This window comes from Vibrio sp. 1159 (assembly GCF_033340395.1).
GTDB classification, from domain to species: domain Bacteria; phylum Pseudomonadota; class Gammaproteobacteria; order Enterobacterales; family Vibrionaceae; genus Vibrio; species Vibrio alginolyticus.
This window is the reverse complement of record NZ_JAWOWL010000015.1, coordinates 57672-112501: the sequence shown is the minus strand read 5'-3', so window position 1 is coordinate 112501 and position 54830 is coordinate 57672. Positions and strand designations below refer to the sequence as shown.

The 54830-nt window shown below is 44.0% G+C and carries 72 protein-coding genes and 1 pseudogene (1 of these 73 only partly in view); 16 read left to right on the top strand and 57 right to left on the bottom strand.

Features of this window, described 5'->3' with window-relative positions:
* Positions 1-347: 347 nt before the first annotated feature.
* The 5 genes from R7127_RS13790 to R7127_RS13770 form a co-directional block, all read right to left on the bottom strand.
* Entirely contained in the window at positions 348-710 is a 363-nt protein-coding gene (locus tag R7127_RS13790; RefSeq protein ID WP_005386966.1) for a VOC family protein, read from the bottom strand.
* A 158-nt stretch (positions 711-868) separates the two neighbouring features.
* Positions 869-1339: a GNAT family N-acetyltransferase gene (locus R7127_RS13785; RefSeq protein ID WP_033907467.1), complete on the bottom strand. Its 471-nt coding sequence runs from the start codon at positions 1337-1339 to the stop codon at positions 869-871.
* A 710-nt stretch (positions 1340-2049) separates the two neighbouring features.
* Positions 2050-2448, bottom strand: coding sequence for a DUF6232 family protein (locus tag R7127_RS13780; RefSeq protein WP_048626546.1), 399 nt, complete (start codon positions 2446-2448; stop codon positions 2050-2052).
* A 135-nt stretch (positions 2449-2583) separates the two neighbouring features.
* Positions 2584-2997 carry a hypothetical protein gene (locus tag R7127_RS13775; RefSeq protein ID WP_172563617.1) on the bottom strand — a complete coding sequence of 138 codons (414 nt, stop codon included), beginning with the start codon at positions 2995-2997 and terminating at the stop codon, positions 2584-2586.
* A 720-nt stretch (positions 2998-3717) separates the two neighbouring features.
* Complete coding sequence (locus tag R7127_RS13770) at positions 3718-4251, bottom strand: hypothetical protein (RefSeq protein ID WP_172563616.1); 534 nt, start codon at positions 4249-4251, stop codon at positions 3718-3720.
* A gap of 199 nt (positions 4252-4450) precedes the next feature.
* On the opposite strand from R7127_RS13770, the gene R7127_RS13765 reads away from it, so the two are divergent.
* A complete protein-coding gene (locus R7127_RS13765) occupies positions 4451-5317 on the top strand; it encodes a hypothetical protein (protein ID WP_172563615.1) in 867 nt (288 codons plus the stop codon).
* 133 nt (positions 5318-5450) lie between these two features.
* Here R7127_RS13765 and R7127_RS13760 read toward each other — a convergent pair whose 3' ends face one another.
* From R7127_RS13760 to R7127_RS13685, 13 genes are all read right to left on the bottom strand, one after another.
* Positions 5451-5789 carry a hypothetical protein gene (locus R7127_RS13760; RefSeq protein ID WP_054577398.1) on the bottom strand — a complete coding sequence of 113 codons (339 nt, stop codon included), beginning with the start codon at positions 5787-5789 and terminating at the stop codon, positions 5451-5453.
* A 1158-nt stretch (positions 5790-6947) separates the two neighbouring features.
* Positions 6948-7400 carry a hypothetical protein gene (locus R7127_RS13755; protein WP_029388826.1) on the bottom strand — a complete coding sequence of 151 codons (453 nt, stop codon included), beginning with the start codon at positions 7398-7400 and terminating at the stop codon, positions 6948-6950.
* Between the two features lie 745 nt (positions 7401-8145).
* The gene (locus tag R7127_RS13750) at positions 8146-8595 is read right to left on the bottom strand and encodes a hypothetical protein (protein ID WP_138940482.1); all 450 of its coding nucleotides are present in this window, start codon (positions 8593-8595) and stop codon (positions 8146-8148) included.
* Between the two features lie 133 nt (positions 8596-8728).
* On the bottom strand, positions 8729-9061 hold the full coding sequence (locus R7127_RS13745; RefSeq protein ID WP_238796047.1) for a hypothetical protein: 333 nt from the start codon (positions 9059-9061) through the stop codon (positions 8729-8731).
* A gap of 162 nt (positions 9062-9223) precedes the next feature.
* Positions 9224-9562: a hypothetical protein gene (locus R7127_RS13735; protein WP_172563612.1), complete on the bottom strand. Its 339-nt coding sequence runs from the start codon at positions 9560-9562 to the stop codon at positions 9224-9226.
* Positions 9563-9631: 69 nt separating this feature from the next.
* A complete protein-coding gene (locus R7127_RS13730) occupies positions 9632-10141 on the bottom strand; it encodes a hypothetical protein (RefSeq protein WP_053306467.1) in 510 nt (169 codons plus the stop codon).
* A gap of 188 nt (positions 10142-10329) precedes the next feature.
* A complete protein-coding gene (locus tag R7127_RS13725) occupies positions 10330-10470 on the bottom strand; it encodes a hypothetical protein (RefSeq protein ID WP_172563611.1) in 141 nt (46 codons plus the stop codon).
* 219 nt (positions 10471-10689) lie between these two features.
* Entirely contained in the window at positions 10690-11013 is a 324-nt protein-coding gene (locus R7127_RS13720) for a hypothetical protein (RefSeq protein WP_045481323.1), read from the bottom strand.
* Positions 11014-12245: 1232 nt separating this feature from the next.
* Complete coding sequence (locus R7127_RS13715; RefSeq protein WP_172563661.1) at positions 12246-12629, bottom strand: RidA family protein; 384 nt, start codon at positions 12627-12629, stop codon at positions 12246-12248.
* A 135-nt stretch (positions 12630-12764) separates the two neighbouring features.
* Positions 12765-13289, bottom strand: coding sequence for a DUF6988 family protein (locus tag R7127_RS13710; protein WP_075110976.1), 525 nt, complete (start codon positions 13287-13289; stop codon positions 12765-12767).
* Between the two features lie 244 nt (positions 13290-13533).
* Positions 13534-13875 carry a hypothetical protein gene (locus tag R7127_RS13700; protein ID WP_115386057.1) on the bottom strand — a complete coding sequence of 114 codons (342 nt, stop codon included), beginning with the start codon at positions 13873-13875 and terminating at the stop codon, positions 13534-13536.
* A 591-nt stretch (positions 13876-14466) separates the two neighbouring features.
* A complete protein-coding gene (locus tag R7127_RS13690; protein ID WP_262584543.1) occupies positions 14467-15219 on the bottom strand; it encodes a hypothetical protein in 753 nt (250 codons plus the stop codon).
* A gap of 141 nt (positions 15220-15360) precedes the next feature.
* Complete coding sequence (locus R7127_RS13685) at positions 15361-15720, bottom strand: hypothetical protein (RefSeq protein WP_258626009.1); 360 nt, start codon at positions 15718-15720, stop codon at positions 15361-15363.
* A gap of 226 nt (positions 15721-15946) precedes the next feature.
* On the opposite strand from R7127_RS13685, the gene R7127_RS13680 reads away from it, so the two are divergent.
* Positions 15947-16903: an integron integrase gene (locus R7127_RS13680; RefSeq protein ID WP_318148453.1), complete on the top strand. Its 957-nt coding sequence runs from the start codon at positions 15947-15949 to the stop codon at positions 16901-16903.
* Between the two features lie 496 nt (positions 16904-17399).
* Here the strand turns inward: R7127_RS13680 and hfq are convergent, their stop codons facing one another.
* The 25 genes from hfq to R7127_RS13555 all read right to left on the bottom strand — a co-directional run bounded on the left by hfq (position 17400) and on the right by R7127_RS13555 (position 40152).
* On the bottom strand, positions 17400-17693 hold the full coding sequence (gene hfq / locus R7127_RS13675) for an RNA chaperone Hfq (RefSeq protein WP_318148452.1): 294 nt from the start codon (positions 17691-17693) through the stop codon (positions 17400-17402).
* 315 nt (positions 17694-18008) lie between these two features.
* A complete protein-coding gene (locus R7127_RS13670; protein ID WP_318148451.1) occupies positions 18009-20897 on the bottom strand; it encodes a host specificity factor TipJ family phage tail protein in 2889 nt (962 codons plus the stop codon).
* A gap of 1 nt (position 20898) precedes the next feature.
* The gene (locus R7127_RS13665) at positions 20899-21294 is read right to left on the bottom strand and encodes a hypothetical protein (protein WP_318148450.1); all 396 of its coding nucleotides are present in this window, start codon (positions 21292-21294) and stop codon (positions 20899-20901) included.
* Positions 21295-21313: 19 nt separating this feature from the next.
* Entirely contained in the window at positions 21314-21802 is a 489-nt protein-coding gene (locus tag R7127_RS13660) for a DUF1833 family protein (protein ID WP_318148449.1), read from the bottom strand.
* 151 nt (positions 21803-21953) lie between these two features.
* Positions 21954-25505, bottom strand: coding sequence for an SGNH/GDSL hydrolase family protein (locus R7127_RS13655; RefSeq protein WP_318148448.1), 3552 nt, complete (start codon positions 25503-25505; stop codon positions 21954-21956).
* Complete coding sequence (locus R7127_RS13650) at positions 25505-25978, bottom strand: hypothetical protein (RefSeq protein WP_318148447.1); 474 nt, start codon at positions 25976-25978, stop codon at positions 25505-25507. Before R7127_RS13650 ends, R7127_RS13655 begins: the two co-directional genes overlap by 1 nt.
* Positions 25968-28382 carry a hypothetical protein gene (locus R7127_RS13645; protein ID WP_318148446.1) on the bottom strand — a complete coding sequence of 805 codons (2415 nt, stop codon included), beginning with the start codon at positions 28380-28382 and terminating at the stop codon, positions 25968-25970. The genes R7127_RS13650 and R7127_RS13645 overlap by 11 nt, the downstream gene beginning before the upstream one ends.
* On the bottom strand, positions 28363-28647 hold the full coding sequence (locus R7127_RS13640) for a phage tail protein (protein ID WP_318148445.1): 285 nt from the start codon (positions 28645-28647) through the stop codon (positions 28363-28365). Before R7127_RS13640 ends, R7127_RS13645 begins: the two co-directional genes overlap by 20 nt.
* 65 nt (positions 28648-28712) lie before the next feature.
* Entirely contained in the window at positions 28713-29153 is a 441-nt protein-coding gene (locus R7127_RS13635) for a phage minor tail protein domain-containing protein (RefSeq protein ID WP_318148444.1), read from the bottom strand.
* 5 nt (positions 29154-29158) lie between these two features.
* Positions 29159-29662 (bottom strand): phage tail tube protein, encoded by a 504-nt coding sequence (locus tag R7127_RS13630; RefSeq protein WP_318148443.1) that lies wholly within the window; start codon positions 29660-29662, stop codon positions 29159-29161.
* Positions 29663-29664: 2 nt separating this feature from the next.
* Entirely contained in the window at positions 29665-30111 is a 447-nt protein-coding gene (gene gpU, locus R7127_RS13625) for a phage tail terminator protein (RefSeq protein ID WP_318148442.1), read from the bottom strand.
* Entirely contained in the window at positions 30101-30733 is a 633-nt protein-coding gene (locus tag R7127_RS13620) for a phage tail protein (RefSeq protein ID WP_318148441.1), read from the bottom strand. The genes gpU and R7127_RS13620 overlap by 11 nt, the downstream gene beginning before the upstream one ends.
* Positions 30730-31008, bottom strand: a complete 279-nt coding sequence (locus R7127_RS13615) for a sugar transporter (protein ID WP_318148440.1) — start codon at positions 31006-31008, stop codon at positions 30730-30732. Before R7127_RS13615 ends, R7127_RS13620 begins: the two co-directional genes overlap by 4 nt.
* Before the next feature lie 5 nt (positions 31009-31013).
* Entirely contained in the window at positions 31014-31190 is a 177-nt protein-coding gene (locus R7127_RS13610; RefSeq protein ID WP_270944396.1) for a hypothetical protein, read from the bottom strand.
* A gap of 71 nt (positions 31191-31261) precedes the next feature.
* Positions 31262-33085, bottom strand: coding sequence for a phage major capsid protein (locus R7127_RS13605; RefSeq protein ID WP_318148439.1), 1824 nt, complete (start codon positions 33083-33085; stop codon positions 31262-31264).
* Positions 33063-34505, bottom strand: a complete 1443-nt coding sequence (locus R7127_RS13600) for a phage portal protein (protein WP_318148438.1) — start codon at positions 34503-34505, stop codon at positions 33063-33065. Before R7127_RS13600 ends, R7127_RS13605 begins: the two co-directional genes overlap by 23 nt.
* A gap of 4 nt (positions 34506-34509) precedes the next feature.
* The gene (locus R7127_RS13595; protein WP_318148437.1) at positions 34510-34755 is read right to left on the bottom strand and encodes a hypothetical protein; all 246 of its coding nucleotides are present in this window, start codon (positions 34753-34755) and stop codon (positions 34510-34512) included.
* Positions 34756-36651, bottom strand: coding sequence for a phage terminase large subunit family protein (locus R7127_RS13590; RefSeq protein ID WP_318148436.1), 1896 nt, complete (start codon positions 36649-36651; stop codon positions 34756-34758). It abuts the gene before it with no gap.
* On the bottom strand, positions 36623-37165 hold the full coding sequence (locus tag R7127_RS13585) for a terminase small subunit (protein WP_318148435.1): 543 nt from the start codon (positions 37163-37165) through the stop codon (positions 36623-36625). The genes R7127_RS13590 and R7127_RS13585 overlap by 29 nt, the downstream gene beginning before the upstream one ends.
* Before the next feature lie 96 nt (positions 37166-37261).
* The gene (locus R7127_RS13580) at positions 37262-37696 is read right to left on the bottom strand and encodes a lysis protein (protein WP_318148434.1); all 435 of its coding nucleotides are present in this window, start codon (positions 37694-37696) and stop codon (positions 37262-37264) included.
* Between the two features lie 29 nt (positions 37697-37725).
* Positions 37726-38205: a lysozyme gene (locus tag R7127_RS13575; protein ID WP_318148433.1), complete on the bottom strand. Its 480-nt coding sequence runs from the start codon at positions 38203-38205 to the stop codon at positions 37726-37728.
* Positions 38192-38383 carry a hypothetical protein gene (locus R7127_RS13570; RefSeq protein ID WP_318148432.1) on the bottom strand — a complete coding sequence of 64 codons (192 nt, stop codon included), beginning with the start codon at positions 38381-38383 and terminating at the stop codon, positions 38192-38194. Before R7127_RS13570 ends, R7127_RS13575 begins: the two co-directional genes overlap by 14 nt.
* Before the next feature lie 155 nt (positions 38384-38538).
* Positions 38539-39174 (bottom strand): hypothetical protein, encoded by a 636-nt coding sequence (locus tag R7127_RS13565; RefSeq protein ID WP_318148431.1) that lies wholly within the window; start codon positions 39172-39174, stop codon positions 38539-38541.
* 156 nt (positions 39175-39330) lie between these two features.
* The gene (locus R7127_RS13560) at positions 39331-39789 is read right to left on the bottom strand and encodes a helix-turn-helix domain-containing protein (RefSeq protein WP_318148430.1); all 459 of its coding nucleotides are present in this window, start codon (positions 39787-39789) and stop codon (positions 39331-39333) included.
* Positions 39790-39801: 12 nt separating this feature from the next.
* Positions 39802-40152 carry a DUF4258 domain-containing protein gene (locus R7127_RS13555; RefSeq protein ID WP_318148429.1) on the bottom strand — a complete coding sequence of 117 codons (351 nt, stop codon included), beginning with the start codon at positions 40150-40152 and terminating at the stop codon, positions 39802-39804.
* Between the two features lie 288 nt (positions 40153-40440).
* On the opposite strand from R7127_RS13555, the gene R7127_RS13550 reads away from it, so the two are divergent.
* The 3 genes from R7127_RS13550 (at position 40441) to R7127_RS13540 (ending at position 42074) form a co-directional block, all read left to right on the top strand.
* Positions 40441-40815 (top strand): hypothetical protein, encoded by a 375-nt coding sequence (locus R7127_RS13550; protein ID WP_318148428.1) that lies wholly within the window; start codon positions 40441-40443, stop codon positions 40813-40815.
* Between the two features lie 195 nt (positions 40816-41010).
* Positions 41011-41616 (top strand): type VI secretion system-associated protein TagO, encoded by a 606-nt coding sequence (locus tag R7127_RS13545; protein ID WP_318148427.1) that lies wholly within the window; start codon positions 41011-41013, stop codon positions 41614-41616.
* A 209-nt stretch (positions 41617-41825) separates the two neighbouring features.
* Complete coding sequence (locus R7127_RS13540) at positions 41826-42074, top strand: hypothetical protein (RefSeq protein ID WP_318148426.1); 249 nt, start codon at positions 41826-41828, stop codon at positions 42072-42074.
* 16 nt (positions 42075-42090) lie between these two features.
* Here the strand turns inward: R7127_RS13540 and R7127_RS13535 are convergent, their stop codons facing one another.
* Genes R7127_RS13535 through R7127_RS13480 form a run of 12 tightly spaced genes read right to left on the bottom strand, consistent with a single transcriptional unit; the run spans position 42091 to position 47567 of the window.
* Positions 42091-43062 carry a DUF968 domain-containing protein gene (locus R7127_RS13535; RefSeq protein ID WP_318148425.1) on the bottom strand — a complete coding sequence of 324 codons (972 nt, stop codon included), beginning with the start codon at positions 43060-43062 and terminating at the stop codon, positions 42091-42093.
* A gap of 11 nt (positions 43063-43073) precedes the next feature.
* Positions 43074-43379, bottom strand: coding sequence for a DUF4406 domain-containing protein (locus tag R7127_RS13530; protein ID WP_318148424.1), 306 nt, complete (start codon positions 43377-43379; stop codon positions 43074-43076).
* Positions 43376-43687, bottom strand: coding sequence for a hypothetical protein (locus tag R7127_RS13525; protein ID WP_318148423.1), 312 nt, complete (start codon positions 43685-43687; stop codon positions 43376-43378). The genes R7127_RS13530 and R7127_RS13525 overlap by 4 nt, the downstream gene beginning before the upstream one ends.
* Entirely contained in the window at positions 43684-44382 is a 699-nt protein-coding gene (locus R7127_RS13520; protein WP_193269704.1) for a phage antirepressor KilAC domain-containing protein, read from the bottom strand. Before R7127_RS13520 ends, R7127_RS13525 begins: the two co-directional genes overlap by 4 nt.
* On the bottom strand, positions 44376-44588 hold the full coding sequence (locus R7127_RS13515) for a hypothetical protein (protein ID WP_318148422.1): 213 nt from the start codon (positions 44586-44588) through the stop codon (positions 44376-44378). The genes R7127_RS13520 and R7127_RS13515 overlap by 7 nt, the downstream gene beginning before the upstream one ends.
* A gap of 10 nt (positions 44589-44598) precedes the next feature.
* Entirely contained in the window at positions 44599-45555 is a 957-nt protein-coding gene (locus R7127_RS13510; protein ID WP_318148421.1) for a helix-turn-helix domain-containing protein, read from the bottom strand.
* Positions 45546-46238: a hypothetical protein gene (locus R7127_RS13505; protein WP_318148420.1), complete on the bottom strand. Its 693-nt coding sequence runs from the start codon at positions 46236-46238 to the stop codon at positions 45546-45548. Before R7127_RS13505 ends, R7127_RS13510 begins: the two co-directional genes overlap by 10 nt.
* Positions 46235-46432, bottom strand: coding sequence for a hypothetical protein (locus tag R7127_RS13500; protein WP_318148419.1), 198 nt, complete (start codon positions 46430-46432; stop codon positions 46235-46237). The genes R7127_RS13505 and R7127_RS13500 overlap by 4 nt, the downstream gene beginning before the upstream one ends.
* On the bottom strand, positions 46432-46593 hold the full coding sequence (locus tag R7127_RS13495; protein WP_318148418.1) for a hypothetical protein: 162 nt from the start codon (positions 46591-46593) through the stop codon (positions 46432-46434). Before R7127_RS13495 ends, R7127_RS13500 begins: the two co-directional genes overlap by 1 nt.
* A complete protein-coding gene (locus R7127_RS13490; RefSeq protein ID WP_140131125.1) occupies positions 46593-46862 on the bottom strand; it encodes a hypothetical protein in 270 nt (89 codons plus the stop codon). Before R7127_RS13490 ends, R7127_RS13495 begins: the two co-directional genes overlap by 1 nt.
* Positions 46859-47311: a YmfL family putative regulatory protein gene (locus R7127_RS13485; RefSeq protein ID WP_318148417.1), complete on the bottom strand. Its 453-nt coding sequence runs from the start codon at positions 47309-47311 to the stop codon at positions 46859-46861. The genes R7127_RS13490 and R7127_RS13485 overlap by 4 nt, the downstream gene beginning before the upstream one ends.
* On the bottom strand, positions 47301-47567 hold the full coding sequence (locus tag R7127_RS13480) for a helix-turn-helix transcriptional regulator (RefSeq protein WP_318148416.1): 267 nt from the start codon (positions 47565-47567) through the stop codon (positions 47301-47303). The genes R7127_RS13485 and R7127_RS13480 overlap by 11 nt, the downstream gene beginning before the upstream one ends.
* A 109-nt stretch (positions 47568-47676) precedes the next feature.
* On the opposite strand from R7127_RS13480, the gene R7127_RS13475 reads away from it, so the two are divergent.
* The 11 genes and pseudogenes from R7127_RS13475 to R7127_RS13425 all read left to right on the top strand — a co-directional run.
* Positions 47677-48342, top strand: a complete 666-nt coding sequence (locus R7127_RS13475) for a LexA family transcriptional regulator (RefSeq protein WP_318148415.1) — start codon at positions 47677-47679, stop codon at positions 48340-48342.
* A gap of 12 nt (positions 48343-48354) precedes the next feature.
* Entirely contained in the window at positions 48355-48678 is a 324-nt protein-coding gene (locus tag R7127_RS13470; protein WP_318148414.1) for a hypothetical protein, read from the top strand.
* Between the two features lie 506 nt (positions 48679-49184).
* Positions 49185-49580 (top strand): hypothetical protein, encoded by a 396-nt coding sequence (locus R7127_RS13465; RefSeq protein ID WP_005376932.1) that lies wholly within the window; start codon positions 49185-49187, stop codon positions 49578-49580.
* Between the two features lie 39 nt (positions 49581-49619).
* Positions 49620-50438 carry a DUF2303 family protein gene (locus R7127_RS13460; protein WP_318148413.1) on the top strand — a complete coding sequence of 273 codons (819 nt, stop codon included), beginning with the start codon at positions 49620-49622 and terminating at the stop codon, positions 50436-50438.
* Positions 50439-50490: 52 nt separating this feature from the next.
* Entirely contained in the window at positions 50491-50703 is a 213-nt protein-coding gene (locus R7127_RS13455) for a hypothetical protein (protein WP_262656404.1), read from the top strand.
* A gap of 9 nt (positions 50704-50712) precedes the next feature.
* Positions 50713-51297 carry a 3'-5' exonuclease gene (locus R7127_RS13450; RefSeq protein ID WP_318148412.1) on the top strand — a complete coding sequence of 195 codons (585 nt, stop codon included), beginning with the start codon at positions 50713-50715 and terminating at the stop codon, positions 51295-51297.
* Positions 51298-51378: 81 nt separating this feature from the next.
* Positions 51379-51642, top strand: coding sequence for a hypothetical protein (locus R7127_RS13445; RefSeq protein WP_318148411.1), 264 nt, complete (start codon positions 51379-51381; stop codon positions 51640-51642).
* On the top strand, positions 51642-52163 hold the full coding sequence (locus tag R7127_RS13440) for a single-stranded DNA-binding protein (protein ID WP_318148410.1): 522 nt from the start codon (positions 51642-51644) through the stop codon (positions 52161-52163). Before R7127_RS13445 ends, R7127_RS13440 begins: the two co-directional genes overlap by 1 nt.
* A gap of 77 nt (positions 52164-52240) precedes the next feature.
* Positions 52241-52471, top strand: a complete 231-nt coding sequence (gene xisR / locus R7127_RS13435) for an excisionase family protein (protein WP_014232338.1) — start codon at positions 52241-52243, stop codon at positions 52469-52471.
* A complete protein-coding gene (locus R7127_RS13430) occupies positions 52471-53706 on the top strand; it encodes a site-specific integrase (RefSeq protein ID WP_318148409.1) in 1236 nt (411 codons plus the stop codon). The genes xisR and R7127_RS13430 overlap by 1 nt, the downstream gene beginning before the upstream one ends.
* Positions 53707-53758: 52 nt before the next feature.
* Positions 53759-53863: pseudogene (locus tag R7127_RS13425) on the top strand (integron integrase); the annotation flags it as partial.
* 43 nt (positions 53864-53906) lie between these two features.
* Here R7127_RS13425 and R7127_RS13420 read toward each other — a convergent pair.
* Both R7127_RS13420 and R7127_RS13415 read right to left on the bottom strand, forming a co-directional pair.
* The gene (locus R7127_RS13420; protein ID WP_033905624.1) at positions 53907-54380 is read right to left on the bottom strand and encodes a DUF2947 domain-containing protein; all 474 of its coding nucleotides are present in this window, start codon (positions 54378-54380) and stop codon (positions 53907-53909) included.
* 13 nt (positions 54381-54393) lie between these two features.
* On the bottom strand, positions 54394-54830 hold the 3' portion of the coding sequence (locus R7127_RS13415; protein ID WP_005376917.1) for an HD domain-containing protein. 151 nt of this gene lie beyond the right edge of the window; the window shows 437 of its 588 coding nt (coding positions 152-588); its start codon lies beyond the right edge, outside the window; the stop codon is at positions 54394-54396.

Here is a 54830-nt window from a genome sequence, read left to right as displayed (position 1 = left end):
TTGCACCAACAAACTCAACGAGCAGAGTTTCAGCAAAAAACTTCGACTCAGTTAACCCCAAAGTCACCGCTCCAAAGAACAAATCAACGGTTGAAACGATGCCAATTTTGGATTTTCACCACGCTAGTAACACTAAAATTGAAAGCCTGTACGACAACTTAAACTTTGAGCTTTTACCACTAGATCTTGCGATATAGCTGAGTTTTTCCTCTTGCAAACTAACGCCTTGTTAAGGTGTGAGGCGCGCAATACCGAAGCTTCCGCATACCACCTTAACCACTAAAACCAACGCATAGTAAAAATGCCACGCGTGCCGAATCACTCTTGAACAATTTGTTATGTACGTGCTAAAGGTACACTACTGACTCCACATTGTTGCCCTCAGGGTCAATCAAAAACGCAGCGTAGTAGTTTGGAGCATAGTGTTTTCGTAAACCAGGCTTACCGTTGCATTTACCACCTAAAGATAACCCCGCTTGATGAAACGCAGAAACTTGTAATTTGTTTGATGCAGAAAAAGCAATATGGCACTTAGAATTACTGACGCCTTTTTCAATTAGAAACCTTACATTTGGCTCGCTCGAAAGCCCAAAGCCAGCAGCATTTTCATCTGACCACTTGAGTTCAATACCCAATGGCTCTAGCACATTCTTGTAAAACACACGACATTCTTCGAATGCAACTACCTTAATTTCAAAATGATCTATCACTCTCAATCCTTTAGAGTTGGTTACAATTTTCCTTAAAGTACATAACGCCTTGTTAAGGTGTGAGGCACGCAATACCAAAGCCCCCGCATGCCACCTAACCACTAAAACCAACGCATAGTAAAAATGCCACGCGTGCCGAATCACTCTTGAACAATTTGTTATGCGATTTTTACGCGCATTATGTGCTGAGGGCCCGCTAAACCACCCAAATACTGCTCAGGAGTGTTTTCAAAGCCACCATTTTCGTAACACGCTTTAGCACTTGGATTTTTACAATTAACTGTCAGGTAAACCCAGTTGAACTCTGAGTAGTATGCTTTTATGTAGGATAAGAGTACTTTAACTGATTTTGTACCCAAACCTTTACCTTGACTATCAATGTCGATTGCAAAAGATCTTAGGCCTAATCCATCGGGTGGACAAAACTCATAATTAGAAGAATAGGCGATATCTAGTTTGAAGAAACCAATTACTATATCGTCATTTTTTATAATATGCAGATGGGTTGTCTTGTTACCACTTGATAGAAATTCATCAGCCGTACCAGCAAACTTAACTTGCTCATCGGCTAAACGTACAAGCTTAACTGCCTCAAAATTTGATTCGTTTACCTTCTCTATTTCTAACATCTTGCTTCCATACTATTGAATCGCATAACGCCTTGTTAAGGTGTGAGGCACGCAATACCTAAGCTCCCGCATAACACCTTAACCACTAAAATCAACGCATAGTAAAAATGCCACGCGTGCCGAATCACTCTTGAACAATTTGTTATGTTTATTACCACCCGCCAGTACGTTACCGTAAATGAGCAGAACAGTTTTACCGGCTAAAAAATTAGCTTTTACCTGCTGCTAAAAAAGCAGAAAATCCCATAAAAACAAAGGATATGAAGAGTGACACCATAGAATATCGAATGACAGTAAACAACCAAGAGCTACTTTCAGGATACTTCGAGATATTTTCGCTACTTCTTACGTAATTAAAGAGAAGCGCACTAGAAAAAGGAACAAACAAAAAGTAGATCGCTTTATATCTACTCGGGTCTATTCTTTTCATCTGCAATCCGAGGGAAAAACTACTCCCAAGGAGCACTATCATTGAAGATATGAGCACTAGAAAAGCCGCAAATGCTAGTAACGAATACACATCCATGAACTCTCTTTTCCCACAATAAGCATCTGAATATTAACTATAGTTTTCTACACGCGACTAAGAAACATAACGCCTTGTTAAGGTGTGAGGCACGCAATACCGAAGGTTCCGCATAACACCTTAACCACTAAAGCCAACGCATAGTAAAAATGCCACGCGTGCCGAATCACTCTTGAACAATTTGTTATACGAATTTTTTCAGTGCCAACACTTGCTGTTCAAATAACTCACAATCTGACTTTGAGTATGACTTAGCGACATTAACCCATTGAACGCCCGTTTCATCTATGTGGCGAAACTCGACTTGAAGGGCATATTTAGAACAACGAAAAAGAGCAAAAACCAAACCTACAACCGTCAGACTAAGAACTAAAACTAGTAGCCATTGTGGCACCTCTTCCAACCTTGGAATAACTAACCAAACTGCCCCTGAAAAAACACACACCCAGAATAAGACTTGACCTAAATTATCAAGAAAACTTAACTTTTTAACCCTAACATTGTTTATCTTAGACAAAGGATATGAGTCTTTCTTAAACCTGAACTCTTTTGAATCCAAGCTAAAATCAGTATTTTTGTACATAATTTCCCTCTATTCGTATAACGCCTTGTTAAGGTGTGAGGCTCGCAATACTTAAGCATCCGCATACCACCCTAACCACTAGATCTAACGCATGGTAAAAATGCCACACGTGCCGAATCACTCTTGAACAATTTGTTATGCGTTTTTTAAAAGTTCGACGAACTCTTGTCTACGTGGCTCACTGCTAGAGATATGAATAACTACCGTATCTCTAAGTTCATAGTAAGGATGTGATGCTAAATGTTTTGCAAACCAAAAGACTTCTGACAGCGGCTCATCATCGTGCCAAGTTGTTATAACCAAATTTGCATCATTCAAATCGCTATCTCCGACGTAAATGATATTAGCTATATCTATAGATGTATCCCAAGAACTGGCATTAACACCCCAAGCTAAAGCATACATGCAACTACTCTCGACTAGCCAAGAACTCAATTTCGATTGCCAACTTTCAGCTACTGCTTCCTCAGCCACAATTATGCAACGAAACTTCCCAACCTGGAGTACGGGAATATGTGACGCATCTTTTTTTAAGTGAAGATATTCCATATTACCTCTGAAACGCATAACGCCTTGCTAAGGTGTGAGTAACGCAATACAAAAGCTACCGCACGGCGCCTTAATCACATAAGCCACCGCAAAGTAAAAATGCCACGCGTTACGAATCACTCTTAAGCAATTTGTTAGTACATGCGCTACTTCTATTTATGCGCTCCAAGATATTGAAAAGTAGCATGATATGAAAGGCTTTGAACACTGAAGTGAGACGGGCAGCTACAAAACTTTACCGCCATTGAAAAACGTGAGTTGGCTAGAAGAAAAACGTACTGAACTCCCCTACTTTTACTGACTTCAAATTAGAAAAGGATTCGATCCTCGTACTTCAACAGCAACACCAAAGAAAGACAATGCTGACTTAGTAAAAGCCACGAAAAAGAAGAAGCACCAAAGAAATAGGCTAAGAGTTAGAAACCGTAAACGGTGAAGTCAAAGCAAACACTCCGCATATAGTGCCACCGGAAAGAACGTGAAAGGTACAAACTGAAAGGTGTAAAGACGAGCGCAAAAACAGATAAACACCAAAACTTATGACCTTTGATGTCAACCCCGTACTAACGCCCAATTAAGGTGTGAAGCACGCGACCACAACACTTAACTTGACCACCAAAATCACTGAACTCGACCCAAACCCAAAATGCCAAGCGTGCTGAATCACTCTTAAATTGTTTGTTATATTTAACATGTAAAAGAATCAGGCTCATATTAGAGTTAATTTGGCTTATACAACTGACAAAACATGCCCCCTTTAAAACCTGATATTTGTGCTTTCCACTTTCTTGGGGAGAACCCGGGAAAATCCCAGTGACCGCCTCGGCTAAATTGACCGTCATTATCTGCTATTTCAATAGTAAGTTTACCTTCTTCAAATGCTAAGGCTGTTTTTAATCCATCAGAATTAGCTAACAAACTCATTATTAAATCATTCCTAACTACCTTATTACTCTGAGTTTGAACTATATAGAAGTTATATCGTTCATCCTCTAATGAGGCTACTACTCCCAGAGATTCATTTTCCATTTCATTTAGGTACTTTAAAGAGTAGCTTGGTGCCCAGTCTGGATGCTTCTTGACTCCTTCAAACCTAGTAGCACAGAGCACTTTGTCTGCTTGCGTATATGCTTCTTCATATAGGATTTGAAATTTACCACCAGGTACATCGAATTGTGTTGTGTAAGCTATTTGAGCTTTTACATTAAACGCAACAACAGCAAAGAAAAAAATAGGTAGTTTTGACAATTTCATAGTACTTCCAATTAAATATAACGCCCAATTAAGGGGTGAACAACGCCTACACCCAAACCTAAAGCATTGTGCCATAAACGCTAAAACTGCAGTAGAAGCAAAAGTGCCAAGCGTTGAGAATCCCTCTTAAATTGCTTGTTATGTTGCATATGTTCTATGGTATTATCCGCTACCTTAAACGGCATTAAATCTAAATATTATGCAAAAGAGCACGACACAAGACCAAACATTCCTTTCATTCTTGCAATCTCACCCTGTTTTAATTTTTACACTATCAGCACTATTTTGTTCAGGGTTAGGGTATTGGACTGAATACTCCTTACTGAATAAATTTGGTTTCAATGTCGTAGTCTATGCGTCCATAGATGACTTTTTGCTCGCTGGGCTTAAATATCCGCACATACTTGGTTTACTGTTTGTACCTATATTTCTAATAATGTCTCTTCTTCTTTGGAAACTATCCACGATAAAAAAAAGAAATGAGCGCAATAGCCTTAGATTGACGCGAGCAGAGTTACAGTTACCGTCTGAATTAGAGCAATTAAAATCTTTAAAACAACTGAAGTTACATGACACCTCAGAGCTAGACGAGAGAATTTATGATCTAGAGTTACAAATAAGTCATTTGAAAGCCCAAAGAGAGCATGAAGAGGAAAGTAGTAATATTGCTTTCTCTGATAGCAAAAACATGAGCTATTTTATAATATTAACCATGATTTCTATGGCTTGTGTCGCTTCTTTTATAATTACATCTTCCTTGTCTAAGAAGCAGTATTTGGAAATAACTACTAGACCATACGAGACATCTAAAATTACATTACGGACTAAAGATACTTTACCTAGTATCAAAGATTGTGACTTTACTGCGCCTCTCATTACTCCACCTATGCAACCGTTAAAATGCAACGAGCTAGTTTTCATCACAGCTACCGAAAAATACATGTTCTTCCACCGACTAGGAACAACAGAAAACTTTGGTCTACCCATAGCCAGCATAGCAAAGATAAAGACAACACAAATACGGAAAAGAGAGGAAAACCCTGTCCGAAAAGTGTTTGGTTGGTAAGCAAAGATGCCACATAACGCCGCATTAAGGGGTGAACAACGCAAACCACCCAACCTAAACCATTGTGCCGTAAACACTAAAGCCAATTCAAACCAAAACTGCCACGCGTTGTGAATCCCTCTTGAATGCTTTGTTATGTGTATTTTCCTTTGACCCCATTGATACGCCAAAACCAATATATATGCGGTGCAAATGCCAATAGCAGCGAGAAATATGGATTAACAATAAAGGCAAGTAAAAGCAAAAAGAAACTTACCAATATTAACTTAAATCGGAAAACTGACCACATTTCTAGAACTACTGTGTAATAACACACCACGGCTGGAGCACAAACAATGAGATAGATAGCAAAAGTTACGCTGTCAGGTGAATCTATTTGGTCGTTAAATACAACAGCCACGAGAGTTAGAACTATGTGAAGAACCAACCCACTTGCCACTATCCAATAGTATTGGATGCCATTGATTTTCATGAAGTACTTCCTGTACACATAACGCCGCATTAAGGGGTGAACAACGCCACCACCTTACCTAAACCATTGTGCCGTAAACACTTAAGCTAATTCAAACCAAAACTGCCAAGCGTTGTGAATCCCTCTTAAATGCTTTGTTAGTTGCCAAACCTAAAGCTTTGATTTGAAGTTGATTACCGCTTTGCCAACACTGTTTTTACGTGCTTTGCAAAACCTCAAATCAGGCGTAGTTTCAAAGCGCCTGTCACTGAAACGACTTGGAATATACAACGCCGTAGAAAACGGGCTAACAACGCCCAAAAACTCTTTTGGGCAGATAATTTAACCGAGCTGACTTTCAACACCCAAATAAGCTTACGAAACAGAAAATCCAATCACACAAGAAACCAAAGTTCGATTTTCACAAACCCAAATCGTTAGAAATTGAAATACGAAAAACCAACCAAACTCACACGAACATTAACCCTAAACATTCTGCTTTAGGTACGCTTTTCCTCGTTGGCAACTAACGCCTTGTTAAGGGGTGAGCAACGCAATGCCGGTGCAGCCGCATACCGCCTTAAACACTAAAACCAACGCATAGTAAAAATGCCACGCGTTGCGAATCCCCTTGAACAATTTGTTATGTGAACATGCAAACTCAGTATCCAATATCTAGGATCAGAAACAACGTTAATAAAAAAGGAGCCCAGTACCATATGCTCCCTTTCCATTGACGAACTACTAAAGTTTGGTACAGCAAAGCGACAATTAATACTAGCTCTAGGAAAAACTGGAAAGGAAAGAGCAACAATGAGTAAACCATCCCATACTCAGGAGCTTGACCTGCTTCGCTAGGGTTACTCATTACACCGTCGATAAAGTGCTCGAAATATAAGTAAATGAAATGGTTCAGTGTTATTGCAACTAAAACAAACCTCACAATGCTGACGCTCCAAGCTTATGATTTGAAATAGTATTTGTTCCAGTTCAGATACTGTCGAGCATCATATTTTCATAAACTCGACATCAATCTCAGTTTTGTTCACATAACGCCTTGTTAAGGTGTGAGGCACGCAATACTTAAGCATCCGCATACCACCCTAACCACTAGATCTAACGCATGGTAAAAATGCCACACGTGCCGAATCACTCTTGAACAATTTGTTAGAAGTTTGCTCACCTAGTGCTCCGACTTTCCCTTTTCGCGTCATGTGGGAAACAGTTTGTATACGCACGAGCGACATGACTTTTGCCATTATCATCTACGACGACACAAACTAGATTGCACGGATTTCCCAATGCACTCCGCCAATTATGATGACGATCCTCATAATCTACTTCAAATTCAACGTAAACGTATGCTGAGCTAACCCATTCAAACGGAATTGAACGTTTTACAAGCAACCTTTTAAACATCTTTGAATAGCGTTCAGTCATGAGATCAAAGTGCGGGTAATATGGAGCAATCTGTTGGGAACAAAGGTCTATTGAAACACACTTACTTTGAAGGTGGTCTACGAAAAGGTAAAGCTTACCGATACCCCAATAACCATCGATATCATTGTTTCTACTCCGAAACGAGCCAATAATGCCGCTTGCAATACTACCTAGTTCTCTCCTGCGTCCCATATTTAGTCCTAAAACTTCTAACGCCCTGCTAAGGGGTGAGCAACGCAATACCGAAGCCGCCGCATACCACCTTAATCACTTAAACCAACGCATAGTGAAAAAGCCACGCGTTGTGAATCCCTCTTGAGCAGTTTGTTAGTTTGCAGACCCAAAGGCTTGATTTTACGTTGTTTTAAACTTTGCAAACAACAAACTTTATGTGCTTTGACGCACTTAAGTCAGGCGTAGTCTCAAAGCGGCTACTCAATGAAACCACTTGGAACAAACAACGCCGCAGAAAACAAACTCACAACACCAAAAAGCACTTTTGGAAAACCAATCTCACAATGCGGACTTTCAACAAAGTCACTGAAACCACGTGAACTTACCACACCAGAGAAAACGTCATTTCAGCGAGTAAATCGGCGTTTGTACCAACAAACTCAACGAGCAGAGTTTCAGCAAAAAAGTTCAACTCACTTAACCCAAACGTCGCCACACCAAAGAACAAATCAACCGTTGAAACGATGCCAAGTTTGGGTTTTTACCACGCTAATTAACTGTGAGCTTGAACTCCGATACGACAATTTTAACTTTGAGTTTTTACCATTAGCTCTTGCGATATAGCTGCGTTTTTCCTCTTGCAAACTAACGCCCTGTTAAGGTGTGAGCAACGCAATGCCGAAGCCACCGCAAAGCACCTTAATCACTTAAACTACCGCATAGTAAAAATGCCACGCGTTGCGAATCACTCTTAAACAGATTGTTAGTTTTCTTTTGTGCGCTCTAACTTAAATTCAAAACCACTCTCAACCGAACCCATAAACGATGTTACCTGCCAAAGATCAGCATCCATAACTGCTTTTACACCACCTTTATCTGTACCATATTTAGTACCTTTCACGATTAAAAGGTGACAGTAACAATTATTTTCATATGTCGTTTTAATTGCCTCGAATAACTCCTTACCATGACTAACTGTCAACGATGCATCACCAAAATCTACAGATAACGGGGGGACTCTCTTTAAAAAAGTACCTTCACTATGTGAATACACATTGTTTTCTTTATCTATGTGATCACGCTCAGCAGTAAACACATAATGATCGTTCGTTTTGGCAATCCATGAGTATTGATCTCGCTGCGTTGCACCATAATGCTTTAACGCCTTTTTCAAACCCGAAATGTAGCTGCCTATCGGCTTTGAGGGTTTCATAAATTCTCCTGAAAACTAACGCCTTGTTAAGGTGTGAGGCACGCAATACCTGAGCTTCCGCATACCACCCTAACCACTAAAACCAACGCATAGTAAAAATGCCACGCGTGCCGAATCACTCTTGAACAATTTGTTATGTGCGTTGCCAACCTTTAGCTACTAAATACTTATCAGGGATCCTTAAGCGAACTTCTTCATCAATTTCGGCGAGAGCATCGGTCAAATCTAGATAACTAACTTTACGTGATAAAAGGCTGAAACTTATACCTTTAGACACTTCACTGAAAAATAGGCTATTTCGCTCAAAATTGATCCTAACTACGGAATACTTATAAAGGGAAAACTCAAGTACAAACCTCTGAAATGGTATGTTAGTACTTTCTGAAGTACAAAAGTCATCGGCAGCACTCCCCCAGTAATCAGATATTTGAGTGACTATGCTCGCTTCAATTTCGTCGATATCCATTCGATGATCCATAATGTTGATAGCTCCAAGCACATAACGCCCTGTTAAGGGGTGAGCAACGCAATACAAAAGCCGCCGCATACCACCTTAAACACCAAAACCAACGCATAGTAAAAATGCCACGCGTTGCGAATCCCTCTTGAACAGTTTGTTATAACTCATTTACTCAGTGGGTTCGAAAAAATTTGGAAGCAATAATTCTGTTTTATTACTAACAACCCAAGAATAAACATGCAGGTTCTCGTTTGTTAGTTCTTTGATTCGATGATCGGTTTCGATATTGTTTTTCCGTGTTTGTTCCCAAACCTTCGAGACTTTTCTATGAAATGTTAATAGTACTTTTTCATTCTCAGGATCAAAGACTAACGTTCTGACAAAATTACCAACAGCCTGAATCTTGAAGGTTTCTTCATCTTTAGGGTGAAAAAAATATTTCATATGACCTCCTGAGTTATAACGCTCTGTTAAGGTGTGAAGCACGCAACGACCATGCTGCTGCATGGCACTTCAACACCAAAGTCAACGCATATCAAAAATGCTACGCGTGCTGAATCACTCTTAAACAGTTTGTTATGTTCGTAGCTTTTGTAGTCCTCGAACTGCCCGGTTAGTCGACTCTACCAAGTCAGTCCGCTTCAATTTCTCTCGAATTGCCAATGCTTCTATGAACTGTTGCTCAGCCAGTTTATAGTTGCCAAGCTCAACGTTCAATTTACCCAAATGCTGCAAACTAAAACTCAAAGAGAGCTCACAAGCAAAATCCTGGCTTTTTAGGAATTCTTTTTCAGCGCCAATCATGTCACCTGCATATTGCAGAGCTATACCTGAAGCATGGGTTGACCAGAACTTGTTCTTAACGCTAGACGTTGAAGTTTGCACTTTAGAAGCAAGCCAATAAGCCAACCTACACAGCCCGATGATTCGTAAACAATCGGCTATCAATATTAACTGCCACTCTAGCTTCTCTTTTTTGTTTGAAAGTTTGAATATGAGAGCCTTATATAGCTTTACAACAAGTTTATGGAAAACGCTAAAAGTTACCCTATCTCTTTGATACTCCACCACGTCCTCCAAGAACATAACGCCGCGTTAAGTGGTGAACAACGCGACCACCTAACCTAAAACATTGTGCCGTAAACAATAAAGCTGATTCAAACTAAAAATGCCAAGCGTTGTGAATCCGTCTTGAACGCTTTGTTATGTTCGTGGTTATTTGAGACTACTGACGTTTAAAATTACGTCTGGTTGATGGAACAGACTTCCTCAACTTAGATGCTGTAACACTTCAACTTGAATACTTCGTAACAAGCTTTGAGTATGTTCTGACTGTAAATCGAGTTCGCACCAGCCGTCAGTTCCCATGTATTCGGCAGAAATATATCTGATGCTTTCAAGACCAATTTCATCATTGATGATCCCAGATAGCCTGAAAATACCTGACTTTGTATGGATTCTGCTAATTTTGAAATTTTCCATAAACCTCCGAGAACATAACGCCCTGTTAAGGGGTGAGCAACGCAATACAAGGGCCGCCGCATACCGCCTTAAACACTAAAACCAACGCATAGTGAAAATGCCACGCGTTGCGAATCCCTCTTGAACAGTTTGTTATGTTTGTGCTGACGTAGCTAGACAAACTTATGGTTGTATAGAGGTAAAATATTGATCACTGGTTCTTCGTAAGGGTGAATTCTTCGAATAGCATCAAGTGCTGCTTGAACTAAAGACTCTTGGCATCTAACGTCAATTCTGACTTCTTCACCAAAATTAATTTCACCCTTTTCACCAGTAACAGGTTCCGAGCCTTCCTTTGGTCTCCAGAACCCGGAAATGTTTACGATAGAAATAACGCTGTCATAGTCACCCACAACACCTGCGCCAACTGAGTTAAGTGCGTCACGGATAGCTACAACTTCTGTTTCAGGTGCATAGATTTCTAGCTTGAATTCCATCATTTTCTCCCAAAAAACATAACGCCCAATTAAGGTGTGAAGCACGCAATACCAATGCTTCCGCATACCACCTTAATCACTAAAACCAACGCATAGTAAAAATGCCACGCGTGCCGAATCACTCTTAAATTGTTTGTTGGTACGCTGTTCCTAAACCTTTTGGTTTGCACCAAGATATTGAAATATAGCACGAAACTGTTGGCTTAAAACGCTAAAGCCAAAGGGACAACTGCGAAACTAGAACTCAACCTCAAAACGCAAGTTGGCTAGAAGAAAAATACGCCCAACTACCCTATTTTGACCAATTTCAAATTAACAAAGGATTCGATCACCGAAACGTTAACAACCACACCAAAGAACCGAATTTAAGGCAAAAACCAGCCACACAAGAGAAGCCGCGCCCACGAAATAACCAAAAAGTTAGAAGCCGTAAACGGTGAAGTCAAAGCGGAAACTCAGCATAGAGTGCCACCGGAAAGAACATGAAAGGCACATTTGATCCAGTGAAAAGCTAGAAAACGAAACCAATAAACACCAAAACTTTTAACCGTTGATGCCAATCCCGTACTAACGCCCTGTTAAGGGGTGAGCAACGCAATACCGAAACCGCTGCAAGCCACCTTAATCACTAAAATCAACGCATAGTGAAAATGCCACGCGTTGCGAATCCCTCTTAAACAGTTTGTTAGGCTATTATTGACACAACTACTCTTTAGACCCACTCACCCCACAAAGGGTAGTTGCCAAACCACGGTTTAACTCTGCCTCAGCACTCTTCGCATAACACATCAAAGTTTTCTCTGCGTCACTCGAGCCTGAACAAAGTTTTATTGCTAGAAAACGAGGAATTTCTTCATCGATAAGAGAGGCTCCCAGATAACATGTCGCGGGCTCTTTCGTCCAAGCTCCTGAACAAAGTTCAGTTGCCAAGCCAATTGGGATGCCTTTATCTACTTCAGAGACATCAGACAGACAATTATAGGGGTCATATGCAATAGCCGAACTGCTAATTAGCGCTCCCAAAATATAAAGAATTCTCACTACTTAAAGCCTCAAAAAATTAACCCTCAATATTGTACGGGATTTATCTGAGACCTCATAGCCTAACGCCGCGTTAAGTGGCGAACAACGCTACCACCTAACCTAATAATTACATCATAAACACCGCAACCAATTTGAACAAAAAATGCCAAGCGTTGAGAGTCCGCCTTAAACGCTTTGTTATGGCGATGCTAACGTTTAGCCACTATTCTCATTTCAACGAGTGCGTTCTCTGGGATGAATTCTGAAACTCCAATAGCTGACCAAGCAGGATAAGGCTTTTTAACATATTCATCTTTTACTTTTGAAAACACATCTATGTGCTTCTTTAAATCAATGTGGAATGTCGTCATTTCGAGGATATCGTCGTAAGTTAACCCTGCTGCATTAAGGTAAACCCCGAGTTTATAGAAAGCATCATGGAACTGTTCTTCTGGGTTCGTACTTATTTGCTTACCCTTTCTGGCAGCAGTAACACCTGACAAATATACTGTGCCATCAGCTTCAATTACTGGCGAGAAATGCCAATCATCAAAGTAATGCCTAAATTCATCTGGTACTATCGATTTTTTCATATTTCCCTCTAAGCCATAACGCCGCATTAAGGTGTGAGCAACGCTACCACCTAACCTAAACCATTGCACCATAAACACTAAACCCAACTTTGAAATGAAAATGCCAAGCGTTGGGAATCACTCTTAAATGCTTTGTTATAAAACAATTGGTCCCTTCATCTGAAAGCAGTCTGCATATGTTTCAAATGATTTATATACTTCTTGAGTCAAATTCGTTTGACCTGTGAGGATAGAACCAAATACGGCAACTAAGCCGTTAACACCATTCGATGCTTTCAAAACCTGTTCTAGCATAGCAACTGGATACCCTTTGCTATGTCTATCAACAGCATGTAAGCCTCCATGAACGTATGAGCTTAGCGGTTTCCAAGAATACTCTTTGAACTCGAGAATAGGATCTACTGCATTTGTGGGAGCCTTCTTCTCCAACTGGCTAATCATTTCGCTCAACATCGGCAAGTTGTTAGCTCTTCTTTGATTTTCTTCATTTAACTCTGCAGTTAGTTTGCTTACTGCTACGTCACTTGCAGCATACAACACCCACATTCCCCGAACTAGACTCTCGAACTGAAGCCTCAAGAGTCCAAGAGCAGATGTGAAGTTTCTTGTCGCGAGCAGAATCTTTAAACTTTCAGCATGTTCCAAGGATACGCTGCACATTATTTTGCTTACTCGAATCCTATCAGAGCCATCATACAGCGGTTGCCTTAGTATATAGTCAACATAGTTCTCGTATTCAGCTGACCTTGCGAGTAAAATATCGATGGTCTACTCCTTGTTTTATAACGCCCAGTTAAGGGGTGAAGCACGCAATACCTATGTTACTGCATGACACTTCAACACCGAAATCAACGCATACCAAAAATGCCACGCGTGCTGAATCCCTCTTGAACTGTTTGTTAGCTTAAATTATGTAGCACCAAGCTACACCACCCCAAAACAGAATATTCAGAGTCCAAACCATAATACTTTGAACTGGAACCATATGGAAAACTAGCTGGGGACATTCCTTAAGCTCACTTATAGAGAACAGCATTTGAGGCTGAAAATCCCAACTCGTCGCTAAGCAAAAACCTCTTTTGAATCTAGGATGATTCACCAAATATTCTGCGTAGGATGAATAAATTGTCCATAAACCCAAAAAGCCAAATAACTCGATTGCAGAAATCACTTCCAAACTAAATGGCAGTAGTGAAGGACCACCAATGAGCAAAATCGCCGCAAAAAACCATTTTTTGTTTCTCATTACACATCCTTGTTGATGATTTAAGCTAACGCCCAGTTAAGGGGTGAACAACGTAATACAAAAGCCGCTGCATACCGCCTTAAACACTAAAACCAACGCATAGTATAAATGCCACGCGTTGTGAATCCCTCTTGAACTGTTTGTTAGGCTAATTTTACGCTCGCTATTCGCCAGTAGCCTACAAGAACGGCCAATACAATCCATTGTGTTAAATACCATAGATAATACGATGCTTGGCTATCAATTAAGTAAAAATAAATTACTAGTCCGAAACTCGTGAACACCGAAAAGACATATAGAAACCATAGTGCTACACAAACGTTATTGTTGAACTCAGAAAGCTTCTCTCTCCTATCTATACCTGAGAGAAATATAAGCCCAAAACCAATAATGCAGCCTACTCCAAGCTGGAAAAATGAAAGCGGAACCAAAACCCAAAGTGACATCTTTATCTCCCTGATTAGCCTAACGCCCTGTTAAGGTGTGAGCAACGCAATACCGAAGCCCCTGCATACCACCTTAAACACCAAACGCAACGCATAGTAAAAATGCCACGCGTTGCGAATCACTCTTAAACAGTTTGTTATACGCTTAGTAGTACGGCTCTATTCGAGGGCTACCTTCCCATTGAAAGCTCGCTAACAAATGGTTCATTATTTGCCCTAGTATATTTAAAACATTTACACTAATTTCAACTTTCTGGTAAGTACCATCATCGATCGTGTAGCATAAAAAATTGCCTTCTAGATTACTGAGCCCTAAGAAACCCGAAGTCTCCATTTTTTTGCCCTTCTTTTTGTCTTTCCAAGTTCCATACCCGCGTGAGCGATCTTCGATATGTAATGCAGAGTTTCGGATTTTTCTAACTGAGGGCAACAGTCGATTAAACTCATCAAGACAATTTTGAACGGATTTCGGTATATTTTTATATTGAGCTAATTCTTCTAAAAACTTACCAAATGAGTCAACGGCGTAGACAAAAGTATGCGCATGTATAAATGGAATTTTATGCAAGTATGAGCTTGGAATAATTCCAAGCTCAGCTTTCCTAATTCTTAACTGCTTTTCCGATTTCAATCTATATTGTTCAAAATTTAGATAATAATCTTCTCCAGCTTCTTCACGAATTTGATTATCGATTACTTCTCTCAGTTCTCGGTCTCGCTCCATTTCTTTTCGATGATCACGGGGAGCTGAGACTGCCTGTTCATACATAGATAATGAAATTGCAGCTTCAGTTACTATGCCCTCCAAACTTCGTAGCATAGTTTCGATTTCATGCTTAGAATCTTGATCTTCAAATTGCAACCAAGTACCAGGGTAGTTTAATTCGACAATGTACATATTACTCCTTGCGTATAACGCCTTGTTAAGGGGTGAGCAACGCAATACGAAAGCCGCCGCATACCACCTTAATCACCAGAACCAACGCATAGTAAAAATGCCACGCGTTGCGAATCCCTCTTGAACAATTTGTTAGGTGAATTATCGCGCACCCAACTCCTTTAGTTCCCTTGCACTTTTTAGAACAGGTTGAAGAGAGTTCTCTAACGCTAAAAACCATTGCGGCTCAGACAACTTACCATCAGAGCCAACTTCTAAGGGAGGTACCCAATCTTTGTGCCGATTAAAAAGATCTGGGATTGAATCACTAACATTCGACAATTGATTTTGGTTAAAGCCATTGCAAATCAGCTCATCTACGTCAAACAAAGCACGCTCGTATATTGAAATTATCTTGGCATCGTTATGGTTTAGTTGAAGGTGAGCAATTAAAAGCGTCAAACGTCCTTTTAAGTCGTTTAGCTGCATCAACCTATCATTATTTGTGTAGTGATATTCCATTAATTCACCTAACGCTTTCTATACGGCGATTTGCCGTTTTTCTGGCAGACTATCGCCTTCTTTCTTATCAAAAGCGCTATCAATCGTAGCACTTATATATATGAAACAAATAGAAAAACAGTATGAATATGTGTGGTAGCTCGCGCAATTAGGCGGCGCACAGCACGCTAATTTCAAAAGTGGTGATACATTAACGGATCTGTATAAATAAACAGGTTAATTTATCATGAAAAGTCAGTTTTTACTTAGTGTAAAAGAGCACATGCTTACTCGTCATTATGCGAATAAAACTATCGAAAGTTATCTATTTTGGATAAAACGCTTTATCACTTTTCACCAGCTTGCACACCCATCAACACTAGCAGAAGATGATGTCATTCAATTTCTGAGTTACTTAGCGGTAGAAGAAAAAGTTGCGGTAAAAACGCAAGCTTTGGCGCTGAACTCAATATCATTTTTATATCGTGATTATTTCAAAACCCCACTATCACTTGATATGAGATTTCAGAAATCCTTGACCGAAAAGAAACTTCCCGTTGTGTTAACCAGGGAGGAGATCCGAAGATTCGTTCAGCATATCGACCCGAGGTATAGACTCCATATTCAGCTGCTTTACGGCTCAGGGCTTCGAGTGATGGAATGTTTACGCTTACGAGTTCAAGACATCGATTATGATTATGGTGCAGTTCGCGTTTGGCAAGGAAAAGGAGGTAAAAATCGTACAGTCACATTAGCCAAAGAACTGCATGAACCACTTAAAGCTCAAGTTAATTTAGCAAGAAACTATTACTTTAAAGATAGACACATGCCTGGTTATGCGGGCGTATACATCTCTGAAGGTTTACGACGTAAATACCCAAAAGCGGAGCTAGATTTTAACTGGCACTTTTTGTTTCCATCAACAAAGTTAAGCGCAGATCGAGATACTGGTGAATTGAGAAGGCATCATATCAATGAAAGCGCAATACAAAGAGCAGTAAAGCGCGCGGCAAGCGACGCAAGCATTGAGAAAACTGTAACTTGCCACACACTAAGACACAGTTTTGCCACGCACTTATTGGAATCTGGCGCAGACATTAGAACTGTTCAGGAACAATTAGGGCATACTGATGTAAAAACCACGCAAATCTACACTGCGATTCATCGTGTCAACTACAAAAGTAAACTTCAATTGGTGAGTTAAAAATAAATCATTAAAAATCAATATATTAAATAAACACCCGTCATGTAAAAGTGCTCATTCTCAATTCTTATATGATCAAAATAAATCCTAAACATTCAAAATTTCATGCTTATTTCGCCCCATCATTGCCCCAAATCTGCCCCATTTTTCGCGCCTAGCAGTCACCTTGAACCTAGTTTCAAACATTGTTATGCCAGCAGCAAGAGGTTACTACACTAAGCGTGTATTGCATTAGTAAGAGTTTGGGCTGTTCTTGATAGAAAGACCGGCATTCCACACAGGAATCAATAACAATTTAGATACACTGACACCAGCTAGCACCCACGCGAACGTCAATGTCAGTTACCTAGCTCAACAGATGGCCAAGGAGTATGGAAAGTGGTTGAAAGAGTCTGATCGGGTTTGGAAGGAATTAAATAAAACTCAAAGCTTACCTAATACTTATATTTAGCTAGCCGCCCTGTATACTAACTATGCAGGGCGGAAAGCAATCAGATTAAAGAGTATCGTCACAGAAATATGGCCTAGCTGGAACTATTGTTGAGATTGCGTGTTTATACACAGTTTGTTTGACAGTATTTTGTAATACGATGACGTTGTCATCAAAGGAACTCACTTGCCCTTGTAACTTAATACCATTAACTAGGTAAATGCTTAACGGTATAGTCTCGGCTTTAAGACACTCCAGAGCTACGTTATCCAATGGAATTTCTTTGTCGCCAGCTAGAGCGTACCCTGACACCAACAATACGCACGGTAATAATAGCCATTTGGTCACAACATTAAACATATATCACCTCACTTTAACAATTTAACAAATTGCCTTGCTCGAAGACCTCGTAATTTTAGATTAGTTATCAGTAAAGTCCTCACGTTTACTCGTGCTACTAAAACTTCATTGAAATGATTCTCATAACTGGACCACTGTTGCAAAATATACATTGAACTTAACTATAACGTTAAGTCGGATGGTTATTTGACAAAAAATTTTGGGCTCTTTTTGAATGAAGTTTTACTTTTTAGGGGACAAATGAGTGGCTATTTAAATTGAATTAAGAATATCACCTCAGCAGGTACTGAATCAGGAAAAGCATTTAGAAAGGAACTACTCCCACCAAGTAACCCCAAGAGCTGGCGGGAGGTTGTTATCGTCTTTAAACATGTCAGCAACGTAGTTGGTAGCTTTAACACTACACTTGGTCTCGTCGTTGTTGATATTAGGCGTTATCGAGGTAATCACCGCAGGCTCTGAATAGCGAGTTGCATCACCAAAGAGCCAAAGCGGGGGCTCTATTTTTCCGGTCAGGTCGGGGATAAAGTCAAGCTGGCCACTGAGCATGACTACTCGGTTACTAACCTTTGTTGCGACAAAAGGGCCATTTCCCGTTCCATCATGGCGGCGAATGGTCATATAGTGAGCCTCACCCTCAGTCCATTCTAAATCCCGATCTACGGTAATTTGAGCAACTAACTCATCGTTGCTGTTGCGGACCACCTGCCAGTCGACGACCTCACCAAACTGGCCAAAGTTCGGCAAGTCATCACACAACTCGGCATAGTCCAAATAGGTACTGTTGAGCGCGTCCATTTCCGTTGTGAACGAGTAATTAATTTTCTCGCCCTTTGACCGTCTCAGCATTCTCATGCCTATGCGCCAAGCTCGCGTTCTTGACGTAACACCCTTGGTTAGCTCCAATTCTCCCCATTTAGTGATCGCGTTCTTATCGCCTAGCCAGCACTTAACGCTGCTGGTTGTCCAGTCGGTCGGGTCCATGTAATACACAATCAACCCCTCGGTTTGATCGGGGTCATACAGTGTTGTGGTGATGTTTAAACCCTCGCCTTTCATCACGTCCGGTGTGTAGACATGACCTGCGCTAGTTTTCTCAAACAGACGCTTAGGCAGAATTTTGCCAATATCGAAACAAAACTCGGCCATCCCTGCTTGCAAGGTGGTTTTCAAAGCAGAGTAGATGGTTCCCTCATCGACAAACCCACCATCGAAATACTCCTCATTTGGTGACCACACGTTGTCGTGCATCCACAGCAGTTCATCCATATCAATGTCGTCGTCCGACCCGCCAGAATTGTGCACGATATAGCGCACTGCAGGGGCAATATCTCTAGTGGCGTACAGCTCTTCTGTCCAGCCTCCCGCCCCATCGGGTACCGGAAGCTTGCGAGTTTGTACTACCTTGATCTTGTTGGTAGCCGACGAAGAAAGATTTGAATCGGAACGAATTGATATAGCCAGTGTGGTGCTGGTCGCGTAGCTGCTCGCCGTGGGCAGTCTACACTTTAAGCGCATCCACTGAAGCTTATCCAAATACTTAGTGTCATCATACGACTTGGTTTTCCTGACCAGCATCACCTCTGGACGTATCGGGCTTGAAAGCGTGATAGGGTGAGTTTGGCCGACTTGGTCGTAGCTTTTATCGGTATAGCTGAACGGGAAAACCTGCCATTCATCGAGCTCTCCTACATCGGCATCACGGACCCAGACCTCCCAATCCACGGTAATATTTTGCAGTCGGCCTTTTTTGTCGTACCACCCCCACCCAGAACTACGCAGCATGTCGATTTCAATGTAATCGGTCGTGTACCCTTCAGGGCATCCAACATAAGGGCCAAGCTGGTAATCTGGTAACGTGTCGCTGGTTACATCCAGTGAGATATCGTTGCTATACGTTCCGCCCAAAAAACCAGTCCAGTCCTCATCCCCAACGCGAATCACCGTCATCTTATAATCAGAATCGGTGGAAACGATCTGGTACAAACCATCATCCGTGCTGGTAGTCGTAATCTTAACCGTTACACTTGGCGCAGGAGTTAGATCGATAACGTCATTACCTTCCAAGTCTTTGAAAGTCAGTTCTGTGTCTGACAGAGGCACAGCCAAATAAGTCGAATCATTTGAGCCTGCGCCAGACAGCTGAATTTCTTGATTGACGCTAAGGACACTAAATCCTTTGCCGATAATCTTATCCGGCAGTGGTTCCCCTGTCGTTTCATCGTTACCGCTGTCGACGATCTCCACAATGTCATCAATCAGAACCGACTGAGATGAAACACCGGTGATGGTAAACGTTGTGCCATCTGCCCAGTTGAGATTTTTGTTTTTCCAGTAGCTCGTCGTCTCATTATCACGATCTCCACCGTAATAAACAGTGCGTGTAATACGCTCCTGAATAAGCACGGTGTCGTCACTCAGAATCAACGCCATGTCAGCATCTTCGGAACCAAAGGAAACCGACGTACTAGGTCCGATAAAATCCAGACCGCTTGAGCTGTCCGTTCCACCGACCTCTTCCGCAGTGTAGATATTGCGATGGGCCTCATGAACCGTGACATCCTCTCCAGGCTCAAAAAACTGCCAGTCCACATCGTCACTCAGGCGACTGATTGGCGTACCAGCAATGCTCAATCCCGTTGAAGATATCTGGTAATGCCCTTCCCCAACATGAAGCATCAGGGCGAGAACCTGCTCATTATTCTCGTTGTAATACTTATAGGGACTGCAAAGGTAACTCGGCACGGACTGGTGACGGCCAAACCATTGAGGCCGGATCCCCATTAATTCAACACTATTCGCCTGAGCGTTGATGTCATAAATGTTTTTACCTTTGGGAACCGTACTGGAGTTTGAGCCAAGCTGGTTCATATTGTTCATCATGAAAAAGCTGTAAGCCGCAGACGCTGCTGAGACCGCAATTGCGATCCAGCCTGCAACAGTGATTTCAATACCTTTAGGCGGAAGCACCACTTCAATTACGTCGCTATCCAACAGAACTTGAGACTGCCATCGAGATGGTGAGAACGAGCTACCGTTAAGCACAGCAGCGAACCTTGGGGCTTTTAGCTTATGACCACTTGGTCCGCAATCCCAGCCAGGGATATGATGATCAAGATAAGCTTTCAATGTTGGTTCATGAATCTGGTTTTCTTCTCGAACCGTAACGTCAGCAGCATCAGGATAAACAATCAGTGTGGCCATCTTAAGCTTTCCATTGATAATACTTGGTAACAGGCGCGAGCATTTCAAACATGCTCCGCCGTTGGATGGTGGTTTTATTGATGCCTTCATAGGCGTGAATAATGCGACGGTCAGGCAGTACCAAACCAACATGCTCCCAACGTCGATTTCTATATTGAGACGCCAAAGCCAGAGGTTGGAACTCACACTCTTGCACGTGATCATGCATGGCCCACGCTGCACGTTGGGTTGTCATGGACTCCTTGTGGCTGATTGCAGGAAACTCAGGCATCAAAACGCCAGTGAATTGGTAATTCAGCCAGCGAACAGAACCATAGCAATCCCACCCCAACAGATCACGACCACCAGGCAAATACGGGACTCGCTCAGCGATACTGAGCAGCCTATCTGTATTCATAGCTAACCTCTTTTAATCGTTATGATATGTTCGCCAGACCAGGCGCGTATTCGACAGTAAACCGTTCTCTCGGCCAAGCGCTATTACTGAGATAGCCTATCCCAGCATTAACGCTACAATTCGTGCGAGATGTCGTTGCTGTAGTGACTTTGAACTTAATCGGTTTTGCTGCAGGTGCCGTTAGATCTGAGGCCATATACTGACGCAGCGTAATAAATACATCTGCACCTGCTTTGCGCGCTGCTTCTATCAGCTCTCTTGCTTCACCAGTTACGTTATCGAGACCAAATTGAAGCTCCATCTCTGCTCCAGTGGCAGACTTTGGAAGGTTCACCGCCAGCCCCGCAGCCTCAAAGGTCACCAAGGTGGTATCTTCGAGGGCAGCGGTAATATCCTCAAACGCCGAAACCAGATAACGAGTTCCAAACGCGGTTGAGGTTAATTGCAGAGTGATCAGCTCGTCGTCGGGTCCAGCACTAGCGTGGTATTGCTTTAGGGCTTGAGACATAGGGAAAATCTCATCTTAAGAATGGACTGGCTCATTACTCATGATTGCCATGGCAATTCACTACGCGCCATCAGGAATCGATGGCGCGGCGAATGCTAGGCAATAGTAGACACAGCATCAGGAACAATGGCGTAGGTAACTTCTATTGTTTTCATAGTAAGAACAATGACGCCAAAAAGTGACCGTAACGACGCAGCTCATAAGCACCAGGGTGATTGTACTGGTTAGAATTACACATACTGTTTGCACTGAGCCCTATACCAGACAATCGCTCATCATCAGTCAGGTAAGCGGTTGAGCAATATGCAGAGCCAGTTTGAATCGCGGCAGCATACAGCAAGTTATTGGTTTTACGCCACGCTTCCACTGAAGCTCTGCCGCCTAGTGCATTAATCCTAGGACAACCCATAATAATAACGTCTGAGCCAATTGCTTTTAGCTGATTAGCAATTTGAATGACATTAGATAGCGTCGCATCATCACCAATTTCGTTCATACCAAACGCAATCACAGTTAAATCAGGCTGACTTGCTAATAAAGCATTTAACCTCGTTGGGTCTAAGCCTTGCTTAGCTCCGGTGCCAGAAGTAGTACCACCAATACCCCAGTTATCATAATTGCAGATCACGCCATATGCGGTTTCAAAGTGCTCTTTTAGCCTCCAGTTCCACCCCTCTTTTACGTGGTCAGAACCTGCACCGTCACCAAAATCAAACGTCTCTATTTTTGAAATTGTGTCAGGCTCATAATCTCTAAAGTACCACAATCGATCACGCTCAATTCCACCTGGTGTGGTGACTGGTGGCTCGTTATTTTGCACAGCGGTGATAGAGTCCCCGTACCCTGCCAGGCGAATGTCGTCACCTCGACGTAGCTTACCCAGAACTTGGGTCAAACTCGACGCATTATGACGCTGAAGTTGAGCTACCTCATCCTCAGTGCCTCGCTGTATCCCCAACTGCCAAAGGTGAACTGGGATTAACTCCAGTTTATCGCCAGCAACATAGACATAATAAAGTGGTAACTTACCGGCGGTTGGTTGCGGTTTATATTCATCGGCATCGCGATCACGATTCGTGCCCTTTACGACCGTCAACTCTCCGCTGATAATGTCGTATTCAACCAGATCATAACGTTCAAAATAGCCGTCGTATGTTACATCAATGGAGTACGTGGCTGTATCAACCAACCCAACCAATTTACCACCTTGATCATAAACGCGAAAATCCACACCTTCCTCTAATGGTGTTCCATCATCCGTTCGAACCGCAGACACATTAGCAATATACTTGTTTTGCAATCTTGGGTTTGGGTTGGTGAACAATCGGCTTCCAGTTGAGTACACCAGATTTACTTGCTCAGTGATGCCCGCCTGATTAAGCGTCGTGTCAAACGTCAACGCTTTCTCAATGTCGACATTCACACCTATTGAACGTAATGATGCTTCTACCGTCAGCGTCAAATCAGACACTTTGGACGTTTCGACATCAACTTGATTGTGAGTGGTGAACAAAATGGATTTGGGCGTTAGGTCCAGAGGAGCGTACCCATCAGCCAATACTCTTATTGCCACCCCTCCATTGCCAGATATTGACCTTAATGCAGGGTAAACTTGAGTTGAATACCACCCTCGATGTATATAATCCGATTCATCAAGATCGAGCGCCGTCATGCCAGTCCCAAGACCTGATCCGTCGGTGTAGAAATGGAACAGGTATGAAAATCCAGCTTCAAAATGCTTTAGTTCATCAACCGGTATGGTTACCCACTGAAAATTATCACTGTTGATTTCAATGTCGGTGGCACTAAATTGCTTGGTTAATACCAATTCATCACCTAAAGCACCTGGTGGTGAGGTGATGGCGCCAACGATTCGCTTGTACACTTTCAGATTAAGCGGTAGTGCAGACACTGCATTTTCCAACACTACTTCAATATTGGTCGCCAAGTGATCATTTTGTGGGTCGTAACCGACCGCCCAGCCTGTAAATGGGTTAGCCGCATTCGCATTCCAACTCCAATTATTAGACACCCATTCACGGCTGTACAATGGGTATTGTTTAGGCTCCATGAACGCCATGATTTTATCAAACTCACCATTATTGAGTTTAAAGGTTCGCTCATTTGTTTTTAGCCAGACACCAGAACCTAAGTTATGCTCGAACCAACCTCCAGAAACACCTGCTTGATAAAACCCTCGATACCTACCTAGATTCGGGTTGTCAAAATCCTCGTGAATACCAAGTGCTGCGCCTACACCCGAACGCTGATCATTAAACCAACCAATAATGCTAATGATATAATCAGTATCCGGTTTGGCCTCAAATGATATTGGTAACGTAAGCAACTCTAGATTTTCCCCTTTAGAGCCGATAAACACGTCATTCTGCACGATTAATGGGTACGTTTCAAAGTTGCCCTCTGTCCAGTTGTCATCCGTCATTTCAAACACTGACACCGTCAGTGTGTCGGTTCGGCTTTCAAAGTCATGAAGCCCGCCATTTCGCCCGTTAGTAAAAAACTCTACGGCTTCAACAAGCGTCGAACTGTTCACTCCTTCAAAACGATGATGAGAGGCCCATCCAGTAAAATCCCCTGCTTTCCAAGTTGTTGAACTATCCGTTCTAGAAAGCGCATTACGACGGTCATTATTTGCGACGGTATACGACAATCCCAATGCATCACTTTGCTTTTCAGATACTGTTTCAATCTTTCCCATCTTTTGGTTCATGCCTTTCGCAATTCGGACTAATGTCCTGGCATACATCACTTCATTACTGAAAGCAGATGTGAACGGCCTGAAATTAGGGTCTGAAATACTATTAAAGAAACCGTGCTCGACCGACATTGATGCTGGCACGTCCACTTCCGTACTATAAGAACGGCAGGCGAAAGAGACTGGCTCACCACTTGAATTTTGGGCCTCTACTAAAATGATGTAATGAAAGCCAGGGACCACAGGGATTTGCTTATTGAATTCTAAGAGATACCAGTCAAAGCTTTGCGAGGCTTCCTGGGGTTTAATGACCGTTTCTGCATGCAGCAATACATCACCAGAAACCGCGTCGGGCGGCGCCGCATCACGACCTGCACTATCAGGACGTTTATATACGCTCACCGCATATTGATACGTCCCACCATTTTGAGCATGTATAAATTCAATCCCACTGATCACATTGGGCTCATCATATTTAGATACGAACCCGAATCCAGAAAGTGGGGTACCTGGCAACCAACTATTGGCATAAACTTCGTTATCAAACCCCCAGATTGGCGCTGACATTTCGGTGTCATACCCATCCTGAATCCATTTTTCAAACGTACGGTTCGCTATGGCTGAGGCTAAGGTCACACTGTCAAAGTTCGCCAACATTTCTTGCCGTGGATCATAAGTGGATTTACCCCATACAGAACCATTCCACCCATAAAGCCCGTTTTTATTTACATCAGTGTCATTCCACACTTCGGCCAATGCATTCATTTCTTGTGTTGTGTCGGCATCCATCTCCGCTTTCGTAGCAAACGATAAGCGACCGTTCATCATGGTTTTCAGTTCAACGTATCTATCGTTCAAATCTTTCTCGATTGACTGAATTAGCTCACCGTTATAAGTGGTGGATTTAGATGCATCCTGACTCAGCTTAACTTTTAGCGCTTCCACCGCTTCTGCAAATGAGGTTAATAAATCTGGAAAATTGGACATTAAGGTAACTCCATCATGGTGGTTTCTAGTTGAGCAATCAGCTCAGCAAAGGTGTTCGGGTAATACATGGCATCCAGCAATTTGCCTTCATCCATTTGTGGCAACGGTTTAATGAGTAATTCGCCTGTGTATTCCCATTTGGAAAGGTTTCGGCTGCTTGGTTTGCGCTTTTCTCTTGGGTCTTTGGTGATTAGCGCTTCCACTTCCTGCATACGTTCAGTTCGTGGAAGCCTAATCTTGATCAGAAACCAGCGGCCTAAAAGCCAGTTTTCGAGCGCACTTTCAAACATCTCGGCCATTGACTCATCAATACGCCAGACAGCTTTCATGGTGCTCGGGCGGTCTTTTAACTGCCTAGCTCTAACTCGGCCAGTGCTGAACTCAGTTGTAATCACACTAGACTGCTGATTGAGGCTATACGCAGACAACAACGGAACCGGCAACATGCTTGGGTAGGTAAATTTAACTGCCATACTGTTGAGTCCTGTATCGAGTTTTCATGACCTGAGCGCTTTGAGACGATGACGATTGCAGAATCTTGGCAACCTTAATGTCTAAGGTAACCAGGTCACCATCGTTAGATTGCTCTACGGTTCCCGCTCGGCTGGCGTCTTCGACCAGGTTCACGACAACATTGGCGGGGCTACTATTTCCAGCCATACGGTTTTGGTAGGCCATGGTTGGGTCGTTCGCAGAAAATCGTTGGCGATAAATCGCCATGGTGGCTTGATACATTTGGTCAATGCGTCGCGCTGACTCGTTGGTGTAAACTCGCTCACCTGCTTTTAGCGTCCAGTTTGATTCACTGCGACCACCGTACATCGGAACTTCTTCAATGCCGTTATGCGCCATGTTTGTCATTTGAGTAGACTTAATCGTATTAACGATACTCGCTGTGCTAGCAATCACAGAACCCATAGCCGGAATGTTGGATGGAAAAGGTAAAGAAGCAGCGTTGGCTATCCCTTGTTGGATTTTGACAATTGACTCTGCAACTGCAAAAGCTTTAGAAGCGGCAAACATGCCCCTATACAACCCAGATTGCTTACCAGAGAACCCTTTTACAAGACCCGCCATATTACCGAAGAGATCTGAGTAATTTTGAAGCTCTACTACCTGTTTTGCACGTCTAGATTTTGCAGCATCCTCTTCAATTTTGTTCAAATTCCGTTGATGCTGTTCCCAAGTAGCTTCTCTAGTCGCAAAGTACTGCTGCTCTAGTTCTTGCTCCAGTGCCTTGTTACCTGCCGCTTTTTCCATTGTGGCGGCAAACTGCTCATCCAAAAGCTTCTGACGGTTAACATATGCTAGAGCTTCTTCAGTTGCTGCTGTTTCTTCACCAGCAGCATTCAAAGCCAAACGTTGCTGCCATCCACTGACAACTTGGTTTATTTCGTTTTCTACACGTTTTTGATGCTTAGCTTTCTCGTTTTCGTAATGTGCATTTTCGCGAGTTGTATATTCCGCTTTGATCGCTTCTAAGCTATCAAAACCACGCTTTTCAATTTCTTGCTCTGAGAGCTTTAGGTTTTCAATGTCTTCTACGCGCTGCTCGTGAGCCAACAAAAGCTTTTCACGCTCATCTGCGTACTGTGTGTCCAATGCTGATAGTCTGGATGCACTTGCTGCTTGCTGTCGTTCTAAATCCTTATCTGTACCTGAACCACTGCCAGTGTCATCGCCGTTGTCGTTACCACTCCCTGAGCCTTTGTAATCGAAGTTGCTTGACCAACGCTTTTGCTGCTCGACCACTTTGTCATTCAGTTCTCTAAGCTCATCACGCTTCATTGCGAGATCACGCTGTAAGTTGAACCATTCATTACGACTTTTACCAAATGGATTAACACTCGGCAGCTTGTTGATATCTACGCCTTCATATTCTTTAAGCTCTTCCTCTAGCTCGATCATTTCACCGAAAATTTCACGGTGTTTTTCACGCATGGTGGTGCCAGAAAACACATTCAACGTTGCTGAGGCGAGACCAAAGGCTTCAATCTGATTCGTGTAATCTCTTACACCTTTCGTCAAACCGTCGACAAAGATATTTACATCATCTAATGCAGGTAGAAGGCTGAATGTCACTTGTCGGGAAAGACCACTAAACGCTTTACCAAGCTTTAGCTCCATGTCACCAATTTGTTGGTCCATTTGCTTGAACTGGCTGATGTCAAACTGAGACATAGCCACGTTCATATCTTGGTAGTGTTGAGTTAACTCATAAAGCTTTTGGCCTTGGTTATCCAGCAGTGGCATTAATGCCGATGCATCATTGGCGATACTTTCCAGATAGAAAATCTGACTTTTCATCGGAACGTTGGCAGCATCCATCGCAGTTTTCACCGCGATGAGTGCTTCTGGACCGGATAGTTGTTGCAGCTTCTCGATAGTGAGGCCGACTTTAGGCGCGATATTCTCCATAAAGTCGGCAAACTCACCGCCTTCGTTCTCGGAGAAATCACCTAGCTTATCGTTCACATCCTTGAGGATGTCCGACATTCTGTCGCCTTCAATATTATATTGCTGAGAGGCATAGGCTAAGGCTTGAATTCGCTCAACTGAGACCTGAGCAACCGTGGCTTGTCGCTCAATTTCTCGAGCTTGTTGGGCGCTTTGACGAACAACGTAAGCACTTGCAGCGACGGTGGCAGTCATTCCGGCAGTAATCATACCTGCGACTTGCAAAGTGCCTCTGCCAAATTCTTTAAAATTGGCTCCTGCGACTTTGAGTTGTCGGTCGAAATTTCCCGTTTCATCGTTAGCTACTTTGGCTTCTTTGGTGTAGCCGCGCAGCATCTTCTTGGCGTAATCCACGTCTTTCTGAAACTTGGCGGTTTCAGTATTGAAGCGAATATTAAAATCAGCAATCTGGGCGCTCAATGCGGAATCCTCCTGCTGATTCGCTCATCGCCATCAGCTCTTCATCGGTATATTCACGGGGTTCTTCGGGCTCGCCAGTGGCGGGTAAGAAATCTCGGAAGGAAATAGGTTCGTCTAACTTAATACCTGCGGCCAAGGAGGTGACATTCCAGTTCGATGCACAACTGACAGCAAACCTCCAGTTGTCCATTTGGTGTGTAAAGCCTTGCTCAGAAAAGTGTTCTTGCCACTCGATAACCGTTTCACTGCTGACTGAGGCAAGCATGGTTCGCCAACATACATGACCAAACTCACGAGCGAGGTCTTGGGCGAACCGCTTTTCAGCCCGAATTAAGCTTTTGGGTCGACGGGTTCCTTATTGTCCTGCTCAGATTTGGTTGCTTCAGTATCTTCTTCTGGTGCTGGTAGCTCCATGCCTGATAGCTTAGCGACCTCATCATGCACATATTTAATCTGCTCTACTGACATCGATGCCATAATGTGTTGGTGACGTTTTTCGATATCATGGATATCAAAGTGCGAACCAAACGCAACCAACCTTGCGCACATAATGAAATTCAAACGATCCCATTGCTTAGCGACTTTGCTCGCCTTAACTAAAAACGCTTCCTTTTCTTCTTGGTTTGCGTCTTCTTTGGGTGCTTCAAGCTGTTCCGGTACAGTTTGGTCTGAACAAAAGTCCATAAAGTCGAATCGGTCTAGGCCAGAAAGCTGACGGATGGTGAGCTCTTGCTCACCAACTTGAATGGTTTTCTCTTTTAGGTATGCCATCGTGCTTATACTCCTGCATTGGCCTGTTCAATCAGTGCGTCTTCAGCCGTGATTGGCTTGCCAACGTTCTTGATTTTTACCGTGCGAGTAATTTTCTCTTTGATAGTGACGGCCTTACCCAAAGAGTTGATGTAACCCGGGTAAATATCTGGTGTACCATTTGGGAACATGATGCGATAAGTACCAACCACATCACTTTCAAAATCGGTAATCAACTGTTGTTGGCCCGTTTCACCTGGCTTCCAAACTAAGGTAATGGTCGTCTCACCTGCCGATTTTTGACCAGGTGTCGTTTTCGCCCAATCCGCTTCTGGATCATCCAGGTAGTTATCTTCTTCATCTTCGCAAGTTAATTCAGCGCCTTGAATTTCGCGAACCCCTGCAAGCTGCGTCCATTTGGTGTCTTGAAAGTAATCATCAACCACGTCGATGGTTTCACCATCATTCAAGCGCCAAAATGTAGTACCAGCGCCTTTTACTGCTTTGGTTGGATCTAATGTTCCTGCCATGATTAAACCTCTTCGGTGTATTCAATTGAAAATGTTAAAACCAAGGAGCCCCACGGTGCTCCTTCCTCTCGGACGTACGAAAACCCTGCGCGATTGCAAAGGCTTAATAATCCGTTAGCGCTGTAATTACGCTCAATAACGCCCCGGATCTTTTCACCAAAGGTATCGAGGTCGTCATCCAGTTGATTGGTGGCCAAGTCCATAACTTCTACAGCGAGGACTGCATTCAGCTCTTCCTCGTCGAAATCCTGCCCGGTAGTTTCCCCTTCTATTAGGTAAACCGAGACTGCTGGCACTTCGAGGTACCCAGTTTCACCATCATTACTGGCAGTCACTGGCTCACCTCGACCAGAAAAATAAGCAGCAATAAGTGGCTGGCCTTCAGCGTCAATTAATGCTGCTTCCAAGTCAGCAATGACCTGCTTGCGAATTTGTTTGTTAATTTCCACGCCCTACCTCTCTTCGGACTATTAATCGGACCTGTTGGCCCATTGCATAGCGCAATTCTTTAGGCATATCCGTCTTCATGAGCTTTTTGCTGTTCGCCTCAAAAGCAGTGGTGATTTCATTCTTGATAGGAATTGCACACATCTTGATTGGGTAGCGAGCATCACTAGTACGTTGCATAATGTGCCACTTGCCATTCTCTAACTTTTGAAGAAAAGCATTATCAAACTTATGTTTACCTACCTTGATGGATGTAAAGCCGGATATATCCCGCTTGGTATAACGACCATTTTTGCCACGGGTTGCACCTTGCACCTGGTAACGTCCTTTTTTACGCCGAATTTGTGTACGAGCTTCCCCAATGTGAATAGCAGGGATGTCGGTACGTCTTACTCGAACATAGGCGACAGGCTGCTTTGCAGTAGCCCTTTTTGATACTCTGGCGTAACGCCGGATGATTTTTTGCTTAACCTTTACCGCCTTTGAAGTGTCTTTCACTGAGTGACTGATTGCTCGCGGGACGATACGATTAATGGCCATAGCACTGGCACGAGGTACCGCTTTTTCATCTAACGCACTGAGGTTCTTTACTGCAGTTGCCAACTGGCGGTCTAGGTTGTTCATTTCAGATCAAAGCTTATCAAGCCGTCGTGATATTCCGGTACGTCTGCCACTACATGGTTGCGGTTTTTATAAGTGACCTTGTCACCCTTGCGAACTTTCACACCCGACGAGCTGGTTATGGATAAACGGGTCACATTTGCGGCCATCATTCCGAATTGATCTTGGGATGTTTCCGGTATGACCGTTGCTGATTGACCCGCAATGACAGCAGACTCCCCGAACGCACCAAATAAGGCAGCGTCCATTTCAGCTACTGATTGAGACCAATTACTCATAGCCTTTACTTCTTAGTACTTGGCTTTCCGACTTTGGCATCGTCTTCCGCGATAACCGCAGCCCCAGCCTGACGAAGATTCAGCGCGGTTTGTGGGTCTACTTCGACAATTTCATCTTTAACGCCATGCACACCTTTTGAAATCACGGTACCGCGAGTCAGTTTGAGTTTTACTTTGTCCATCTTTTGCTCCTGATTAAGATAAAAATGCCCCAGCATTGCTGAGGCACTCATTAATGGAAATCACGTATTGGTTATACCGCGGCGACGCCTTTAACAAAGGATTGAGGGTTACGAACAGCCACATCAGCCATTTGGTGACAGCCAATATCCAGACCACCCGTTTGGCTGTTTCGGGTTGGGATCAGCTCTACCATTCCCCAGGTACCAATCGTCACATCTGAGAAGTTACCGAACAGTGAGCCACCAGCAGGCATTTGAGTTGAGCTATGGGCTTTATAGCCATTACATTCGCCATTTTCGACAACGAATCGACCCGAACCTGCATCTTTTTTCGCAGTTTTCAGTGCTGAATAAACCGTAGGACGGAATGCATACGCGAGAGAGCCCATCAGTGCGTTCGCGTCATCTAACACACCTTCCATTTTCACAACCTCGTTAAACGTTGGAATAAGGTTGACGTTATCCGCAATATCCACGGTTTGGACACCTGCAGTGTTCAGGATGCCCAGCGGTTGGTTGTTTAAGCCAGTACCGCTAAAGCCTGCCAAATCAATGGCCAAGGCCATACCAGTTAGCATGTCTTCACGCACAATCTGTTCAATGGCTGGAGATGACTGACGCATCAGTTCAAACGTAAGTGGCACAATACCACCAACGTGCTTGCCGCTTAGCGTCACGTTACCAGTCGTTACGTCTGATTCCGTCGCGTTCTCTTTTTCCGCTAACCAACCAAAGGTCGCAGAAGCGGTTTTCTTCGGCATGGATACATTGCCATTCAGACCAGGAAGGAATCGAGCGCCCAGTTTGCCCAGCAAGGTATTGGCGCGCATGATATCAATGAACTGATTCGCCATATGTTGAGTGCCAATCAGGCCTGCGTTGTTAGCGGTATCGGCACGTTGAGAGCTGAAGATACTCACAGGAACAATCAGACCACCACCGACAACAGAGCCACCTTGGCTACGCAGTTCTTGAGACATTTCACGCTCAAACCCTGCCTCTGACCAGTCGCCAGACATTTGAGCATTCAACGCACGTACTAGTGAGTATTCACGGTTTTCACGCTGCATCATCTCGTCACTCATACGAGCGGCGGCTGGCTTCGGTTGAGCGGACGCTTGTTCGAACGCCGCGGCACGGAATTGTTCGATCGACATACCATTCTCGATAGCGTCGTCGCGTAGCGCACTTAAATCCCAAGGGGCATTTTCTGCCGCACGGGAAATCTCTGCGATACGCTTGCGTTCATCTGAGCGTACCTGCTCATTGGTGATAGTCGGAGCAGCTGGCGCAGGAATAGTTTGCTGACCACCGTCACGTTGCTGTTCCACTTGTTCATTAGTTGGAGCTGGCATTTCTGCCTCCTTTTTAGTTGATGGTTCGTCACTGCGACCGACACCGACACTGGCGTCGGCAGGAACAGCAACAATAGAAATTTCGGTAGGCTCCCAATCGGTAACCTTGATGGTGTCAGGTTGACCGTTTTCACCTTCTCGTCGTTCGTAGGCAAAAATTTTGTAGTGCACGCTGACTTTCTTTCGAATGCCGTCAACGATGTCATTGAAAATGTCTGTAGCCCTTTCACTGCGACCAAATCGCAGCGTGGCTCGCCCTTTACGGTCAGCGTCGATAGAGGCAACTTCTACAACACCAACCTGATCACTTCGGTTGTGATCCATCAGTACTGCACCGCCGTCATTTAGACGTTCCAGCCGAACAGCACCAGGAGAGTGATCGAGTACTTCAGTACCGAACCAGCGCGGCACTTCGATTTCAGAGGAAAATGACACCTCAACGGTACGCTTCTCTTCGTCAATGCCTCGGGTGGCATCGATGATCATTGAGCGTTCGAAGGATTCCCCTATTTTGATTTCATGTGGCTTTGGATTTGGCATTGGCCTTTTCCTCATCGTCATCTTCTTCCGGCGCTATTGCGGAAAAAACTTGTGTTGGTGTAATGCCGAGCTTCAGCATTAATGCGTTTTCTTCAGCAATCTCGTTGAATACGTCCTCAGGGTCGTCGCCTCGTTCCCGGATGATTTGTGAAAGTGACATGGCTTTAATTTCGTAAAGGATCTTTTTGCTGTTGGCTTCTTTCTGCGGGTCAACCCAGTCCCATCGTCGCCCGACAAATTGAGCGTCGTAATAAGAGGAAACCGGATGCGGTAAGGCTCCAAACCCACCATTAAAGTGACTCAACGTAACGAAGCGTTTGAACAGTGGCTTAACAAACGTTTTGACCATCCAAGTCTGGAGACTCTTGTAATGTTCCCGAGTATCAAGAGAACCGACGCGCGCACTGGAGTAATTCACTCCAGACAGATCATTACCTACAGTGTGGTAATCCACTCCCCAACCCGAAGAGACTCCTTTCAAGATCCGCTCAACGAACGGGGCGAAGTCACCAGAGGGAAACGTTGGGTCGAACGATTCAAAATGCAGGTTGCCGATATTTTCAAAGGTCCCGGCTTCGGCGTTTAGCATCATGTCACCGGACTCTTCATCACCGGTGTATTCATCGTCACCTTCCGATCGGAAGAAGCCCATTTTAGCAGCGCCAATACGAAAGGCCGTTAGCGCGGCTTTTTCTGCCTCACCGAGTTGAAACAGACGGCCAAGAGAAGGCGCTACCCACGGTACACCGCGTTTTTGACCGACAAACAGTTTTCGGAATACATGCAACATGTTTGAAGCAGGAATGCTGGTGCGCTTACCAGAATATTGGATCTGACTTCCTACGCCTGGATGCTGCTTTTCGTAAGTGTCATTAACGTGGTACGCCACGGGGTTGAGGTCATCGTCATACTCAATCCCCATGATGATCGAGTTGTTTCCTCGCTCACTGTTGTAATTGATATCAATGCGGCTCGGCTCGATTAACTCCGGATGCAATCGACCAGAAGCGCTTACTCGCAAGAAAACAAACGCTTCACCATCCGTTATTTGAGCAGCAACGATTTGCTTTTCGAACTCAACCAGTGAAACAGCATCTTCAAAATCACTCCAAAGCGACTCAACCATCTGACGCGCTTTGTAACTGGCTTTGCCTTGCTTCGTTTTGACCTTTGAACGCAACTTAAAACCAGTCGCCCCAACGATGTTGTCCTGCATAACCTGAATAAGCCGAATAACGTAATCGTTATTTCTGGCTTGCTGCCTTGCCCGGGAACGCAACATTTCCAACTGGTGGTAAATGACTTGGTCGGCGGTATAAGGTGTGGAATCCCACGATAGCGACATTCGGTCAGGATTCCCTGCGTCGTACATACGGCGCATTTCATTCACCACCATGCGCTGAATTGGTGATTTCTTCATGTGGTTACCCTATACATCTGATGGTTCTGGTACTGACGCCCTGCTCTTTTCGCTCCAACTTCGCTAGTTCGGCTGCGTAACTACGACGAAGTGACTCTATTTCGGTTGGCGACATGTTTGTCACATTACGTCCGTTAAAACTCAGGGCAGATTTACCAGAGGTTAAGTTGCCAAGCTGCGCATTCTGGATGGCGTTGATTGCATCCACCAACCACGCTTTCCGCGTTGTTTCACTTTCAGTTAGTGCCATCTAAAAACCTTTCATTTTGAATCGACGTCTTGGCTTGGTTTTCGGTTTGTCTTCAACGTCCTCTACTTCTTGGAGGTGTAAAGCCAAAGCGTCGTAATTGGGGTTGAGGATTTCACGCGCTGCCAGGTTGTAAACTTCCAAGTCGAACGCTTCGTTCCGTTTACGTACTTTCACCCACTCGAGAATTGCGTGGCCTTTGTGGTACCGAGTTCTTCGTTCTTCAGCGGTAAGCTGTTTGAAAAACTCTTCATCAAAGCGGTTATCTATCGGGTAGTGGTAATAACCAAAGCCTCGATCTAGGATTTGGAGTCTGGCCATAACCAGCTCTTTGCACGTATCGGTACCGACGGCAAAGAGTTTGATTTTTGCTTTATTGGAGGTTGATGGACGAGACACAATAGGACGACCAACACCACCAACACCTTTAATGGCAAATATTCTGCGGCTCTCTCGAGACTTAACAAACTTGTACACTTCCTGAGTAAAGTGACCACCGGAGTCGATACAAGTACAAGCGATATGAAGTTTGTTGCCAGATTCATGCTGATAGTTCTGCGAAAGTAACTGATCAAGTTCTTCCCAAATCTGAGGTTTAGCTAGATCACCATAGAGAATTTTGAAATCGACGCCCCAGCTTTCATCGCCTTTGCCCCATGCTTTGACTTCGCACTCGAGTCGATCATCCTGAACGTCCACCGCACAAGTAAGTACAACACCACCAGCTGGCACGTCAGACAGATAGTTTTCCCTGCGTCGGTACAGTTCGTCGGAGTCGAGTTTTTCACCCTGCTCTTCCCATGTTTCACCCAATATGGTGTTCACAAAAGTTTTGAGTTTTCCGACATCGTCCTTAGCCTTTAACCAGTCCTGCACCAAGCGGCGCCAATCGGTAAATGGTGAATACGCGGACCAAATGTGAAAGCTGACAAACTCGGGGGCATCAACCGGTTTACCGTCGATGGTTGTCCACTCCATACCGTCTTTGGTTGCAAGGTCAGAAAGTCGGTCTCGCCAAACCCCTTTGTATTGTTGCGGCATCCATTCCGCGTACGTACCAAGCGCAGCGCAATGAGGGCATAGATAAGAAACACTGGATGGCTCCGACTTTTGGAACTTCATACCAAAGTCAGCGTCTGGACCGCCCCACTGTAAATACTGATATTCGCCGCAATGAGGACACGGGATCTCGTAACGCAGCATGATACCGCTTTCTTTACAGGCTCTTTCTATCTGGCATTCATGCTTATTCTTAGGGGTTGAACCGCGAATAGATTTACCAAATACCGAACCTTCTAAACGACGATCGCCAAGGAAGGTAGGTGCGCCTTCTTTTTCAACATCAGCAGGAAAGGCGGCGAGCTCATCATAGACCACCGTATCTACCGACTTTTCGCGATAGTTCTTAGCAGCCGTACCACCTAAACACCAAAGCTGTCGACGGTTCGAAAACTTCTTAGTGTCGAGCGTGTTGTCTCGATGTTTCTTTCCATACCAAGGAGCCAATGCTTTGACTACAGGAACGTCGCGGATCATTGACTCGATGTGAGCTTTCATAAAACCTGTCGCTGCAGCATCAGTAGGCTGAAACAGTAACTGGTTGCGCTTCTTGTGCTCCAGCATGTAGGCCAGTGCGGCTTTCAACATCTGAGAATAACCTACACGAGCTGATTTCATCAGGTTCACGACTCTAATTTCATCGTTCCCCATGCTGTTAAGTATCGCGACCTGAAAGTGCAAAGTTTCCCAACGACCTTCCAAATAGGATGATTCAGCAGACAAAAAGAAGTGCTCATCTGCCCATTCAACTGCAGTCATTGGCATTGGGCGCCAGAAGGTGGCTAACCCCTTTTTCACTGCCGCTTGAAAGTTACTCAGTTGTTTCTCGGATATAGTCATTTAATATCTCAGGCAAAGATCTTTCTAATCGGCTTAATGTATTCAGCGCTTTGGCTAACTCGCGCTTAATGTTTTCCGTCTGAATCGTCGTCAGCTCTGGATGCTTTCGGATGATATTCAAAGGCAAACTATCGATAACCCCTGATGCTTCTGCCGAAACTTTGGCTAACGCGTATGTAGCAAAATCTGCAGGTACCACTTCCTGTGTCGCGATTTGGTTTTTCAGCTCCTGACTGTCAGCCTGAGCTTTAGTTAGTCGATAGCGCTCGTACTCAAGGCAACCTTCATCAAGATCTTGCTGTTCTAGGTGCTTTGGTTGGTGTTTCTCAACTTCATTTTGCTTGCGGTTGTAGAGCACATCAGCAACGGTGAAATAAACCGAACGCCCCACCTTAGCAACTGGCTTCACGCCCCACTTGTCAAAGGCTTGAACACTAATGCCAAGACTCTCGGCCATGGTGGATTTATTGAGCCAGTGAGGTTCAACTTTTGACGCTGTTTTAATCGTCGACATCTAAACAACAACCTCGATTCAAAAAAGCTCATAAGTAGCGAAATCTCGCGAGTCCAGCACCCGCAGTGCTCTCTGTTCAGGAAGGACCCATGATCGTCATGGCTGATCTTCTGCTAGACACTGGGTCCTTATATAATCCTGTAGGTACTTTGTCTGCTGCTCGTTCTCAGTCATCATTCGTCTGAGACGTAGATAATCTTGTTCAGCTGCTGCTCCAAGTCTTGGGGCGTTTGCATCGCCCACGCTTCTGGTGCTGGTGGTTTCGGGCACTGCTGGACAATCTGCCTGGACATACACCCGCTTAGGGCCAGTACTGAGGCTATCGCTAAGACGACCAATTTTTTCCTTGGCTGCGGATAGTTCTGCTGCATGCTTCTCTCCCAATTGATTGAAAGATTGAATTTGAACTCGCTGTTGGTGCAGTGCTGCGATATAACCCTGAATCTCGTCCTTTGCTGAGGTTAGCTGGCTTTCAGCGATTTCAGCCCGACTGCTTTCCACGAACAATGCTGCCGAGAGTGTAATTACCACCACTAATGCCACAGCTGTTACCCAAACTGTCAGCTTTGCATTAGGCATACTTCCCTCTCGATATCTCGTCGGTTCATCAACCCTTTCCACGGCTTGCCAGCGGCATAAACCCATCGTTTGAGTTGATCACATGCTGCATGCCACTCACCTTTATTGAGCAGCTTCAGTAACGTTGAACGGGAAAATGAGCCAATACCAACGTTAAATGTGAATGAGTAGAGCGCAGCGCGTGTGGTATCAGGAATATCAACTTGAATCATCGGGTCGACCATTCGCTTAACATCAGCCAAGTCAGACTCGAGCAATGCATCACACTCTTCCTGCGAGTAGATCTTGTCAGGAACAATGTCTGCTCCTGTATGGCCATAACAGACAGTTTGAACACCAGCGACATCAATGTAAGGAGTGAACCGAACGCCTTCCATTGGCTTTATCATGGTTGTCGCCATAATAAGAGCCGAAGCCCCTGCGGCTGCTAACATCTTGACTGCAGAATTAAGGTGCTTCATCGCCATAGTCCTTTTCAAAGCGCTTTTTCTGCCAGTAGTTGTTAATCCAGGCAGTAATGAGCATGCCAGCCAAAGCAATCAGCACCGTATAACCATCTGCAGATATAGACCCAAACACTCCTATTATCCCATTCCAAAAATAAGATAGAGCGCTGGATATCTTTTCATTCATACGCATACTCACCCCCTTACTGGAGTGCCCTTTTGCTTGGGTGGAAATGAAAAAACCCCGCCGAGGCGAGGTTTCTGAGAATTTATGATAGGCACAAAAAAACCGCCTAAATGGCGGCCGCTTTCAACACTGTGTACTTATCCATAATGGATATATATACATTAAATTGCCCCGTTTTTATTTTCAAGCTCTTTTTTGAATAATTTTCGGGCGGATTTGTCGTAGTTAATCAGCAGGGTGCGAATCGCTTCAATATGCTTTTCCCATTCAGACCAGTGATTTTGGTAGTACCGAGTTCGTTTCCTTCTGAACCCATCACTCTCAATCCCCTTATCTTTACAATCAACTTCCACCAGCGCTTTGATAAGGAACTGGCGGCTAACACTTGGCGTATATTGGATACCAGCATGATCGAAATAGGTTTGAGCGCCGGCTAGCTGCTCAAGCGCAATATTACCAGCGATAGAACTGATGAGCGCTTTAACTTTGAGATAGGTTCGCTTCTGAACAATCACGCCTTGCTCAGATGAATGAACGACCCAATCATTCAACACACTTTCCACCAGCCGCTTCTTGTTTTCTTTTGAGTTCCAGAGCGGTGACGCGTAAGCGTATAGACTCCAATCGGCCAAGTGCGATGCTTTCTTTTGCATTCTATCTAATGTTAAAAGCACTTTTGCGCCATCAATTCGAGATGCCATTTGGTAATCAGCAGCCCCGAAGCCTCCCCCACCACCAGAGCCGTCATTATACTTTGCCTTAATGCCTTCCGTAGCCATACCAATTGCAGCAGGCATAGGCCATATTTCTATGTTTACACACAAACCCATGAAGTCATTCTCCCTAATTAATTATGACAACATGATAGCTGGTTATTTAAACAGTGTCTTTGCTAATCCTTTAGAAACTAAAAAACCCCTCAACAGAGGGGTTTTGTTAAATCATTCTATTTTCTAAGCGGTTTCTAGTGCTTCAATGCGATGCCACTTACCATCTTTATCTTCTTGCAGAACAAGATCTTTTAGTGCTTCTTCTGCGTCCGCATCAGCAAGTGACTCAATCATCATTGCTACGTGGCTAGTCTCATTAATAGACTCCACATAAATAGCTCTCAATAGAATATCTTGCGCCTGAGAAATTGGTGACTCACCTTTTTCCCATCTAGCAATTGTTTGTCTATCACAGAACAACAAACTACCTAAAGCCGATTGTGAAAGGTTCATCTCTTTTCTGAGGAACTTAAATTGCTCTCTAGACAACCATGAACTCTGCTCACAGATAGCTTTTGCTATTGCTCTATGGATACCTTCAAAATCATCGAAGCTAACAAACTCTTCACCATCTTCGTATTCTACTGTGTATCCATTCTCAAGATAGACATTATCTAAGCCGCACTCGTTATAATGGTACATATTATTCGTCTCTCAAGTCATATAGACCGTAATCGTATTGGCCGACGGTTCAACGTCAACCGATTTCAAACGAAGAACAACCGTAATGGACTCACCAGAACTCACTCCCCTGAGCTTACAGGAGTAATCACCTTGCTTAGCCTCTTCATTCGGGCCCTCAAGCATGACAGTTCTACTACTCTTCAACACATTAAATATGTCTCGAGTCGTGATCCCTCTCTCGCGCATTCTTTGTTTGGTATGTTGACCAATCTTCACCCTGCTCGAGTAATCATTAGCCAGTAGGTTAATCAGTTGTAAAGCTGTTCTTGGCTGCAACGGAAATTCGACTACAGCTGCTGGTAAACTACTTTTTTCAGACATATTCTTTCCCAATATGTCGTGATAATAGGGTTATCTCATAACACGACACGTCAATTTAAACGGATACTTCATTCGATCTACTCTCATCATCATTACCTTAATCTAGTTTTTATATACTCACGGTAATAACCGCCGCTCCTTGTATGCTGTATCATGATGATACAAACACTGGCATATGTCAATAATGTATCACCAAGATACATTGATTTACCAATCTAAGTATGGACAGCCATTCCCAACAATATCATACTGTATATATATACAGTTAAATGGTAATCCCTTTTTGAAATGTACAAAACGATTCAACGCCTGGTAGGACACCGCATATACAGAATTGGACCTGATGGCCCATGCGGTTACAACGGCACCGAAGATAATGTATCGGTGTTAATGGCTAATGGCGATTGGAAGACAATCCCTTTTGGTGGCTTTATGGAAGTGGCTAATGTCGTGGGTGTAAGACGACTCAAAATTATGGATGTGTCTTCTCTATGCTCTGATGATGACGGATACAAAGTTGTTTATACCATCCCCAGGTATCACTACTTAGTAGGAACGTACCTAAACGGAAAGTGCTTCATCCTGCTTTATGATGGAGAGGTAAAGCATTACCTGGACAAGAACGCAGACCAAGACACCAAGAACAACGTGGTTTGGTTATAAGTGCCTATTTGAATATCTAAATTGTGATCAGCGTTATCAAAAGATGACCTAAACTATGCAATCTCGCTTCAAAAAATGTAGCCTAAGACGCTGATATAAATTTATATATTAAAATTAGCACCTGCATGATTTTTGTATTAAAGACTGCAAATAAGTGTTAGGCGTCAGTTGTCGTTCAATAATCGAGAAACAATTATGAAAAAAGTAGTGTTGCTGGGGGCTTCATTGCTCCTACCCACAAGCGTACTCTCTGCTGAGTTGGAAAAAGAAATAGCTTCTTGTGCTGCGGTAGAAGGTGAGTTAGCTCGTCTGGATTGCTATGACTCCCTTGCAAATAAGCATAAGCTTGATAAGCCACAACCTACAGGCTCTAAGCCAACAGGCACCGGAAAGTGGATGGTCTCTGAAGAAGTGAATCCTATAGACGACTCCAAAACGGTTACATTAGTTTTAGATGCCTCATCAGGTAAAAGCAAATGGAATAAAAAAGTGTATTTTATCGCTCGTTGCAAAAGCAATAAAACAGATGTGTATATTGGTTGGAACGATTACTTAGGTAGAGATGCATCGGTACTTACGCGCATTGGTTCTAACAAAGCGGTAACTTCAAAGTGGAGTCTGTCTACCGACAGTCAAGCAACATTCCATAGAAAACCAATTTCTTTCCTAAAAAGTATGGAAAAAGCAGATACTCTGATAGCACAAACTACTCCTTACAATGAAAGCCCTGTAACTGCGATCTTTGATACTGCGGGTTTATCTAACGCACTAATTCCTTTGCGTAAAACTTGTAGTTGGTAACGTTGCTTGGCTACCGAAAAGTTTAAGTTTGGCTGCATCAGCAGCCATTCTCTTTCTTGGTGATAGAATATCAACGCTTATTAACCCCTGAATAAGTGCAGCGCCAATTCACAGTTCACCCAAACTTATAAAAAAATAACTTCTCTATAATCAATCACTCACCTATTCTATTAATTGCAATTCAATTTAGCCCATAGAGAGTTATTGAGATGAATTTAAACGAAAAATCAAGACTAACATCCTTCTTACTTACACTGTTTTTTGGTCCATTGGGGCTGTTTTATTCTTCCCTGGCTGGTGGAATAGTCCTGTTAGTAGTAGCAGTACTCAGTGCAGGAACAATTATAGGTCCAATGATATGCTGGGTTTTAGCGATAGCTATTGGTGATCACTGCACTTATAAGCACAACAAAAACATTATTGAGATTAAGAACTTAGTGAGCAAAAACAACGCATAACTGTTGCACCTAAGATCTAGCATAACGCCCCAACAACCAGCGCTCGATTAATCGTCTCTTTCACATGCCAGAGTTGATCACCGTGTTGACCTTCCCAGATGGCCACATTGTGGTGTAGCTCTTGGTGGTGATCATGACAAAGCGGGATGGTGAACAAGTCCGAAGCTTTGGAACCCATCTTCCCTTCACCATGGCCGATTAGGTGATGTGCTATGCCAGCCGTTTTACCGCATACCCGGCAAGGTAACTTACGCACGAACGATAAGTACTTTTCACTCTCCCAACGGATTGGCTTTGGTTTTCTTAGGTACATCGCTGGTGGATCGTCATCGATTTCCAGTTTCAGCACCGGCTTAGCTAATCGTTGTAGTTGCTCGCGCTGACCTTCGAATACGTATCGGGCATCTGTATCCACGTTCCCCAGTACACCCACTCGCTTGCTGGCCGCTTCTCGTTTGAACTGGCGTTCTAGAACAGACTGAGGAAGCAACGAATACACGTCATTGCGAACCGCCCACCAGCACAAATCAACATCTGTGATGCGCCTTACTTCACCATGCAGCTGGCGAGAGACAGCCATCAAACCATGGCGAACCGTGTTCTTTCTGGCTATCGAAAATGCCTGGTGACTGTCATCGGCCATGTTGTCGTGATGCCAACACAAACGAATCGCCCCCTCGCCGGTTACTCGGGTTTTCAGATTATGATTGCAGTAGCCTTCATCCTTTAGCTGACACTCGGAAATCGTATCAACGTACTTAGCCGTACTACCGATAAGCAGTTGCACGTCTTCATGAGCGAAGAACGCCACCAAAGAAAGGTCATCCGAAGACAACCCTCCAGCGGTCTTTGTAGCCAGACGCTGATTGGGAGAAACCAACCCGATCTTACCGTCCACCAGCAAGCGTTGAATCGCCTCTTTGTTTGGGCTTAGCGGAATGAGTGCGGCATTCAGTGTCGGGACCACATCCAAGCTGACTTTAAGCATCTTCCCTCCCTTTAAGCGACTTTAGTTTCAAGCAACGGCTTGGTAACCAGCTGCTTACCCATCTCGACCGCTTTGTCGTATTCCAAGCGCGCTCCTTTCGAAAGTTGCCAGCCATCCAAAAACACCACCGTGTCGCAGCAGGCCAACATTGGAATGCAAATGTGCATGTACTCTTCCCACTCAAAACCATCCGGCAGGATAGCGGGGTTCATGACAATACACCCACGGCGTTTCAACTCTTCTTCCATCGCAAAGAACGCTGGCTTGTTAAACTCTGGTAATCCCGTCATTGGGCCTGCAATGTAGACCTTCTTCACGATAATGCTTCCTTTAATGTTTGTACTGCCTTTCCGCTTTTGATCATACTTCCGGTGAATCGTAGAACTGACCAACCTCGTAATGCTGCTTCGTTGTATTTCTCGCAATCTTTCTCATAACCACTGCCGCGGGTGTGACGACCTCCTGTCCAGGTACCACCTTCCACTTCCACCGCCAGTTGATACTCTGGGTATGCAAAGTCAAAACGCCAGCGACGATCTTCATGGAAGTGATATTCCCTCTCGGGGGGAACTTCCAATCCCATTGCCTTGATTTGGAACAACAACGTATTCTCTAATGCGCTCACGCTGCCACCGCCTTTAAATGACCTGTTTCAAGAAGCTTTTTACGTAGCCAGATTTCACCCTTTCCGGTGATCAATGCAGTGTGGCTGATACGTGTTTGGGAGTTAGTTTCGTAAGTGCCCTGCTTTACCGTAAAGTAACCGCGTTCAACATAGTCTTGATACGGCAAGTTGTAAGAGTCTCCACGGCTCATGAAGATCTTTAACTCGCGTAGTACACGGAAAATAGTGACAGGCCCCAAACCTACTGTTTTAGCAAACTGACCGAGCTTCACACCTTTATCCGCGCCCGCGATAGCATCTGCAAACTCGGCTTTTGGTGCTGCGATAGCTAATGCCTGGTTCTTTTCTTCCAGTTCCTTGGCTTGGTTAGCCGCAAGCAAAAGAGCATCAGCAAAAGTTTGAGGAACTTGTGGTTGAGACTGTTTTTCTAGCTCTTGCCATCGTTTGACAATTTTCGCGGTAAACTCTGGAGATAGTCTCGCCACGACGATGTAAGAGCCTTCTTCGTTAACATGATAAACCCTCGTTGGCTTCCCTCCGCCTACGGTCGGTTCCTCAAATTGAGTGACCGAAATTAAAGACAAGTCCCACAAACTTTCTATAGTGCGTCGAACATTGTCGTGACGCTTACCTGTCAGTTCTGCAATCTCTCGACTGCTCATTGTCATCTCTGTTTGGGTGCTGATACCTAGCATTCGACTCCCTCCGCCAACCAATATTTACTCGAGAACCCCGTCAGTTCACTGCTCTCATGACGAACATCCACACCAGAACTGCGAGCAACCTTAACCAACCTAACCAAATCACAAACGTGAATACCCAGTTCGTCACACAACTCACTCGGAGACCAAAGCCGGCGACGAGATTTCATTACCTCAACCAATTCCTTTTTACTTGCCATTGCTGGCCCCCTACACTGCCTCTAGATTCGCAACACGCTCCAGTAACTCTCTGCGCTTAGCCGATAAATCCGCAATTTTTCGCTTTGAAGGATCCACTTCATGCTGTGGTCGCTTAGCGTCAATCAAGTACAACATGCGCTGGTTTTCAGAGTTGATAGAGCTCTCTAGCAAAGCAACTTCACGCTGAATCACGGTCACTTCGTCCTGAACATCCACGGTAGTATTGCTTTGCGGTGCTGTAGATCGCCCCTTGTCTTGCTCCTTGGCTAGCCAGTTCTGAATAAACCGTCTTGCGCCTTTCTGAGTTGCTTTGCGCTTTTGGGGATTGTTCTTGCACCACAGGATCATTCGTTTCAGGTGAAGTCGGATATCAACCGCCGGATACGCTTCCGTGTATTCTTGAATATCCAACTGTGTCACACCAAGAACTTGACCTTTGCGACTTAGAGGAATTTCAAATAGCGCTGGTTCGGCTTCGAGCGGTTCGCTTGGAGCAAGATCTTTACTTGATGGTTCTATTGGTGGATCTATTGGTGGTTTATAGCCGGATTCCGACCTACCCCCCCCTTCAAATTGACCTACCCCCCTATGCTCTTTCGTCTGTTCGAGTTTCGAACGTTCGTCTTTCGAACAGACGAAATTCGACTGTTCAAAATCCGTCTGTTCATCTGCTTTCTTTTTCAGCAGCATTACAGGCAATTGGTACTGGTTATTCGAACGAACTAAGCGACCAGTATCCGCCTTTTTGAATTGGTTCTTTTTGAACAACCATCCACCAGCTTCCAGTTTCTTAAGCGTGGATTTAACGGTGGTAGGTGAAACACCAGATTTACGAGCAATGGTATCGATAGACGGCCAACAAAGGCCGCTATCGTCCGCATGGTCAGCTAGGCAAAGCATCACCAACTTATCAGAACCTTTAAAACTCGGAATGTCCCAAACGTAGCTCATAACCTTTACTGACATACTTCCCCCATTTCAGATACAACTTTGTCCACGTTCTGGTGAATAACTTCGAATTCAATTACCCAGACATAAGGGTTTTCATCCCAATTCTGATAAATCGAGTTCCAAAGCTCCTCATAGGCGTATATAGGTGATGTTTGATACCCAACTGGTGACCACCAAGCAGGTAACTGAGGATGCTTAGCTAAACCTTCTTGCACTGCTTGATCTTCAGTAATCTCTTGGACTCTCTCGATACGAACGTTGGTTACTCGAAGTGTTAATCGGCTAGCCCAACGTGGCATGTGAATTGACGGAGTCCATTTAAGATCTGGAAACCCTTCGGCTTTAAAGAGGCAATGTTCGTTATTTTTTAGAGCATCAGGCAAGAACGCTGCAGAACAGCCACAGTTATTCCATTCAAAAAAGCTAAGTTCATGATCGTCCCATGAGTCATGGTCGCAATCTGGGTCTGGGCAAAACGTCTCGCGAACCCAAATTAGATCACCAACATTACCGAATGGGCAAAGGCCAGCAATAGGAGCAAAGCTAAGTACGGACACTTCACCATTCTTACCTCTAACCACTGGCCCATTCATTCCGCGCTCATAGTCAACCTTGACGGGACGACGCGTAACTGTCTTGCGCCCATCAAGAAGAGCTTTAACCATTTCAGTATTAAAGATCATTGGGGTGACTTTCATACTTCCACCTTCCCTACAACCAAACGCGCCTTACCTTTCCCCAACACAGCAAAGTTATTAGCAAATAAAATCAGTACGAAGCCTGTAATAGATTTAGCGTCCACCAAAGCCTTATAGAGCGAACGAGTGAGCAGGGAGAAGCAGCCTGTTGTCAGCTCTTGGCCGTCATAGTCAAAAAACGTTGCCGTCAGCATCAAATAGCCCTCCCCTCATAAACTGCCGTTCGATAGATTCGCTGTGCCTCAAGTAAATCTTCCATCTCATGGCGAGATAGCTTGATGCTCTGCCCCTTCTCCACCTTGTAGTATTCGTTTTGGTGGTACCACAATGAATAATTGAGTGTTATTCTTTCCATCACTCCTCCGTGATCTTTGCTGGTGACTGAGTGAGCTGTGATTGTTCCTCGCGAGAATCATCACAACCCGGCTTTAGACCGTTGCCGCGGTTTAAAGCCACTTCCTCATCTATTACTCGTAATCGACGTTCACACTTTGCTTTCAATAACTGAATTTGCTCTCGTTCGAAGACTTCTGACGATTGGCCTTGCGCCACCATTAGCTTTGCCGAGCTGCAGGTGATGTCCGCCATCTGTGAAACGGTTTGCCAAAATATTTCTGTCTTCATACAACCTCCGCATACAACGCATCGAGCTTCAGCATGAAAGCTTCGAAAGTAGCGTGATATTTCGCTTTCAATTGAGCAATGAGTGCACGTTCGCGAGCGTCAAACACACCATCCGCTTTTGCTTCTTCAATGGTTTTATCCAAAAGCCCTTTCACAGCATTAAGATGTAAATGGCAATCAAACATATCCACAGTATCCAGCTCAGCGACATCAGGCTGCTCTACCACCATGTAACTAACACGGTTAGCAAAATACTCAGCTACATATGGGGTGTTGGTTAGCTCGGCCATTTCCACCAGCTCATCAACATTAAAAAAGCGCGAACCCTTCTTCTCGTATAGGTGATTGTTAAAACTGTCGATCGACATACCAAGAACTGCAGCAACCGCCTCTTTACCACCAGTGACGCCTGCTATGGTCTTGTTTACCATCTCTTTCTTATTCACCATTTGCTCCTTTGATTGGTGGTTTAACTCCTTGATCCTTTGTTTCACAATCTTCTTGCGGATCTGGGAATACGTCTTCGAACTTGCAATCAGCACCTAATAAATTCAAAGCATTCACAATTCGCCAACCAAGGACGGTATCAACGGTTCTATTCCCATTTTCATAATGATTAATGGCGCTTTGGGATACGCCTACCTTTTCTGCTAGAGCTTGTTGTGTGACTCCTAGCTCGCCACGAATAGCTTTTAAATTCGACATAATGCCCCCTTAGTAAGAATAAATATTACATTATGGAATTTAATTGAACAAGAAAATATTACGATATGGATATTCATCTAGTTATTACAATGAGTAATAATCTTTAACTATGAAAATGAATTGGAATGACCTAGTAAAAGCTAGGATGAAAGAAGTTGGCATCACTCAGAACGCTCTTGCAGAAATGATGGGAGTTTCTCAGAGTGCGATAGCGCATTGGCTCAGTAAAAATAGAGAGCCAAGCATAGAAAACGTCGCTGCTATTATGAAGTGTGTAGGCTTAACTCATATGACGCTTGATTCTGAGGGCTTTATTGACTACCCAGATGACGGCATTGCAAATGTCACAAAACTCGATATACAACCAACATATCAAAAGTCCTTCCCTGTCCTTAGTTCTGTTCAAGCCGGGCAATGGCACGAAGCCATCGAACCTTATTCAATTGAAGAAATCAGCGATTGGTATCCTACAACAGAGCGTTGCAGCGAACGGTGTTTTTGGTTGACGGTTCAAGGTGATTCAATGACGTCACCAACAGGAGTTAGTTTTCCTGAGGGAACGATGGTGCTGGTGGATACAGAGGTCGATGCTGAGAACGGTAAGCTGGTGGTCGCGAAACTAACTGATGTAAACGAAGCCACTTTCAAAAAATTCATTGTCGACAGTGGTCAGAAATACTTGAAGGCTCTCAACCCAGCATTTCCAATCTTACCAATCAATGGCAACTGTAAAATTATCGGGGTTGTAATCGACGCTAAACTCAAACTCTTTTAAGGCTTAGAATAAATGAATAAATCGATAATTATTGGTTCACTTGTGATTGGAGTATCTGTAATTGCAAGCCCATTTATTTATGACCAAGTAAAGCAATCTCAAATGAGAAAACAGCAACAAGAGCTGTCCAAACAGCGAGAGATAGCAGATGTTGTAGGGTTAGAGAACTTTGCAGAAGAATACAAAAAGATAAAAGGGCAGTGTCCTAAGCGAGCTTCAGATATGGTTGGAGTCGTTATTAGAAAAGAGCCAAAAGATCGATATGGCATTGAATTTGATACTACAGGTGATTGTAAATTTACATCCTTAGAAGGCATTACTTCTGAAAGCCTATAACGGACATTGATGCTTACTCAACTCCAGTGAAAAGAAACGCTGGGTATTTTAAAGCTGTTATTACATGGAAGGTAAAGGTTTGAAATTGCTAGCTTATCTAATTCAATTTATTGTTATTGTTCTCATTTTTAGTGCTCTAATAGTATTCGGATTTTCATGGCTTAGCGTCCTTGTCGGCATCATCGTTTATCTTATATCGACATGGATGGTTTCATCCTTGGTGCAAAAGACATGTCCTTACTGTGACAGCTCCATTAGCACCAAGGCCGTCAAGTGCCCTAAGTGTCAGAGTGATTTACCAGCAAGTCACGCAAATAATTAACTGTCGTTAATGATGCCAAAAGGGCTAGTTCCCCCGCATTTTTTAAACCGCCATCTTGGCGGTTTTTTTATACCTGGAGCAAATTACACACAATAATTCCATTTTGTAATTGACCGTTAAATTCCATTATGTAATATTAACCTCATTCCAGTTGGTTAACGAACTACTGAAGCGAGGAAATCACATGTCTAACCAAGAAGCAGGAAACCTCAGTCTTGAGGACCGCACCACTAACTTCCCAAAACTCATGCAGGAACTGGACGGGGGAGTTGTCTCCAATGTCGTCGGTTTGGCTCTATCTAACGTTGCCCGGGCTGTGTCCTACAGCGATAAGCAGGGAAACGTAAAGATGGATCTAAAGCTCAAACCAATGGGTACCAACAACGAAATGGTAGAAATCACCGTCAACATGTCGGTAAAAGAGCCAAAAGCCGGATTCGGTACCAAGTCAGAAGACTTCCAATACACCTCAATCGCGTATGTAGGCAAAGGCGGCAAACTTACCTACGACCGACCAAAAGAAGATATTCACGGCCAAGCCGTTATTGAAGAAGGCATGCTGCGCGAAGTACGCGGCTAACTCATCCACCAGCAACTCACTCAAAGAGAGAACAGATAAATGGATAAATCAGCAATCCAACAGATTCAAGAATCAGCGAATGCACCACAGTTTTTAAAACAGTTAGAACAAGCAGGTTTTCCTGTCGCGGCTCTGCCTCAGTCTTTCAATCTGCATGACTTAGAAGAGTACATGCCAAACCGCAATTATTTCCGCGGCACGATGAAGACGGCAAATATCGATGAGTTTGTGCGTTACCACGAAGAGTATCAAACCGAAGGCAACCAGTGCTTTATCAATGCTGAACGTATGGCTGCGGTAACTATTTTTGACCTAGGCACTCATAACTTCCCTGGGCACTGTAAACATCAAGCAAACTTGATTCTGCGCCGTACCGCGGCGTTTAACGCCCTGCTAAACATTAACGAAGAACGCCTTGGACAAAAGAAACTGGCTGAATGGGTCGAAGATTACAGCGAATTCGTTCAGGTCTTCTCTACCACTGGGGAAGTCATCGAGAACTCTGTCGCATCTGCCGCTATTCGCAATATGAAATTTGAAGCGAAAGCCGGGCGTGAGTCCAACGTGGATGACTTCAGCCACCACCAATCTGAATACGAGTCTGTTGCGGTTCGCACCAAGGAAGAGTTCCCAATGCCTGCGGTGTTTAAGTTCACGTGTGTGCCTTACTTAGGCTTAGCAGAACGCACCTTTGAAATGCGCATGAGCACTATCGGTAATGAAACCCTAGTCCTTCGTATCAAGAAGCTGGAACAGCACGAAGAAGAGATGGGCGAAGAGTTCCAAACCAAACTTCAAGCGTGCTTTAAAAACGGTGAGATCGAAATTGATACCTTCATTGGATCATTCAGCTCTTAACTAATATTGGCGCCCTCTTCTTAAAGGGGGCGTATCTTGCGAGGAAATATCTATGGCGGCAACCATCGATACTCAATTCGGGCAGGTCACGACATCGGCCCCTTACTTTAGTCACCAGCTAGGTTGTGAAGTGATCAACCTAACTCTGATTAAGCCAGAGAACGAGACCAACGGCTGGGGCATCAGCAAAGAATGTCCTTCTAATGTCTCGCTCACTAATCAATTTCTAAACATGTTCGCCAGAGATGCGGCACAAGTAATGTAAGGATTTCACATGTACCAAAACGTCACTATCGATCTGGAAACTCTGGATACTGAAACCACTGCAAAAATCTTAAGTATTGGCATCGTTCCTTGGAATCCTGGTGAACAAGTTTGCTTTCAAGACCTGTGCGAACGCGAAGCCAGCCTTTATATCAAGATAGATATGAGCAGTTTTCCTGCTGGCTTTACTGAATCTAAATCCACGATGAATTGGTGGAATAAACAAGGTGAACAAGCTCGTCATGTCTTAGAGCCAAACGCAGAGTTAGACACCCACATAGAAGAAGCGTTACATCAGGTAAACCATCACCTAATCAAATACGTCCAGCCTTTGCAAAAAGATGGTGGGCAAATCTTTTGCCGTGGTTACGACTTTGACGGTGGGATCCTAGAGAACGCTTTTGAAAAGTGCCTCATTACCAAACCTTGGCTATACAACCGCTTCCGCTGTATTCGTACCGCTATCGACACTATTGCCGGAACACGCAATGGCTATGTGATTGAGAAAAATCCAGAAGGCTTTATTAAACATCATGCCCTTCATGATGCGGCCAAAGACACTATGACCATGCTGACGCTAATGGAGAACCAATAGTGAAGGCACTACTCGCTTATATAGGGCTTTGCGCCCTATTTAGCCTCGGCTATGTCATCTATTCAGCATGGAGATATCACGATGAGCATGACACAGGAAGAGATCAATAGAGCGGTTGATGGTGTGATGGAGCTTCGCCCTACTGGTACTCGCTTACCAAAAGAGCAACCTAAGGATTCGACCGTTACACAACGAATGAGCGATGTGCAGTTTCAGCAGGAACTGGCCGCAATTATGAAAGATGAAACACTGGTCGGCTCCGCGTTCTATTTTCGCAATCAGGACGTATCGAAAGGCGGCCGTAAGAACCTGAACTTCAATCGATACCCAGGCGGGGTAAAGTGATGGCGAGCCGTGGAATTAACAAAGTTATCCTGGTTGGAAACTTAGGCAACGATCCTGACGTTCGTTATATGCCTAATGGTACTGCAGTCGCGAACATCACTTTGGCCACCAGCGATTCTTGGCGTGACAAAGTGACAGGCCAACAACGCGAGAAGACTGAATGGCACAGAGTCGTTTTGTTTGGAAAGCTGGCAGAAGTAGCCGGTGAATATCTACAAAAAGGTTCTCAAGTTTATATTGAAGGGCAGCTGCAAACGCGCAAATGGCAAAATCAAAATGGTCAGGACCAATACACAACGGAAGTTGTCGTCCAAGGCTTTAATGGTGTGATGCAAATGCTAGGTGGTAAGCGCGATCAAAGTTGGGGGCAACCTAAGCAGCCTCAACAACAAGCACCTAAGTACCCAACCAATAATGAGCCAAACAACAGCCAATATAATGAGCCACCAATGGATTTTGAAGACGATATACCGTTCGCTCCCATTGGCTTGCAGTATCCGGCACTACTTCACTGCTGTTAACCCGTCAACCACCAAATTTGGAAGAGCAAGGTGGTTGCCCTGCTCTTCTCTCAATTCAACTATATAGGAGTTTACCGATGAGAACATTTACGGTGATTCAACTAGAGCCTAGCCGCTGGGTGAAAGAAGATCTTTTGATGGATTTAACAGGCATGTCCACCAATGAAATCAAAGACTATCGTCAGTTTCGTTGGGTTGAAGGCGTTCACTTTAAAAAAGCATCCGGTAAGAGTAGTGGTGGTGGCAAAAGTTTCAAGTATGACCGTGTTGCCATTGATGAGTTTTCAGCAAGAGAAAGGGTTGCGTAATGAACACACCAGAAGGTGTAGAGATCCGCGGTAAGTCTATCCGCATTAGTTTTACTTACCGCGAGATGCGTTGTCGGGAGACACTAAAAGGATGGGAAGTCACCAAAGGCAATCTCAAAAAAGCAGGTCATCTACGCGCTTCTATACTTTCTGAAATTTCATTAGGTACATTTGATTACTTATCTCGCTTTCCAACATCAAAGAAAGCACAACTTTTTGCGACGCCAGAACAGCGAGGTAAGAACCTTACCGTTCGCGAGTTGTTTGATGACTATATTCAATTGAAGCAAACCACAATGGCCTCTCAATCGCTTTATGTATTGAGTACTACAGCAAGGGCATGCTGCTTGTTTGTTGGAGAGGAACGAACTATTTCCACCATCACGATCATGGACGCACTCAAATGCCAAAAGTTAATGGTCGACTCCCCTACTCGCACTGGTGCATCACGAAGCGCTAAGACGATCAATAATATGATCAAACTTCTGCGCCGATGCTTTGACTTAGCGGTGAAGTCAAAGTTTATCGAGGACAATCCATTTCTGCATGTTGAGTTGCTGAGTGGTGGCTCTGGTGAACCGGATCCATTAGAACTCGAAGAATTCCACCAGCTAATAGAATCAACGACAAACCTACAGCAGCGGAATATGTTCACCTTAGCCATTTACACTGGAATGCGAACTGGTGAACTTTGTGCGTTAGCGTGGGAAGACATCGATCTTGAGAAAGGTACGATCGAGGTTACTCGCAACGTCACGATTGAACGAAAGTTCACAACACCTAAGAATAAGAAGTCAGAGCGAACTATTCACTTACTTGAGCCTGCGCTCCTCGCCCTTAAGTCTCAAAGAGAACTAACTATGTTTAGCCCGGTGAGGGATATTTTTGTGGAAGTAAAAGGATCCAACACCTTTCGCCAGGAAAGCGTTCGGTTCGTATTTATTCCAGAACGTCGTAACGGCCAAGCACCGAGTGAGACCTATAAGACGACAACATACAATCGACTATGGTCACGCGCTCTAAAGCGAGCTGCTATTCGCCATCGCTGCTCATATCAGTCTCGACATACCTACGCTTGCTGGTTGATCACCAAAGGCGCAAACCTATCTTTTATCGCAGAGCAAATGGGACACAAGAGCACTATGATGTTGGAACGTGTTTACGGCAGATTCATGAAGTCGCACTCTCACGAGCAGATCGAATACTTAAATGGGATCATGGCTTCAAATAAATAATTTTCGATTGTCCCACCAGCGCCCCACTTCATTCGGGGCGTGATACCAACCAATAAAAACAATCACTTATAGCGTGGGTGTATATTCCACGCAAATCTATACTCACGTTATCGAGCGCGGGGCTGGCGGTGTGTTGAGTCCATTATCCAGCCTTTAGAAAAACAAAGCCACCTCGAAAGGTGGCTTTGCTTTATAACTCGTTATTGACGAACACCGAGTTTCACATTGCCTTTTGAATCAAACCAAAGTGCTTGTGAACGGCGACGTCCTATTAGTATCGGACCATCGTCATAAAAGAGAAAGTTCTTCCAGTGCTTTTTAAAAATAGACCATTTCGTTTCGATGACATTGTACTTCTCGTAGCAAAAGTAAACGGTCACATCGTCTTGCCAATCGATATGTGCCTCAACTTCCGCTAGCATGTCAGGATCATCCGACTCCCAGGCAGCCATCCAATCCACAGTTTCAGACCAATTCGCCTCATTCATTGGCCAGTCTTGGGAACTAAGTCTATCCATATCAGGGCTTTGAGCACTGATATTTTCTTTCCAAAATTGTGCTGAACGGGCTTGGCTCATCGGCTTAATAAAAGCCAAATCTTCTTCTGGCATAGGCATCGACTGATGCGTAAAAATCCATTTTCTTTGGTATTCATCCAAAGGCAAATAAGACATTCAGTCTCCTTTATTACGATTTCAGCCAACCTTTCTCTGTGGCTTCTTCAATCAACTCTTTCGCTTTGTCCCATAAGGTAACAGAGCCAAATTCAATTCGTTTATTAATGGTAAGTGCTTGTTCGCGTGAGACACCATGTTCCTTCCAACTCTGACCATTATTATGGTAGTTCAAGAGCATTGGAATTAATCGATCGAGTGCTTTTGCATACTTAGCATCATCGGTCTGCGCGGCTTCAAATTCATGCCAAAGCGCCAATAGCTCTTGCTCCTGATCGCTGGGTAACATACCAAACAAGCGCTCTGCAGCTCTAATTTCTTTTTCTGCTTGCTCTTGAGACGCAGCAGTATCATAAACAAAGGTATCGCCCGCGTCGATCTCTACTACGTCATGTATCAATAACATTTTCATCACTCGGCAAATATCAACAGGTGCATTCGCATGCTCTT

Excerpts from the sequence above, each read along its gene's own strand:
- R7127_RS13680 (WP_318148453.1), top strand. The coding sequence starts at position 15,947 with ATGAAAAGTCAGTTTTTACTTAGTGTAAAAGAGCACATGCTTACTCGT.
- R7127_RS13585 (WP_318148435.1), bottom strand. The coding sequence starts at position 37,165 with ATGTCGACGATTAAAACAGCGTCAAAAGTTGAACCTCACTGGCTCAAT.
- R7127_RS13635 (WP_318148444.1), bottom strand. The coding sequence starts at position 29,153 with ATGGCATACCTAAAAGAGAAAACCATTCAAGTTGGTGAGCAAGAGCTC.
- R7127_RS13570 (WP_318148432.1), bottom strand. The coding sequence starts at position 38,383 with ATGCGTATGAATGAAAAGATATCCAGCGCTCTATCTTATTTTTGGAAT.
- R7127_RS13770 (WP_172563616.1), bottom strand. The coding sequence starts at position 4,251 with ATGAAATTGTCAAAACTACCTATTTTTTTCTTTGCTGTTGTTGCGTTT.
- R7127_RS13750 (WP_138940482.1), bottom strand. The coding sequence starts at position 8,595 with ATGAAACCCTCAAAGCCGATAGGCAGCTACATTTCGGGTTTGAAAAAG.
- R7127_RS13780 (WP_048626546.1), bottom strand. The coding sequence starts at position 2,448 with ATGTACAAAAATACTGATTTTAGCTTGGATTCAAAAGAGTTCAGGTTT.
- R7127_RS13760 (WP_054577398.1), bottom strand. The coding sequence starts at position 5,789 with ATGAAAATCAATGGCATCCAATACTATTGGATAGTGGCAAGTGGGTTG.
- R7127_RS13445 (WP_318148411.1), top strand. The coding sequence starts at position 51,379 with ATGAGCATGACACAGGAAGAGATCAATAGAGCGGTTGATGGTGTGATG.
- R7127_RS13545 (WP_318148427.1), top strand. The coding sequence starts at position 41,011 with ATGAAAAAAGTAGTGTTGCTGGGGGCTTCATTGCTCCTACCCACAAGC.
- hfq (WP_318148452.1), bottom strand. The coding sequence starts at position 17,693 with ATGTTTAATGTTGTGACCAAATGGCTATTATTACCGTGCGTATTGTTG.
- R7127_RS13520 (WP_193269704.1), bottom strand. The coding sequence starts at position 44,382 with ATGCTAGGTATCAGCACCCAAACAGAGATGACAATGAGCAGTCGAGAG.
- R7127_RS13540 (WP_318148426.1), top strand. The coding sequence starts at position 41,826 with ATGAATTTAAACGAAAAATCAAGACTAACATCCTTCTTACTTACACTG.
- R7127_RS13735 (WP_172563612.1), bottom strand. The coding sequence starts at position 9,562 with ATGCAGCAGCATGGTCGTTGCGTGCTTCACACCTTAACAGAGCGTTAT.
- R7127_RS13450 (WP_318148412.1), top strand. The coding sequence starts at position 50,713 with ATGTACCAAAACGTCACTATCGATCTGGAAACTCTGGATACTGAAACC.
- R7127_RS13420 (WP_033905624.1), bottom strand. The coding sequence starts at position 54,380 with ATGTCTTATTTGCCTTTGGATGAATACCAAAGAAAATGGATTTTTACG.
- R7127_RS13575 (WP_318148433.1), bottom strand. The coding sequence starts at position 38,205 with ATGAAGCACCTTAATTCTGCAGTCAAGATGTTAGCAGCCGCAGGGGCT.
- R7127_RS13615 (WP_318148440.1), bottom strand. The coding sequence starts at position 31,008 with ATGAGTAATTGGTCTCAATCAGTAGCTGAAATGGACGCTGCCTTATTT.
- R7127_RS13515 (WP_318148422.1), bottom strand. The coding sequence starts at position 44,588 with ATGGCAAGTAAAAAGGAATTGGTTGAGGTAATGAAATCTCGTCGCCGG.
- R7127_RS13430 (WP_318148409.1), top strand. The coding sequence starts at position 52,471 with ATGAACACACCAGAAGGTGTAGAGATCCGCGGTAAGTCTATCCGCATT.
- R7127_RS13610 (WP_270944396.1), bottom strand. The coding sequence starts at position 31,190 with ATGGACAAAGTAAAACTCAAACTGACTCGCGGTACCGTGATTTCAAAA.
- R7127_RS13755 (WP_029388826.1), bottom strand. The coding sequence starts at position 7,400 with ATGGGACGCAGGAGAGAACTAGGTAGTATTGCAAGCGGCATTATTGGC.
- R7127_RS13640 (WP_318148445.1), bottom strand. The coding sequence starts at position 28,647 with ATGCTTGCCTCAGTCAGCAGTGAAACGGTTATCGAGTGGCAAGAACAC.
- R7127_RS13440 (WP_318148410.1), top strand. The coding sequence starts at position 51,642 with ATGGCGAGCCGTGGAATTAACAAAGTTATCCTGGTTGGAAACTTAGGC.
- R7127_RS13710 (WP_075110976.1), bottom strand. The coding sequence starts at position 13,289 with ATGTGCAGCGTATCCTTGGAACATGCTGAAAGTTTAAAGATTCTGCTC.
- R7127_RS13745 (WP_238796047.1), bottom strand. The coding sequence starts at position 9,061 with ATGGATATCGACGAAATTGAAGCGAGCATAGTCACTCAAATATCTGAT.
- R7127_RS13595 (WP_318148437.1), bottom strand. The coding sequence starts at position 34,755 with ATGGCACTAACTGAAAGTGAAACAACGCGGAAAGCGTGGTTGGTGGAT.
- R7127_RS13565 (WP_318148431.1), bottom strand. The coding sequence starts at position 39,174 with ATGCCTGCTGCAATTGGTATGGCTACGGAAGGCATTAAGGCAAAGTAT.
- R7127_RS13725 (WP_172563611.1), bottom strand. The coding sequence starts at position 10,470 with ATGATGAAATTGGTCTTGAAAGCATCAGATATATTTCTGCCGAATACA.
- R7127_RS13500 (WP_318148419.1), bottom strand. The coding sequence starts at position 46,432 with ATGCTGACGGCAACGTTTTTTGACTATGACGGCCAAGAGCTGACAACA.
- R7127_RS13490 (WP_140131125.1), bottom strand. The coding sequence starts at position 46,862 with ATGAAGACAGAAATATTTTGGCAAACCGTTTCACAGATGGCGGACATC.
- R7127_RS13510 (WP_318148421.1), bottom strand. The coding sequence starts at position 45,555 with ATGTCAGTAAAGGTTATGAGCTACGTTTGGGACATTCCGAGTTTTAAA.
- R7127_RS13555 (WP_318148429.1), bottom strand. The coding sequence starts at position 40,152 with ATGTCTGAAAAAAGTAGTTTACCAGCAGCTGTAGTCGAATTTCCGTTG.
- R7127_RS13605 (WP_318148439.1), bottom strand. The coding sequence starts at position 33,085 with ATGCCAAATCCAAAGCCACATGAAATCAAAATAGGGGAATCCTTCGAA.
- R7127_RS13690 (WP_262584543.1), bottom strand. The coding sequence starts at position 15,219 with ATGTACATTGTCGAATTAAACTACCCTGGTACTTGGTTGCAATTTGAA.
- R7127_RS13700 (WP_115386057.1), bottom strand. The coding sequence starts at position 13,875 with ATGAGAAACAAAAAATGGTTTTTTGCGGCGATTTTGCTCATTGGTGGT.
- R7127_RS13560 (WP_318148430.1), bottom strand. The coding sequence starts at position 39,789 with ATGTACCATTATAACGAGTGCGGCTTAGATAATGTCTATCTTGAGAAT.
- R7127_RS13535 (WP_318148425.1), bottom strand. The coding sequence starts at position 43,062 with ATGCTTAAAGTCAGCTTGGATGTGGTCCCGACACTGAATGCCGCACTC.
- R7127_RS13670 (WP_318148451.1), bottom strand. The coding sequence starts at position 20,897 with ATGGCCACACTGATTGTTTATCCTGATGCTGCTGACGTTACGGTTCGA.
- R7127_RS13465 (WP_005376932.1), top strand. The coding sequence starts at position 49,185 with ATGTCTAACCAAGAAGCAGGAAACCTCAGTCTTGAGGACCGCACCACT.
- R7127_RS13775 (WP_172563617.1), bottom strand. The coding sequence starts at position 2,997 with ATGGAATATCTTCACTTAAAAAAAGATGCGTCACATATTCCCGTACTC.
- R7127_RS13655 (WP_318148448.1), bottom strand. The coding sequence starts at position 25,505 with ATGTCCAATTTTCCAGATTTATTAACCTCATTTGCAGAAGCGGTGGAA.
- R7127_RS13480 (WP_318148416.1), bottom strand. The coding sequence starts at position 47,567 with ATGTCGAATTTAAAAGCTATTCGTGGCGAGCTAGGAGTCACACAACAA.
- R7127_RS13730 (WP_053306467.1), bottom strand. The coding sequence starts at position 10,141 with ATGTTCTTGGAGGACGTGGTGGAGTATCAAAGAGATAGGGTAACTTTT.
- R7127_RS13665 (WP_318148450.1), bottom strand. The coding sequence starts at position 21,294 with ATGAATACAGATAGGCTGCTCAGTATCGCTGAGCGAGTCCCGTATTTG.
- R7127_RS13715 (WP_172563661.1), bottom strand. The coding sequence starts at position 12,629 with ATGAAAAAATCGATAGTACCAGATGAATTTAGGCATTACTTTGATGAT.
- R7127_RS13600 (WP_318148438.1), bottom strand. The coding sequence starts at position 34,505 with ATGAAGAAATCACCAATTCAGCGCATGGTGGTGAATGAAATGCGCCGT.
- R7127_RS13550 (WP_318148428.1), top strand. The coding sequence starts at position 40,441 with ATGTACAAAACGATTCAACGCCTGGTAGGACACCGCATATACAGAATT.
- R7127_RS13485 (WP_318148417.1), bottom strand. The coding sequence starts at position 47,311 with ATGGTGAATAAGAAAGAGATGGTAAACAAGACCATAGCAGGCGTCACT.
- R7127_RS13660 (WP_318148449.1), bottom strand. The coding sequence starts at position 21,802 with ATGTCTCAAGCCCTAAAGCAATACCACGCTAGTGCTGGACCCGACGAC.
- R7127_RS13685 (WP_258626009.1), bottom strand. The coding sequence starts at position 15,720 with ATGGAATATCACTACACAAATAATGATAGGTTGATGCAGCTAAACGAC.
- R7127_RS13650 (WP_318148447.1), bottom strand. The coding sequence starts at position 25,978 with ATGGCAGTTAAATTTACCTACCCAAGCATGTTGCCGGTTCCGTTGTTG.
- R7127_RS13460 (WP_318148413.1), top strand. The coding sequence starts at position 49,620 with ATGGATAAATCAGCAATCCAACAGATTCAAGAATCAGCGAATGCACCA.
- xisR (WP_014232338.1), top strand. The coding sequence starts at position 52,241 with ATGAGAACATTTACGGTGATTCAACTAGAGCCTAGCCGCTGGGTGAAA.
- R7127_RS13785 (WP_033907467.1), bottom strand. The coding sequence starts at position 1,339 with ATGTTAGAAATAGAGAAGGTAAACGAATCAAATTTTGAGGCAGTTAAG.
- R7127_RS13505 (WP_318148420.1), bottom strand. The coding sequence starts at position 46,238 with ATGAAAGTCACCCCAATGATCTTTAATACTGAAATGGTTAAAGCTCTT.
- R7127_RS13455 (WP_262656404.1), top strand. The coding sequence starts at position 50,491 with ATGGCGGCAACCATCGATACTCAATTCGGGCAGGTCACGACATCGGCC.
- R7127_RS13495 (WP_318148418.1), bottom strand. The coding sequence starts at position 46,593 with ATGGAAAGAATAACACTCAATTATTCATTGTGGTACCACCAAAACGAA.
- R7127_RS13620 (WP_318148441.1), bottom strand. The coding sequence starts at position 30,733 with ATGAACAACCTAGACCGCCAGTTGGCAACTGCAGTAAAGAACCTCAGT.
- R7127_RS13765 (WP_172563615.1), top strand. The coding sequence starts at position 4,451 with ATGCAAAAGAGCACGACACAAGACCAAACATTCCTTTCATTCTTGCAA.
- R7127_RS13475 (WP_318148415.1), top strand. The coding sequence starts at position 47,677 with ATGAAAATGAATTGGAATGACCTAGTAAAAGCTAGGATGAAAGAAGTT.
- R7127_RS13630 (WP_318148443.1), bottom strand. The coding sequence starts at position 29,662 with ATGGCAGGAACATTAGATCCAACCAAAGCAGTAAAAGGCGCTGGTACT.
- R7127_RS13720 (WP_045481323.1), bottom strand. The coding sequence starts at position 11,013 with ATGGAATTCAAGCTAGAAATCTATGCACCTGAAACAGAAGTTGTAGCT.
- R7127_RS13470 (WP_318148414.1), top strand. The coding sequence starts at position 48,355 with ATGAATAAATCGATAATTATTGGTTCACTTGTGATTGGAGTATCTGTA.
- R7127_RS13590 (WP_318148436.1), bottom strand. The coding sequence starts at position 36,651 with ATGACTATATCCGAGAAACAACTGAGTAACTTTCAAGCGGCAGTGAAA.